Annotated in this window: 46 protein-coding genes and 1 pseudogene (2 of these 47 cut by a window edge); 39 read left to right on the forward strand and 8 right to left on the reverse strand. The window is 62.1% G+C overall.

Going from position 1 to position 57,671, the window contains the following annotated elements:
* The 22 genes and pseudogenes from ACWNC0_RS10885 to ACWNC0_RS10990 form a co-directional block, all read left to right on the forward strand.
* A protein-coding gene (locus ACWNC0_RS10885; RefSeq protein ID WP_449471546.1) for a M23 family metallopeptidase crosses the window boundary here: on the forward strand, positions 1–437 show its 3' portion. It extends 148 nt beyond the left edge of the window; 437 of the gene's 585 nt are visible here — the last part of the coding sequence; its start codon lies off the left edge, out of view; it ends in the stop codon at positions 435–437.
* A 98-nt stretch (positions 438–535) separates the two neighbouring features.
* The gene (efp, locus tag ACWNC0_RS10890; protein ID WP_449471547.1) at positions 536–1,099 is read left to right on the forward strand and encodes an elongation factor P; all 564 of its coding nucleotides are present in this window, start codon (positions 536–538) and stop codon (positions 1,097–1,099) included.
* A gap of 153 nt (positions 1,100–1,252) precedes the next feature.
* On the forward strand, positions 1,253–2,068 hold the full coding sequence (locus ACWNC0_RS10895) for an inositol monophosphatase family protein (protein ID WP_449471549.1): 816 nt from the start codon (positions 1,253–1,255) through the stop codon (positions 2,066–2,068).
* Positions 2,069–2,194: 126 nt separating this feature from the next.
* Complete coding sequence (locus tag ACWNC0_RS10900; RefSeq protein ID WP_097091191.1) at positions 2,195–2,569, forward strand: NADH-quinone oxidoreductase subunit A; 375 nt, start codon at positions 2,195–2,197, stop codon at positions 2,567–2,569.
* Positions 2,560–3,114, forward strand: a complete 555-nt coding sequence (locus ACWNC0_RS10905) for a NuoB/complex I 20 kDa subunit family protein (protein WP_380800685.1) — start codon at positions 2,560–2,562, stop codon at positions 3,112–3,114. Before ACWNC0_RS10900 ends, ACWNC0_RS10905 begins: the two co-directional genes overlap by 10 nt.
* Position 3,115: 1 nt before the next feature.
* The gene (locus ACWNC0_RS10910) at positions 3,116–4,027 is read left to right on the forward strand and encodes an NADH-quinone oxidoreductase subunit C (protein ID WP_449471550.1); all 912 of its coding nucleotides are present in this window, start codon (positions 3,116–3,118) and stop codon (positions 4,025–4,027) included.
* Positions 4,027–5,262, forward strand: coding sequence for an NADH-quinone oxidoreductase subunit D (locus tag ACWNC0_RS10915; protein WP_449471551.1), 1,236 nt, complete (start codon positions 4,027–4,029; stop codon positions 5,260–5,262). Before ACWNC0_RS10910 ends, ACWNC0_RS10915 begins: the two co-directional genes overlap by 1 nt.
* Positions 5,262–5,930: an NADH-quinone oxidoreductase subunit NuoE gene (gene nuoE, locus ACWNC0_RS10920; RefSeq protein WP_449471553.1), complete on the forward strand. Its 669-nt coding sequence runs from the start codon at positions 5,262–5,264 to the stop codon at positions 5,928–5,930. Before ACWNC0_RS10915 ends, nuoE begins: the two co-directional genes overlap by 1 nt.
* Positions 5,931–6,039: 109 nt before the next feature.
* Positions 6,040–7,357: pseudogene (nuoF, locus tag ACWNC0_RS10925) on the forward strand (NADH-quinone oxidoreductase subunit NuoF).
* 2 nt (positions 7,358–7,359) lie between these two features.
* The gene (nuoG, locus tag ACWNC0_RS10930; protein WP_449471554.1) at positions 7,360–9,366 is read left to right on the forward strand and encodes an NADH-quinone oxidoreductase subunit NuoG; all 2,007 of its coding nucleotides are present in this window, start codon (positions 7,360–7,362) and stop codon (positions 9,364–9,366) included.
* Positions 9,363–10,406: an NADH-quinone oxidoreductase subunit NuoH gene (gene nuoH, locus ACWNC0_RS10935; RefSeq protein ID WP_449471556.1), complete on the forward strand. Its 1,044-nt coding sequence runs from the start codon at positions 9,363–9,365 to the stop codon at positions 10,404–10,406. Before nuoG ends, nuoH begins: the two co-directional genes overlap by 4 nt.
* Before the next feature lies 1 nt (position 10,407).
* Positions 10,408–10,911 carry a hypothetical protein gene (locus ACWNC0_RS10940; protein WP_449471557.1) on the forward strand — a complete coding sequence of 168 codons (504 nt, stop codon included), beginning with the start codon at positions 10,408–10,410 and terminating at the stop codon, positions 10,909–10,911.
* Entirely contained in the window at positions 10,908–11,390 is a 483-nt protein-coding gene (gene nuoI / locus ACWNC0_RS10945; RefSeq protein ID WP_449471558.1) for an NADH-quinone oxidoreductase subunit NuoI, read from the forward strand. Before ACWNC0_RS10940 ends, nuoI begins: the two co-directional genes overlap by 4 nt.
* 33 nt (positions 11,391–11,423) lie before the next feature.
* Positions 11,424–12,035, forward strand: coding sequence for an NADH-quinone oxidoreductase subunit J (locus ACWNC0_RS10950; protein ID WP_196225737.1), 612 nt, complete (start codon positions 11,424–11,426; stop codon positions 12,033–12,035).
* The gene (gene nuoK, locus ACWNC0_RS10955; RefSeq protein ID WP_004211745.1) at positions 12,032–12,337 is read left to right on the forward strand and encodes an NADH-quinone oxidoreductase subunit NuoK; all 306 of its coding nucleotides are present in this window, start codon (positions 12,032–12,034) and stop codon (positions 12,335–12,337) included. The genes ACWNC0_RS10950 and nuoK overlap by 4 nt, the downstream gene beginning before the upstream one ends.
* A gap of 6 nt (positions 12,338–12,343) precedes the next feature.
* Entirely contained in the window at positions 12,344–14,380 is a 2,037-nt protein-coding gene (nuoL, locus tag ACWNC0_RS10960) for an NADH-quinone oxidoreductase subunit L (protein WP_449471561.1), read from the forward strand.
* A complete protein-coding gene (locus tag ACWNC0_RS10965; protein WP_449471562.1) occupies positions 14,380–15,954 on the forward strand; it encodes an NADH-quinone oxidoreductase subunit M in 1,575 nt (524 codons plus the stop codon). Before nuoL ends, ACWNC0_RS10965 begins: the two co-directional genes overlap by 1 nt.
* Complete coding sequence (nuoN, locus tag ACWNC0_RS10970; protein WP_449471563.1) at positions 15,954–17,390, forward strand: NADH-quinone oxidoreductase subunit NuoN; 1,437 nt, start codon at positions 15,954–15,956, stop codon at positions 17,388–17,390. The genes ACWNC0_RS10965 and nuoN overlap by 1 nt, the downstream gene beginning before the upstream one ends.
* Positions 17,391–17,395: 5 nt before the next feature.
* On the forward strand, positions 17,396–18,094 hold the full coding sequence (locus ACWNC0_RS10975; RefSeq protein ID WP_449474602.1) for a biotin--[acetyl-CoA-carboxylase] ligase: 699 nt from the start codon (positions 17,396–17,398) through the stop codon (positions 18,092–18,094).
* Between the two features lie 16 nt (positions 18,095–18,110).
* A complete protein-coding gene (locus ACWNC0_RS10980; protein ID WP_449471564.1) occupies positions 18,111–18,890 on the forward strand; it encodes a type III pantothenate kinase in 780 nt (259 codons plus the stop codon).
* Positions 18,890–20,527, forward strand: coding sequence for a ribonuclease J (locus ACWNC0_RS10985; protein ID WP_449471566.1), 1,638 nt, complete (start codon positions 18,890–18,892; stop codon positions 20,525–20,527). Before ACWNC0_RS10980 ends, ACWNC0_RS10985 begins: the two co-directional genes overlap by 1 nt.
* An 11-nt stretch (positions 20,528–20,538) precedes the next feature.
* Positions 20,539–20,799 carry a DUF1467 family protein gene (locus tag ACWNC0_RS10990; protein WP_449471568.1) on the forward strand — a complete coding sequence of 87 codons (261 nt, stop codon included), beginning with the start codon at positions 20,539–20,541 and terminating at the stop codon, positions 20,797–20,799.
* A 114-nt stretch (positions 20,800–20,913) separates the two neighbouring features.
* On the opposite strand, the gene ACWNC0_RS10995 is transcribed toward ACWNC0_RS10990, so the two are convergent.
* Together ACWNC0_RS10995 and ACWNC0_RS11000 are read right to left on the reverse strand one after the other, a co-directional pair.
* The gene (locus tag ACWNC0_RS10995) at positions 20,914–21,570 is read right to left on the reverse strand and encodes a response regulator (RefSeq protein ID WP_449471570.1); all 657 of its coding nucleotides are present in this window, start codon (positions 21,568–21,570) and stop codon (positions 20,914–20,916) included.
* Positions 21,567–23,243 (reverse strand): sensor histidine kinase, encoded by a 1,677-nt coding sequence (locus tag ACWNC0_RS11000; RefSeq protein WP_449471571.1) that lies wholly within the window; start codon positions 23,241–23,243, stop codon positions 21,567–21,569. Before ACWNC0_RS11000 ends, ACWNC0_RS10995 begins: the two co-directional genes overlap by 4 nt.
* Positions 23,244–23,406: 163 nt before the next feature.
* On the opposite strand from ACWNC0_RS11000, the gene recO reads away from it, so the two are divergent.
* The 12 genes from recO to ACWNC0_RS11060 all read left to right on the forward strand — a co-directional run bounded on the left by recO (position 23,407) and on the right by ACWNC0_RS11060 (position 43,141).
* The gene (gene recO / locus ACWNC0_RS11005) at positions 23,407–24,141 is read left to right on the forward strand and encodes a DNA repair protein RecO (protein ID WP_449471572.1); all 735 of its coding nucleotides are present in this window, start codon (positions 23,407–23,409) and stop codon (positions 24,139–24,141) included.
* A 52-nt stretch (positions 24,142–24,193) separates the two neighbouring features.
* Positions 24,194–25,240, forward strand: coding sequence for a 3-isopropylmalate dehydrogenase (gene leuB, locus ACWNC0_RS11010; protein ID WP_449471573.1), 1,047 nt, complete (start codon positions 24,194–24,196; stop codon positions 25,238–25,240).
* Positions 25,241–25,250: 10 nt separating this feature from the next.
* On the forward strand, positions 25,251–26,459 hold the full coding sequence (gene metZ, locus ACWNC0_RS11015; RefSeq protein WP_449471575.1) for an O-succinylhomoserine sulfhydrylase: 1,209 nt from the start codon (positions 25,251–25,253) through the stop codon (positions 26,457–26,459).
* A gap of 33 nt (positions 26,460–26,492) precedes the next feature.
* Positions 26,493–26,891 (forward strand): Co2+/Mg2+ efflux protein ApaG, encoded by a 399-nt coding sequence (apaG, locus tag ACWNC0_RS11020; protein ID WP_449471576.1) that lies wholly within the window; start codon positions 26,493–26,495, stop codon positions 26,889–26,891.
* Positions 26,888–27,679 (forward strand): LysR family transcriptional regulator, encoded by a 792-nt coding sequence (locus tag ACWNC0_RS11025; protein ID WP_449471577.1) that lies wholly within the window; start codon positions 26,888–26,890, stop codon positions 27,677–27,679. Before apaG ends, ACWNC0_RS11025 begins: the two co-directional genes overlap by 4 nt.
* A 65-nt stretch (positions 27,680–27,744) precedes the next feature.
* On the forward strand, positions 27,745–28,308 hold the full coding sequence (locus ACWNC0_RS11030) for a tetratricopeptide repeat protein (RefSeq protein WP_449471578.1): 564 nt from the start codon (positions 27,745–27,747) through the stop codon (positions 28,306–28,308).
* Between the two features lie 716 nt (positions 28,309–29,024).
* Positions 29,025–36,479 carry a VCBS domain-containing protein gene (locus ACWNC0_RS11035; protein ID WP_449471580.1) on the forward strand — a complete coding sequence of 2,485 codons (7,455 nt, stop codon included), beginning with the start codon at positions 29,025–29,027 and terminating at the stop codon, positions 36,477–36,479.
* A 46-nt stretch (positions 36,480–36,525) separates the two neighbouring features.
* Positions 36,526–37,233, forward strand: a complete 708-nt coding sequence (locus tag ACWNC0_RS11040) for an OmpA family protein (protein ID WP_449471581.1) — start codon at positions 36,526–36,528, stop codon at positions 37,231–37,233.
* Positions 37,234–37,246: 13 nt separating this feature from the next.
* On the forward strand, positions 37,247–38,641 hold the full coding sequence (locus ACWNC0_RS11045; protein WP_449471582.1) for a TolC family protein: 1,395 nt from the start codon (positions 37,247–37,249) through the stop codon (positions 38,639–38,641).
* A gap of 53 nt (positions 38,642–38,694) precedes the next feature.
* On the forward strand, positions 38,695–40,854 hold the full coding sequence (locus ACWNC0_RS11050) for a type I secretion system permease/ATPase (RefSeq protein ID WP_449471584.1): 2,160 nt from the start codon (positions 38,695–38,697) through the stop codon (positions 40,852–40,854).
* Positions 40,851–41,870 (forward strand): cell wall hydrolase, encoded by a 1,020-nt coding sequence (locus tag ACWNC0_RS11055; RefSeq protein ID WP_449471585.1) that lies wholly within the window; start codon positions 40,851–40,853, stop codon positions 41,868–41,870. Before ACWNC0_RS11050 ends, ACWNC0_RS11055 begins: the two co-directional genes overlap by 4 nt.
* The gene (locus tag ACWNC0_RS11060) at positions 41,867–43,141 is read left to right on the forward strand and encodes an HlyD family type I secretion periplasmic adaptor subunit (protein WP_196225756.1); all 1,275 of its coding nucleotides are present in this window, start codon (positions 41,867–41,869) and stop codon (positions 43,139–43,141) included. The genes ACWNC0_RS11055 and ACWNC0_RS11060 overlap by 4 nt, the downstream gene beginning before the upstream one ends.
* A 9-nt stretch (positions 43,142–43,150) precedes the next feature.
* Here the strand turns inward: ACWNC0_RS11060 and ACWNC0_RS11065 are convergent, their stop codons facing one another.
* The 3 genes from ACWNC0_RS11065 to ACWNC0_RS11075 all read right to left on the reverse strand — a co-directional run bounded on the left by ACWNC0_RS11065 (position 43,151) and on the right by ACWNC0_RS11075 (position 47,052).
* Complete coding sequence (locus tag ACWNC0_RS11065) at positions 43,151–44,179, reverse strand: transglutaminase-like cysteine peptidase (protein WP_449471587.1); 1,029 nt, start codon at positions 44,177–44,179, stop codon at positions 43,151–43,153.
* Between the two features lie 115 nt (positions 44,180–44,294).
* Positions 44,295–46,268, reverse strand: a complete 1,974-nt coding sequence (gene parE, locus ACWNC0_RS11070) for a DNA topoisomerase IV subunit B (protein ID WP_449471589.1) — start codon at positions 46,266–46,268, stop codon at positions 44,295–44,297.
* Between the two features lie 103 nt (positions 46,269–46,371).
* Positions 46,372–47,052: a GcrA family cell cycle regulator gene (locus ACWNC0_RS11075; protein ID WP_449471591.1), complete on the reverse strand. Its 681-nt coding sequence runs from the start codon at positions 47,050–47,052 to the stop codon at positions 46,372–46,374.
* Positions 47,053–47,167: 115 nt separating this feature from the next.
* Here ACWNC0_RS11075 and ACWNC0_RS11080 point away from each other — a divergent pair, with 115 nt between their 5' ends.
* Positions 47,168–48,016 carry an ABC transporter permease gene (locus tag ACWNC0_RS11080; RefSeq protein ID WP_449471593.1) on the forward strand — a complete coding sequence of 283 codons (849 nt, stop codon included), beginning with the start codon at positions 47,168–47,170 and terminating at the stop codon, positions 48,014–48,016.
* A gap of 21 nt (positions 48,017–48,037) precedes the next feature.
* Here ACWNC0_RS11080 and ACWNC0_RS11085 read toward each other — a convergent pair whose 3' ends face one another.
* Both ACWNC0_RS11085 and ACWNC0_RS11090 read right to left on the reverse strand, forming a co-directional pair.
* Positions 48,038–48,163, reverse strand: a complete 126-nt coding sequence (locus ACWNC0_RS11085; RefSeq protein ID WP_449471595.1) for a hypothetical protein — start codon at positions 48,161–48,163, stop codon at positions 48,038–48,040.
* Positions 48,163–49,479 (reverse strand): UDP-glucose dehydrogenase family protein, encoded by a 1,317-nt coding sequence (locus ACWNC0_RS11090; protein WP_449471596.1) that lies wholly within the window; start codon positions 49,477–49,479, stop codon positions 48,163–48,165. Before ACWNC0_RS11090 ends, ACWNC0_RS11085 begins: the two co-directional genes overlap by 1 nt.
* A gap of 160 nt (positions 49,480–49,639) precedes the next feature.
* On the opposite strand from ACWNC0_RS11090, the gene wecB reads away from it, so the two are divergent.
* The 4 genes from wecB to ACWNC0_RS11110 all read left to right on the forward strand — a co-directional run bounded on the left by wecB (position 49,640) and on the right by ACWNC0_RS11110 (position 55,161).
* Complete coding sequence (gene wecB / locus ACWNC0_RS11095; RefSeq protein WP_449471597.1) at positions 49,640–50,785, forward strand: non-hydrolyzing UDP-N-acetylglucosamine 2-epimerase; 1,146 nt, start codon at positions 49,640–49,642, stop codon at positions 50,783–50,785.
* Positions 50,786–50,921: 136 nt separating this feature from the next.
* The gene (gene wecC / locus ACWNC0_RS11100) at positions 50,922–52,217 is read left to right on the forward strand and encodes a UDP-N-acetyl-D-mannosamine dehydrogenase (protein ID WP_449471598.1); all 1,296 of its coding nucleotides are present in this window, start codon (positions 50,922–50,924) and stop codon (positions 52,215–52,217) included.
* Positions 52,218–52,339: 122 nt separating this feature from the next.
* Positions 52,340–53,050, forward strand: coding sequence for a polysaccharide biosynthesis/export family protein (locus ACWNC0_RS11105; protein ID WP_449471600.1), 711 nt, complete (start codon positions 52,340–52,342; stop codon positions 53,048–53,050).
* Complete coding sequence (locus ACWNC0_RS11110; protein WP_449471601.1) at positions 53,050–55,161, forward strand: GumC family protein; 2,112 nt, start codon at positions 53,050–53,052, stop codon at positions 55,159–55,161. The genes ACWNC0_RS11105 and ACWNC0_RS11110 overlap by 1 nt, the downstream gene beginning before the upstream one ends.
* A gap of 135 nt (positions 55,162–55,296) precedes the next feature.
* On the opposite strand, the gene ACWNC0_RS11115 is transcribed toward ACWNC0_RS11110, so the two are convergent.
* Positions 55,297–57,671 carry the 3' portion of a hypothetical protein gene (locus tag ACWNC0_RS11115; RefSeq protein ID WP_449471603.1) on the reverse strand. The gene runs 292 nt beyond the window's last position, so only the last 2,375 of its 2,667 coding nucleotides appear in the window; its start codon lies off the right edge, out of view; it ends in the stop codon at positions 55,297–55,299.

Raw genomic sequence — 57,671 nt, forward strand, 5'->3', positions numbered from 1 at the left:
GGCCGCTGCTGATCCCGGTTGAGGGTGTGCCGCCGACTGCGCTGACCGACACTTTTACGCAGGCGAGGGCAGGCGGCGCGCGGCCGCATGATGCGATCGACATCATGGCGGCGCGGGGGCGGGCTGTGCTGGCGGCTTCGGATGGTCGTATCGAGAAGCTGTTCACGAGCGCGGATGGCGGGCTGACCATCTATGAGCGATCGCCTGACGGTCGGCGGATCTTTTATTATGCGCATCTGGATGCCTATGCCCCCGGAGTGGCGGAGGGGCAGATGGTGAAGCGGGGCCAGAAGATCGCCACGGTTGGGAGCACCGGCAATGCCGATCCGTCAGCGCCGCACCTGCATTTTGCCGTGAACGAGATCGCGCCGGGCGAGCCATGGTACAGGGGGCGAGCGATCAATCCCTACCCCTTGCTGGTGCGGCCCATCCGATGAGCCTACTTGCCCTTCGCGGCGGCACGATGTAGAGGCGCGCCCAGCCTTTTAAACAGGCCGGCTCTTTTCACCTTCAGACATATAGGCAGGCTCTTCCCATGAAGATCAGTGGCGTCGAGATTCGTCCCGGCAACAATATCGAATATGACGGAAGCCTGTGGCGTGCCGTCAAGATCCAGCACACGCAGCCCGGCAAGGGCGGCGCCTATATGCAGGTGGAACTCAAAAACCTGATCGATGGACGCAAGAATAACGTGCGTTTCCGTTCGGCCGAGACGGTTGAGCGCATCCGGCTCGACACCAAGGATTTCCAGTATCTCTATGCCGAGGGCGACATGCTCGTCTTCATGGATACCGAGACCTATGAGCAGATCAACTTGCCGCAGGATCTGGTGGGCGAGGCGTCTGCCTTCCTGCAGGATGGCATGATGGTCATGCTGGAAATGTATGAAGAACGTCCGATTTCCGTGCAGCTGCCCGAAACGGTCGAAGCGACCGTGGTCGAGGCTGACGCGGTGGTGAAGGGGCAGACGGCTTCGGCGAGCTACAAGCCCGCGATCCTGGACAATGGCGTGCGTGTCATGGTGCCGCCGCATATCGTTACCGGCACGCGCATCATCGTTGATGTGTATGAGCGGGAATATGTGAAGCGGGCGGAATGAACTGCTAATTGTTCCCTCCCGCAGGCGGGAGGGATTAGGGGTGGGCGCGAGCGTCAGCGAGCCCTCGCCTCATTCAAAGCGTTGCATGCGATTGCTGCGCAATCGTGCCCACCCCCGGCCCCTCCCGCAAGCGGGAGGGGGGAGATTGAGTAAATGGTATCCCATTCCGGCCTTCTCACCGTCATGGAACGCGCCGCGCGCAAGGCCGGCGCGAAGCTGCGCCGCGACTTTGGCGAAGTCGAACATCTGCAGGTGTCACGCAAGGGACCGGCCGACTTCGTGTCCAAGGCCGATCAGCAAGCCGAGCGCACTTTGGTCGAAGAGCTGCAAAAAGCACGGCCGGACTGGGGCTTTCTGCTGGAAGAAGGCGGGGTGATCGAGGGTGATCCCAACAAGCCGCGCTGGATCATCGATCCGCTCGACGGCACCAGCAACTTCCTCCACGGCATCCCGCATTTCGCAATCTCCATCGCGGTCGAAGAGCCGCTTTATGGCGGCAACAAGCGGGAAGTGACGACCGGCCTTATCTACCAGCCGGCGACTGACGAAAGCTATTGGGCGGAAAAGAGCCGGGGCGCGTGGCGCCATGACCAGCGTTTGCGGGTGTCGGCCCGCCGCGACCTGGGCGACTGTCTGATCGCGACCGGCATTCCCTTCATGGGCCATGGCGACATGGCGCAGTGGTCTCGCATCTTCGGCGCGGTCGCGCCCTCCGTCGCGGGGATTCGTCGCTTCGGTGCGGCTTCGCTCGATTTGGCGCATGTGGCGTCCGGTCGTTATGACGGCTTCTGGGAAAGCGGGCTTCAGCCCTGGGACGTGGCGGCTGGATTGCTGCTGGTACGTGAGGCGGGCGGGTTCGCCACCGATTTCAGAGGCGGCGATCAGCCGATCGAGCGCCGCGAAGTGATCGCGGGCAATGATGCCATCCACAGCAAATTGCACAAGCTTGTAGCGGGTGCGCTGCGCTGAGGCAGGCATTTGTTTCTGCGTAAGAGAAGCAGACTGTTGCGAATCATTCTCATGCCTCGGGGCCTTGCTTCGCTTATGCGGCAGGCCTAAAGCGCGCCCATAGTCATTTTCGCCCAGGGGATTCCGTTGGTCGATCTAGCCCAATATCTGCCGATCCTTATCTTTCTCGGGATCGCATTGCTGCTTTCCGGGGCATTCGTGTTCCTGCCGATGCTTGTCGGCCGCCTGACCGGCGCGCATCAGCCCGACCCGGCGAAGCTGTCGGAATATGAGTGCGGTTTTCCAGCGTTCGAAGAACCGCGCAGTCAGTTCGACGTGCGCTTCTACCTGGTCGCAATCCTCTTCATCATCTTCGATCTGGAAGCCGCCTTCCTCTATCCCTGGGCAGTCAGCCTGGATCAGATCGGCTGGGCCGGCTGGGCGACGATGATGATCTTCATAGCGGAGCTGGTGCTGGGCCTCGTTTATGCGTGGAAGAAGGGAGCCCTAGATTGGGAGTAGAACTGACCAGTCCCGCGCCCGGCACGATGTTGCCCGCGGGGACGCAGCCCGACCAGAATTTCTTCAACGCACTGAACAGTGAGGTCAGTGACAAGGGGTTCCTCGTCACGTCGACCGAAGAGCTGTTCCAATGGGCTCGCACGGGTTCGCTGTGGTGGATGACGTTCGGCCTTGCCTGTTGCGCGGTGGAGATGATCCACGTCAACATGCCGCGTTACGATATGGAGCGGTTCGGCGCTGCGCCGCGCGCATCGCCGCGCCAGTCGGACGTGATGATCGTCGCGGGAACGCTGTGTAACAAGATGGCTCCGGCGTTGCGCAAGGTTTACGACCAGATGTCCAATCCGAAATATGTGATTTCGATGGGCAGCTGCGCGAACGGCGGCGGCTATTATCATTACAGTTATTCGGTCGTGCGCGGCTGTGACCGGATCGTGCCGGTCGACATCTATGTGCCGGGCTGTCCGCCGACTGCCGAAGCGCTGCTTTATGGCGTGATGCAGTTGCAGCGGAAGATCCGCCGCATCGGGACGATTGAGCGCTGATATGGGTCATTCTGCACCGAAGATCGTGAACCCGGAAGGGCTCGCGGAGAAGATTGCCGGGCTGTTGGGTCCGATGCTGATCGAAGCGGTCGATCACGCGGATGAGCTGAGCTTCACCGTCGTGCGCGATCGGCTGGCCGAGGCGCTGGATGCGCTGCGCGTACAGGGCGAATATCAGCAGCTGATGGAGATTGCGGGCGTCGATTATCCGGAGCGGGGCGAGCGCTTCGAAGTCTGCTATCATCTGCTGTCCGTCACGCAGAACCATCGCATCCGCGTCAAGGTATCGACCGACGAGGATAAGCCGGTTCCTACCGTCACGCACATCTGGCCTGTTGCAGGCTGGCTGGAGCGTGAGGTGTTCGACATGTACGGCGTGATCTTCGAGGGCAATGCTGACCTGCGCCGCATCCTGACGGATTATGGGTTCAAGGGTCATCCGCTGCGCAAGGACTTCCCGCTGACCGGCTATGTCGAGATGTGGTATTCCGAGGAAGACAAGCGCGTCGTCTACAAGCCGGTGCAGCTGGCCCAGGATTTCCGTCAGTTCGACTTCATGAGCCCATGGGAAGGCGCGCAATATGTGCTGCCGGGTGATGAAAAGGCGCCGCAGGCTCCAGGTGCGCCCACGCCTGCCACCGCTCCGCCGCCGCCCGCCGTAGCGCCCAAGGGCGCGCCTGCTGGCGAGACGCCCAAGGTGACGGAAAAGAAAGAACATACCGGCGCGGGCGAAGCTGCGAACAAGGAAGCCGCCAAGGCGACCGATGAGAAGCCGCTTGCCAACGACGCGCAGACGACGCCGGTGCGCCGGTCCCGTGCTGCGAAGTCCGAAACCGGGGAAGCGGACACCGCCAAGCCGAAGCGCCCGCGCAAGCCGGAAACTCCCGCCAAGGATGAGGGGGGTGACGCCTGATGTCCACCTATCTCGAAGAACTCGACCATAAGACCAGTGCGGACGATCCGACGCTGGGCGATACCGAGATCCAGAATTACACGATCAACTTCGGTCCCCAGCATCCGGCAGCGCACGGCGTGCTTCGCCTGGTCATGGAACTGGACGGCGAAATCGTGGAGCGCTGCGATCCGCATGTCGGGCTGCTCCATCGCGGCACCGAGAAGCTGATCGAATATAAGACCTATCTTCAGGCTCTGCCCTATTTCGACCGGCTGGACTATTGCTCGCCGATGGGGATGGAGCACAGCTATGTGCTGGCGATCGAGAAGCTGCTGAACCTGGAAGTACCGCTGCGCGCGCAATATCTGCGTGTGTTCTTCGCGGAACTGACGCGGATCAAGAACCACATGCTGAACCTGGGTTCGCACGTCATGGACGTCGGCGCGATGACGCCGAACCTGTGGCTGTTCGAACTGCGCGAAGATTGCATGAATTTCTATGAGCGGGCTTCGGGCGCGCGTATGCATGCGGCCTATTTCCGGCCGGGCGGCGTCCATCAGGATGTGCCGCTGAAGCTGCTCACCGACATTGCCGATTGGCTGGACACGCGCCTGCCGCGCCTGTTCGAGGACGCGATTTCGCTGGTCGCGGACAACCGCATCTTCAAGCAGCGCAACGTCGATATTGCCGTGGTGAGCAAGGAAGACGCGCTGAAATGGGGCTTTTCCGGCCCGATGCTGCGCGGTTCGGGCATCCCCTGGGATTTGCGCAAGTCGCAGCCTTATGACGTTTATGACCGGATGGACTTCGATATTCCGGTCGGCACCAATTTCGACTGCTATGACCGTTTCATGGTCCGTGTCGAGGAAGTGCGCCAGTCGGCACGCATCATGAAGCAGTGCCTGAATGAGATGCCGGAAGGCCCTGTGATATCGTTTGATCGCAAGGTGGCGCCGCCGCGCCGGGGCGAGATGAAGCGCTCGATGGAAGCGCTGATCCACCACTTCAAGCTGTACACTGAGGGCTTCCACGTTCCGGCGGGCGAGGTCTATGTGGCGACCGAGAGCCCCAAGGGTGAGTTTGGCGTCTATCTGGTGAGCGACGGGACGAACTCGCCCTATCGCTGCAAGATCCGCCCGACGGCTTTCTCACACCTGCAGGCGATGGATTTCATGATGAAGGGCCACATGCTGGCCGACACCACCGCCGTTCTTGGCGCGATGGACATCGTGTTCGGAGAATGTGACCGCTAATGGCTGACGCAGTTCATATCCCTGACGAAGCGGAAACGCGCGCGCGCTGGGGCGCGTTTGCCTGGACCGCTGAGAATGCCGAGCAGGCGAAAAAGGTCATCGCGCGCTATCCCGCAGGCCGTCAGCAGTCGGCGGTGATGCCGCTGCTCGATCTCGCCCAGCGTCAGGTCGGTGCGGAGACGCAGACCAATGGCTGGCTGCCGGTGCCGGTGATGGAATATATCGCCGACCAGCTCGAAATGCCCTATATGCGGGTTTACGAGGTCGCGACCTTCTACACCATGTACAATCTGGCTCCGGTCGGCCGTTATCATGTACAGGTTTGCGGCACGACGCCCTGTATGTTGCGCGGCTCCGACGATGTGTTTTCGGCCTGCAAGAACAAGGGTCTGGTGAAGGGTGGGACGACGCCGGATGGCCTGTTCACGCTGACCGAAGTCGAATGTCTGGGGGCCTGCGCCAACGCGCCGATGGTGCAGATCAACGACGATAATTTCGAAGACCTGACCTATGACAGCATGAGCGCGATCCTTGACGATCTCGCCGCTGGCAAGCAGCCCAAGATCGGGCCGCAGATTGAGCGTCAGACGAGCTGCCCCGAAGGCGGGCCGACGACGCTCAAGGAAATGGTTTCGGAAAATCACGATTATCGGGGGAAGTGGGCGTAATGGCTTATCCCTGTTCCGTCACCCCAGCGGAAGCTGGGGTCTCCATCCTCAGCGCGCGCACGCCTGAGATGCCAGCTTTCGCTGGCATGACGAATGCTGGAGGCCGCGCATGAGCGACGTCATCGCACCCCTTGCCGACAAGGATCGCATCTTCACCAACGTCTATGGCTTCCAAGATTGGAGCATCGACGCGGCGATGAAGCGTGGCGACTGGGATAATACCAAGAAGCTACTGGAGATCGGCCAGGACGAGATCATCGAGCGCATCAAGGCGTCCGGCCTGCGCGGCCGTGGCGGCGCGGGCTTCCCGACCGGCATGAAGTGGAGCTTCATGCCCAAGGAAAGCAAGGATGGCCGTCCGAGTTTCCTCGTCATCAATGCGGACGAGTCCGAGCCGGGTTCGTGCAAGGACCGCGAAATCATCCGTCACGATCCGCACAAGCTGATCGAAGGCGCGCTGATCGCCGGTTTCGCGATGCGGGCGCGTGCCGCCTACATCTATATTCGCGGCGAGTTCATTTATGAGGCGAAGGTTCTCTTCGCCGCCGTTGAGCAGGCTTATGAAAAGGGCTTCCTCGGTAAGAACGCATGCGGTTCTGGTTATGATTTTGACGTCTTCGTCCATCGGGGCGCGGGCGCCTATATCTGTGGCGAGGAAACCGCGCAGATCGAAAGCCTGGAAGGCAAGAAGGGGCAGCCGCGCCTGAAGCCGCCTTTCCCGGCGGGGGCAGGCCTTTATGGCTGCCCGACGACGGTGAACAATGTGGAATCGATCGCGGTTTCGCCGACGATCCTGCGCCGTGGGTCCGAATGGTTTTCCAGCTTCGGCCGCGAAGGGAACAAGGGCACCAAGCTGTTCCAGATCAGCGGCCATGTGAACAAGCCCTGCGTCGTCGAAGAGTTCGATGGGCATCAGCTTCAAGGAGCTGATCGACCGGCATTGCGGCGGCATTCGCGGTGGTTGGGACAATCTGCTTGCTGTGATTCCTGGCGGATCGTCGGTGCCGCTGGTGCCCGCCGCGCAGATCATGGACGCGCCGATGGACTTTGATGGCCTCAAGGCGGTGGGCTCCGGCCTCGGCACCGCCGCCGTCATCGTGATGGACAAATCAACCGATATCGTCCGCGCGATCAGCCGTCTCTCCTACTTCTACAAGCATGAGAGCTGCGGTCAGTGCACGCCCTGCCGCGAAGGCACCGGCTGGATGTGGCGCGTGATGGAACGGCTGCGTTCAGGCGAAGCGGACATCGGCGAGATCGACATGCTCCAGCAGGTGACCAAGCAGGTCGAAGGCCACACCATCTGCGCGCTCGGCGATGCGGCGGCTTGGCCGATCCAGGGCCTGATCCGCCACTTCCGCCCCGAAATCGAGCGGCGGATCAATGAGAATAAGGGTAGCGCCCCCGTCATGGAGGCAGCGGAGTAATCATGCCCAAGGTCAAAGTAGACGGCGTAGAACTCGAAGTCCCGGCGGGCGCGACGGTGCTCCAGGCATGCGAGATGGCGGGGAAGGAAATTCCGCGCTTCTGCTATCATGAGCGTCTGTCCATTGCGGGCAATTGCCGCATGTGCCTGGTCGAGGTGAAGCCCGGGCCGCCCAAGCCGCAGGCCAGCTGCGCGCTACCCGCTGCCGATAATCAGGAAATCTTCACCCAGACCGAGATGGTCAAGAAGGCGCGCGAAGGGGTGATGGAGTTCCTGCTCATCAACCATCCGCTCGACTGCCCGATCTGTGACCAGGGAGGCGAGTGCGACCTTCAGGATCAGTCGGTCGCCTATGGCCGTGGCGGCAGCCGCTTTGATGAAAACAAGCGCGCGGTCACCGAGAAATATATGGGTCCGATCGTCAAGACGGTCATGACCCGCTGCATCCAGTGCACCCGCTGCGTGCGCTTTGCCGAGGAAGTTGCGGGCGTGCCGGAAATCGGCGCCATCTATCGCGGCGAGAATATGCAGATCACCACCTATCTCGAACATGCCGCCAAGAGCGAGCTGTCGGGCAATGTGGTCGATCTGTGCCCGGTCGGCGCGCTGACGTCCAAGCCCTATGCGTTCGAGGCGCGTCCGTGGGAGTTGCGCAAGACTCCGGCGATCGACGTGATGGATGCGGTGGGCACGAACATCCGGCTCGACAGCCGTGGCCGTCAGGTGCTGCGCGCCGTGCCGCGCATCAATGATGATGTGAACGAGGAGTGGGCGAGCGACAAGACCCGGCACAATGTCGATGGTCTGGTGCGCAAGCGGCTCGACAAGCCCTTCGTCCGCAAGGATGGCAAGCTGGTTCCGGCGACCTGGAATGAGGCTTTCGCTGCGATCGCGGCGGTTCAGCATGGCGGATCGGTTGCGGCGCTGGCCGGAGACCTGCTCGATTGCGAAACCATGTTCGCGAGCAAGGTACTGGTCGAGAAGCTGGGCGGTTCGATGCTGGAAGGGCGTCAGTCGGGGCTCGCTTATGATGTGTCGAGCCTGTCGGCGGTGAACTTCAACACGACGCTAAACGGTATCGAAACAGCGGACGTGATCCTGCTGGTCGGCACCAATTTGCGCTGGGAAGCGCCGCTGGTGAACACCCGCATTCGCAAGGCGATCAAGAGGGGGGCGAAGGTGTTTGCGCTCGGCCCGCAGGTGGATCTTACCTATAAGGTCGAGTGGCTGGGCAATGACGCGTCGTTGCTGGCAAAGCTGCCTGAAGCGGTAACGCAAGCGTTCGGCAAGGCGGCGCGTCCGGCGATGATCGTCGGCGGCGGCGTGCTGGGGAAGGACGGCGCGCATGGCGATACGCTGGCGCTGGTCGAGACGCTTGGCCTGATCAAGGACGGTTGGAACGGCTATAATGTCCTGCACTTCGCGGCGGCGCGCATGGGCGGGCTGATGCTCGGCTATGCGACGCAGGGCGGGATCAAGGCTGTGGCTGCGGCCAAGCCGAAGCTGCTCTTCTCGCTGGGTGCGGACGAGGTCGATTATTCGGCCTTTGACGACAGCTTCAAGGTCTATGTCGGCCACCATGGCGACAAGGGTGCGCATGCGGCGGACGTGATCCTGCCGGGCGCGAGCTATGCCGAGAAGGCGGGCACCTACGTCAATCTGGAAGGTCGGGTGCAGCGCGGCGAAAAGGCCGTGTTCGCACCGGGCGATGCCCGCGAGGACTGGTCGATCCTGCGCGCGCTGTCCGAGGTGCTGGGTGCTACGCTGCCATTCGACAGCTTCGATGCGCTGCGGGCGGAGATGGCCAAGGCGGTTCCGGCGCTGAGCGTCGAAGGCCTCGCCGATTATGGTTGGTCTGTACCGTCGCTGCCGACCGGGGCCAGCGGTGAGTTCGGTTCGCCGATCAAGGATTTCTATCTGACCAACGCCATCTGCCGCGCTAGTCCGACGATGCAGCAATGCTCGGCCGAGCTGATCCACGGTGAGAGCTTCGCGGAGGCCGCAGAGTGACCGCTTTCTTCCAAAATTGGGGGCTTCCCTTTAACGGCGCGTGGCTGCTGTCCACGGTCATCGGCATTTTGGTGATTGCCCTGCCGCTGATGCTGGCGGTGGCGATGATCATCTATGCCGACCGCAAGATCTGGGCGGCGATGGCGCTGCGCCGTGGTCCGAACGTCGTAGGTCCGTTTGGCCTGCTCCAGTCCTTTGCGGACGGGGCGAAGGTGTTCCTGCAGGAAACCATCATTCCGTCGGCCGCCAACCGTGCGCTGTTCCTGATCGCGCCGATCATTACGTTCACAGTGGCCTTGATTGCTTGGGCGGTGATCCCGTTCCAGGCGGGCGTGGTGCTGGCCAACATCAATGTCGGCCTGCTCTATATTCTCGCGATCAGTTCGCTGGGCGTCTATGGCATCGTGCTCGCGGGTTGGGCGTCAAACTCCAAATATCCATTCTACTCCGCGATCCGCGCAAGCGCGCAGATGATCAGCTATGAAGTATCGATCGGCTTCATCCTGGTTTGCGTCGTGCTGTGGGCGGGCAGCTTTAACCTCACGACCATCGTGGAAAGCCAGCGCGGCTATTATGGCTTCATCAACGGCCATGCGTTCAATCCGCTGCTGTTCCCGATGGCGATCATGTTCCTGATATCGGCGATGGCGGAAACGGGCCGTGCCCCGTTCGACCTGACGGAAGCGGAAAGCGAGCTGGTCGCGGGCTATCAGACCGAATATTCGTCCATGTCGTTCGCGCTCTATTGGCTTGGTGAATATGCGAACGTGCTGCTGATGTGCGCGCTGAACGCAATCCTGTTCTGGGGCGGGTATCTGCCCCCGCTCGATTGGGCGCCGCTTTATTATGTGCCCGGGATCATCTGGCTGTTCGCCAAGATCCTGTTCTTCTTCTTCGTCTTCTCCTGGGTGAAGGCGACGGTGCCCCGTTATCGCTATGATCAGCTGATGCGGTTGGGCTGGAAGGTATTCCTGCCAACGTCGCTCTTCTTTGTGTTCCTGGTATCGGGCTTCCTCATGCTGACGCGCTATGGGGGATAAAATGAACTATAGTGCTATTTCAGTCTTGATGCTTGCCTTGATGAGCCAGCCGCTTGCTGCGGCGGTTTCTGAAAAGTCAGGCCAAGGCTTCAACTGCAGCTTTCAAACTGGTTTAGCGAGTTCTGAGAAACTTACCTTATGGTATGGCCAAATGGGCCGAACCAATGTCAAAACGCCTCAGTTCGTCGATGCGGGTAAGCTGTTTGTTCGTGGCGGCATGGCCGAAGGCAACCGGATGACATTTTGGGTGTCAGATGAATGGCCCGACAGGTTCACTGTTAATTACTTCGAACCGAGCGGGAAGGGTGGCCCTCCGTCTGCGCTCTTGAGCATCTTTAGCCGTTCCAACGATGGTAAGCTCGTTCTCGCTGATATCAGCCATTTCGATCCCAAGGCCGAAAGCTCGCAGGAGGGAAAGATCACTCCCATTAGAACTTATCGCGGCCTCTGCGAGGTGAAGCTCGACGTAACGCTGTCCGCTTTCACAAATGGTGTGCAACAATGATTGGCTACTACGTCAAATCCTTCACCCTCTGGGAGTTTGTGAAGGCGCATTGGCTGACCTTGAAATATTTTTTCAAGCCCAAAGCGACGATCAACTACCCCTATGAGAAGAACCCGATTTCGCCGCGGTTCCGGGGGGAGCACGCGCTTCGCCGCTATCCCAATGGTGAAGAACGCTGCATCGCGTGCAAGCTGTGCGAGGCGGTGTGCCCGGCGCAGGCGATCACGATCGAGGCGCAGCCACGTGACGATGGCAGCCGCCGTACGACGCGCTACGACATTGACATGACGAAGTGCATCTATTGCGGCTTCTGTCAGGAAGCCTGCCCGGTGGATGCCATCGTAGAAGGTCCGAACTTCGAGTTTTCAACGGAAACTCGCGAGGAGCTCATCTACGACAAGGCGAAGCTTCTTGAAAATGGCGACAAATGGGAACGCGCACTCGCCGCGAACCTTGCCGCCGATGCACCCTATCGTTAAGCCGCGACCCGATCGAAGAGGATATATGATCCTGTGATTCACGTGCTTGCCTTTTACCTGTTCGCCACTTTGGTGGTGTGCAGCGGCGCGCTGACGATCCTGTCGCGCAATCCGGTTCATTCGGTGCTGTGGCTGATCCTCGCGTTCTTCAACGCGGCGGGCCTGATGGTGCTGCTGGGTGCCGAGTTCATCGCGATGCTGCTCATCATCGTCTATGTGGGAGCGGTTGCCGTGCTGTTCCTGTTCGTCGTCATGATGCTCGACATCGACTTTGCGGAATTGCGGGCGGGGTTCGTCGATTATCTGCCCTTTGGCATGCTGGTCGCGCTGGTGCTGCTGGCTGAGATTGTGTTGGGTATTGGCATCTGGAGCGCGGGGCCGATTGAGCTGGCGCAGCGCGCGGCACCGGTGAACCCGGAGCTGTCCAATATACAGGCGATCGGGACGCTGCTCTACACGCGCTATATCTTCCTGTTCGAAGCAGCGGGCATCGTTCTGCTGGTGGCGATGATCGGCGCGATCGTGCTGACCCATCGTGCACGCGGCGGCGTGAAGGGTCAGAATATCGCCCGTCAGAACCGCCGCCGTCCGCAGGATGCCGTGCGCAACGTCAATCAGCCCGTGGGGCAGGGGGTGGAGCTGTGATCGGCCTTCAGCATTATATGGTGGTCAGCGCGATCCTGTTCGTGATGGGGGTGCTGGGCATCTTCATCAACCGTAAGAATGTCATCATCATCCTGATGGCGATCGAGCTGATCCTCTTGAGCGTGAACATCAACCTCGTCGCCTTTAGCGCCTTCCTGGGCGATCTGGTGGGGCAGGTGTTCAGCATGTTCGTGCTGACTGTCGCGGCGGGTGAGGCGGCCATCGGCCTTGCCATCCTCGTCATCTATTTCCGTGGTCGCGGCACCATTGCCGTCGATGATGTCAACCGGATGAAGGGCTAAAGCTCGATGATCCAGCTTATCGTCCTTCTTCCGCTCATCGCGGCTGTCATCGCGGGCCTTGGCAACAAGGCGCTGGGCAAGCTGCCTGCGAAGATCATCACTACGGGCGCGCTATTCGTTTCCTGCGCGCTTAGCTGGCCGATCTTCATCGCCTTCCTGACCGGGCATGCGGAACCTTATGTGGCGCCTGCCTTTACCTGGATTCAGTCGGGTAGTTTTGATGCTCAATGGGCGCTGCGCGTTGACGCGATGACGGCGGTCATGCTGGTGGTGATCACCAGCGTGTCGAGCCTCGTCCACCTCTATAGCTGGGGCTATATGGAGGAAGAGCCGGATCAGCCGCGCTTCTTCGCCTATCTGTCGCTCTTCACCTTCGCGATGCTGATGCTCGTGACGGCCAACAACCTGCTCCAGATGTTTTTTGGCTGGGAAGGCGTCGGCCTTGCCTCCTATCTGCTGATCGGCTTCTGGTTCCGTAAACCGAGCGCGAACGCTGCCGCGATCAAGGCATTCGTCGTCAACCGCGTCGGCGACCTTGGCTTCATGCTGGGCATTTTCGGCACCTATCTGGTGTTCAACACCATATCGATCCCGGAAATCCTCGCCGCCGCGCCGTCCATGGCCGGTTCGACCATCGGGTTCCTCGGATACCGCTTCGACACGATGACCGTGCTCTGCCTGCTGCTATTCATCGGCGCGATGGGCAAGTCGGCGCAGCTTGGCCTCCACACCTGGTTGCCGGACGCGATGGAAGGCCCGACGCCGGTGTCGGCGCTGATCCACGCGGCGACCATGGTGACGGCGGGCGTGTTCATGGTGTGTCGCCTGTCGCCGATGTTCGAAACCTCGCCGACGGCGCTGGGCTTCGTCACCTTCATCGGCGCGGCGACCTGTTTGTTCGCGGCGACGGTCGGCACGGTGCAGAACGACATCAAGCGCGTGATCGCCTATTCGACCTGCTCGCAGCTGGGCTACATGTTCTTTGCGGCGGGTGTTGGCGCTTATGGCGCGGCGATGTTCCACCTGTTCACACACGCCTTCTTCAAGGCGCTGCTGTTCCTGGGGGCGGGCTCAGTCATCCACGCGATGCACCATGAGCAGGACATGCGTTACTATGGCGCGTTGCGGAAGGAGATCCCGATCACCTTCTGGACGATGACGCTGGGAACGCTGGCGATCACGGGCGTGGGCATTCCGTTGCTAGGCTATGGTTTTGCGGGCTTCTATTCGAAGGACGCGATTCTGGAATCGGCCTTCGCGGCGGGCGGCAATGGCGTGGGCGCGTTCCTTGTCGGCACCTTCGCGGCGCTGCTGACCAGCTTCTACAGCTGGCGTCTGGTGTTCCTGACCTTCTTCGGCAAGCCGCGCTGGGCCGCTTCGGAGCATATCCAGCATGCGGTGCATGGCCACCATGAATCGCCGGACGAAGAGACAACCCATGATGACCATGGCCATCATGGGCCGGAGTTGACCGGCACGGCGGGCTATCATCCGCATGAAAGCCCTTGGGTCATGCTGCTGCCGCTGGTGCTGTTGAGCCTGGGCGCGGTGTTCGCGGGCTTCATCTTCCATGACCAGTTCATCGGGGCTGAAGGCGGCGTCGAGTTCTGGAAGGGGGCGCTGGCGTTCGACAGTCACCTGATGCATGCGAGCCATGAGGTGCCCAACTGGGTCAAGTTCGCGCCGTTCACGGTGATGCTGACCGGCTTCGTCATCGCGTGGCTCAGCTACATCAAGAATACCGATTGGCCGCGCCGTTTCGTGGCGGAGTTCGGGGTTCTGTACCAGTTCCTGCTCAACAAATGGTATTTTGACGAGCTGTATCACTTCCTGTTCGTCAAGCCTGCCTTTGCCATCGGCCGCTTCTTCTGGAAGTTCGGTGACGTCGGCTTCATCGACCGCTTCGGGCCGAACGGGCTCGCCGCGCTGGTCGTACAGGGCAATAAAGTCACCCGTCGGCTTCAGTCCGGCTACCTCTACACATACGCGCTGGTGATGCTGATCGGCCTCGCCGCGGCCGCAACCTGGGCGATGACACGATAATGGACGGCTTCCCCATCCTTTCCCTGATGATGGCAGTGCCGATGGCGGGGGCCATCGCCTGTCTCTATGCGGGTGCGAACCAGGCGCGTTGGATCGCGTTGTTGGCGACGCTGGTCGATCTGGCGCTCGGCGTCCTGCTCTGGGCGAATTTCGACCAGTCGGGCGGCGCGGCGCAGTGGCAGTTCCAGGAATATGCGCCGATTTTCGGCCGCTTTGCCTGGGCGCTGGGGATCGACGGCATCGCGTTGGTGCTTATCATGCTGACCGTGTTCCTGATGCCGATCTGCATCGGGGCGAGCTGGCAGGCGATCGAGAAGCGCGTCGGCGAATATATGGCGGCCTTCCTGTTCATGGAGGTGCTGATGATCGGCGTCTTCACGGCGCAGGATCTGTACCTCTTCTACGTAATGTTCGAAGCTGGCCTGATCCCGATGTATCTGATCATCGGCATCTGGGGCGGCGCGGATCGCATCTACGCCAGCTACAAATTCTTCCTCTACACGCTGCTCGGATCGGTGCTGATGCTGATCGCGATGATGTGGATGGTCCACGACGCGGGCACCACCGACATCCCGACGTTGATGGCCTATAATTTCGATCCGCATGTGCAGGTCTGGCTGTTCCTGGCCTTCTTTGCGAGCTTTGCTGTCAAGATGCCGATGTGGCCGGTCCACACCTGGCTGCCGGATGCGCACGTTCAGGCGCCGACGGCCGGTTCGGTCATTCTGGCGGGCGTGCTGCTGAAGATGGGCGGCTACGGCTTCATCCGCTTCTCGCTGCCCATGTTCCCGGAAGCTTCGGCGCAGCTGGCGTGGCTGGTGTGGGGCCTGTCGATGGTGGCGGTGGTTTACACCAGCCTCGTCGCGCTGGTGCAGACCGACATGAAGAAGCTGATCGCCTATTCCTCGGTTGCGCATATGGCGATCGTGACGGTCGGCCTGTTCGCCTTCAACCAAGCGGGCATCGAAGGCGCGATGATGGTGATGCTGGGCCATGGCCTGGTGTCTGGCGCGCTGTTCTTGTGCGTCGGCGTCATCTATGACCGTCTGCATACCCGCGAGATTTCGCGCTATGGCGGCCTTAGCATCAACATGCCGAAATATGCGGTGCTGTTCCTGCTGTTCACCATGGCGTCGGTCGGCCTGCCGGGTACGAGCAACTTCGTGGGTGAGTTCCTGGCGCTGATGGGCATCTATCAGGCTTCGAGCTGGGTCGCGTTGGTTTGCACGACGGGCATCATCCTGGGCGCGGCCTATATGCTCTATCTCTACCGCCGCATTGCCTATGGCGAGCAGAAGAATGCCGACGCTGCGGCGATGCCGGATCTGTCGATGCGGGAAATGTGGCTGCTGGCGCCGATCGCTGCTGCCGTCCTGTGGATGGGTATCTATCCGGAGAGTTTCCTGGCGCCGATGCGGTCTGACATTCGGGCGCTGGAAGCCCGTATTGCCTCTGCGGCTCCGGTGGGCGATTCCAGGATCAAGATGGGTCCGGCTGTCCCACCGGCGGCGGCTCATCAGGGCGAAGACCATAGTGCAATGTCCCATGAAAAAGCGTCGGGGGAGGCGCACTGATGATTGATTCCGCTTCCCTTCTTGCCGTTCTGCCAGAGCTTGTCCTTACGGCGGGTGGGCTGGTCCTCCTGCTGATCGCCGCTTTTGGCGGTGACGGGACGGCGCGCGTCGTCAACTGGCTGTCGGTGCTTACGCTGCTCGTCGCCGGTTTGATGCTGCCGGTTTCGCTGGCGCATGGGCCATTCGCCTTTGACGGGCTGGTACGTGCCGATGCATTTTCGGTTTTCGCCAAGGCACTTATTTATGGTTCGGCGGGTGCCGCAATCTTGCTGGCGCCGCGCTACTTCCTCGTCGATGGCGCGTTGCGGCCGGAATATCCCGTCCTGATCCTGTTCAGCAGCATCGGCATGGGCATGATGGTGTCGGCCGGTGATTTGCTGACCCTCTATGTCGGGTTGGAGATGCAGAGCCTGGCCGCCTATGTGCTGGCGAGCTTCATGCGTCAGGATGAGCGGTCCTCTGAGGCGGGTCTCAAATATTTCGTGCTCGGGTCGCTGGCGAGTGGCATCCTGCTCTATGGCACGGCGCTGCTTTATGGCTTTACCGGCAGCACGAGCTTTGATGGCATCGCCGTCGCGTTGGGCGATGGCGTCGGTAAGGGCGAGCTGTTCGGCATGGTGTTCCTGCTGGCTGGTCTTGCCTTCAAGATGAGCGCGGTGCCGTTCCATATGTGGACGCCCGACGTTTATGAAGGTGCGCCGACGCCGGTTACGACCTTCTTCGGCAGCGCGCCCAAGGTGGCTGCTATGGCGCTGACGGTACGTGTTGCGATCGAGGCGCTTGGTCCTGCCGGCCTCGACTGGCAGCAGATCGTGATCTTCGTGGCGCTGGCTTCGATTATCTTCGGCGCGGTGGCGGCCATCGGCCAGACCAACATCAAGCGTCTGATGGCCTATTCGTCGATCAACAATGTCGGCTTCGCGCTGATCGGCCTTGCCGCGGCGACGCCTGCGGGCGTGGCGGCGACGATGAGCTATATGGCGATCTATGTCGTGATGACGATCGGCGGCTTTGCCTGTATCTTGCAGATGCGGGACGCCGAAGGACGTCCGGTGGAAAGCATCGCGAGCCTTGCGGGTCTGTCGCAGTCGCGCAAGGGGTTGGCGGCGGCGCTGGCGATCTTCATGTTCTCCATGGCGGGTATCCCGCCGCTGTTCGGCTTCTGGGCGAAGTTCCTGGTGTTCGATGCGGCGGTGGCTGCTGGGCTGACTGCGCTGGCGGCGTTCGGTATCACGGCTTCCGTGATTGGCGCCTTCTATTATCTCAAGATCATCAAGACGATGTATTTCGACGAGCCTGCCGCAGCTTATGAAGCGCGGGGCGGGGCGGTCGAGAATATCATCCTGACCGCCTGTGCGGCTGTGATCGTCGTCGGATATCTGTTGAACCCCGTGCTGGACAAGGCAAGCGCGGCGGCTGCGGCGTCGCTATTCTGAGCGATATTCGCTTCGTCGACGAGACCGGCTCCACCAACGCCGACATGCTGGCGTCGGCGGAGCAGGGCGTGGCGGAAGGCACGTGGCTGCGTGCGGGACGGCAAGTGGGTGGTCGAGGCCGCATGGGCCGGACTTGGGAAAGTCCTGCGGGCAATCTCTATTGTTCCACGCTGGTCCGGCTGAGGGCGGGGGATCCGCCTGCCCATCTGCTGGCTCTGGTCGCAGCGAACGCGGTGCATGCGCTGGTTGCACCATTGTGCGAGGGGCAAGCGCGGATCAAATGGCCCAATGACGTTCTGGTCGATGGCGCGAAGATCGCGGGTATCCTGCTCGAACGTGCGGGAGATGCCATCGTCGTGGGGATCGGCATCAATGTGGTGGGCCACCCGGTTGGGCTGGACCGGCCTGTTACCAGTCTGGCGGCGCAGGGGGCCGAGGATGCAGAAGCTGGCCCGCTTCTGGAGAGATTGGCGGAATTATTCGAACATTGGCTGGCCATCTGGCGCGCGCAAGGGCTGGAGCCGGTGCGGGCGCATTGGTTGCTGAACGCGCATCCCAGCGGCACGGCGATGCGGGTCGTTCAGCCTGACGGCGAGACCGTCGAGGGCAGTTTCGATACGCTTGATCAGCAAGGGATGCTGATCCTCCGCTTGGCGAATGGCGATACCCGTGCCATTCATGCGGGCGACATCCTTCTCATCTGATATCCGGGGACGGGCCATGCTTCTCGCGATCGACGCGGGCAATACCAATGTGGTTTTCGCACTGCTTGACGGGCGGGAAATTCGCGCGCGTTGGCGGATCGCGACCGACCCGCGACGGACGGCGGATGAATATGCCGTGTGGCTGAACCAGTTGCTGATGCTGGAAGGCTATGCCCTTGCGGATGTCGATGCGGTCATCATCGCCACCGTTGTTCCACGCGCGCTGCATAATCTTCAGGTGCTGGCGGAGAAATATTTCAAGACGGCCGCGCTGGTCGCGGGGCAGGCGCCGGTCGAATGGGGCATTGAACTGGACGTGGCGGAGCCCGCTTCCGTGGGTGCCGACCGCGTTGTAAACGCTATTGCAGCACACCATTTGTACGAAGGCGATTTGATCGTCATCGATTTTGGAACCGCGACTACCTTCGACGTCATCGATTATCAGGGGACTTACAAGGGCGGCATCATTGCGCCGGGGATCAACCTGTCGCTCGATGCATTGGTCTCGGCCGCTGCCAAGCTTCCAAAGATTGCCATCGCGCCACCGGAGAACCGATCGGTTATCGGTCGTACGACGGAAGCGCAGATGCTTATCGGCGTCTTCTGGGGCTATGTCGCCATGATGGAAGGGCTGGTTGCCCGAACGCGGGCGGAGATTGGCCGCCCGGCCAAAGTGATTTCAACAGGGGGCCTGGCCGTCCTGTTTGATGAGAATAGTGAAATTTTCGATGCGATCGCGCCGGACCTGACCATTTTGGGTCTCGCGCTGTTGCACGAACGGAGTTTGAAGAACTGATGATACCTAAAGACGAGCTGCTCTTCCTGGCCCTGGGCGGGTCGGGAGAGATTGGCATGAACGTCAATCTATATGGTTGCCAGGGCAAGTGGGTGATGGTTGATCTTGGCCTGACCTTCGCCGACCCGGCTTATCCCGGCGTTGATCTGGTGCTGCCGGACCTGTCCTTCATCGAGGAACGGCGTGAGGACCTGCTCGGCATCGTGCTCACCCATGGGCATGAAGATCATATCGGTGCCATCCCCTATCTGGCCGCTGACCTTGGCGTGCCGCTTTATGCGACGCCGTTCACGGCGGGCCTTATCAGGCTTAAGCTGGAGGAAGAGGGCCTGACCAAAGAGGTCAAGCTGAATGTCATCGACAATGAAGGCAGCTTCGCTCTGGGGCCGTTCGGGTTCCGCTATGTGCCGCTGGCTCATTCGATCCCCGAGGGCAATGCCGTGCTGATCGACACGCCTTATGGACGTGTTTTCCACACGGGCGACTGGAAGATCGATGAGAAGCCATTGCTGGGCCAGCCTTCGACCCCCGAGGAGCTGACCGCGATCGGTGATGAGGGGGTGCTGGCGCTTGTTTGCGACAGTACGAATGTATTCAATTCCGAGGCGAGCGGCTCCGAAGCTGATGTGCGCGAAGGGCTGATGCAGACGATCACCGGCGCGAAGGGGCGGGTGCTGGTTACTACTTTCGCTTCCAATGCGGCGCGTTTGCAGACGCTCGGCGAAGTGGCGAATGCAGTCGGACGCAAGCTGTGCGTGGCCGGGCGATCGCTGGACCGGATCATCTCGACCGCGAAGACGGCGGGATATCTCAAGGATTTCCCGCCGACGGTCGATTGGGATGATGCGATGGCGCTGCCCCGCAACGAGGTGATGATCATCGCCACGGGCGGGCAGGGTGAAGCGCGCGCGGCCTTGTCTCGCGTTGCTTTCGACAGTCATCCGATCAAGCTGGACACCGGGGATCTGGTGGTTTTCTCGTCCAAGCAGATCCCGGGTAATGAGATCGCGATCGGGCGTATTCAGAATGCTTTGGCGACAAAGGGCGTGCTGATGGTGACGGATCGCCAAGCCGAGGTCCATGTTTCGGGCCACCCGGGGCGACCCGAACTTGAAGCCATGTATCGCTGGGTGCGGCCGCAAATTTTGCTGCCGGTTCATGGCGAGCGGCGGCACATGGCGGAGCAGGCGCGGCTTGGTCTGACAAGTGGCGTCCCCAGCGCCATCGTGCAGTCCAATGGTGATATGTTGAGGCTGGCGCCCAATGGTCCCGAGATCATCGGGCATGAGGCCACGGGGCGGCTCGTTCTGGATGGCGATGTGATCCTGCCCGCGGACGGTTCCACGATGAACGAGCGCCGCAAGGTCGCGCTGCATGGGCAGATCAGCGTGGCGGTGGCGCTGGACCGTAAGGGCAAGCTGATGGGTGAGCCCGCGTTGCGTACCCAAGGCGTGCCGGTGGAAGAGGATAAGGCAGCGTTCTTGGCGGAGGCGGCTGACGAGGCCGCGCAGGCTGTGTCGAAGGGGCCGCTAGAGGAAGAGGCGTTGCGCGAGCGGGTACGGCTGGCGGTGCGGCGGACGGCCACGCGCTGGACAGGTAAGAAGCCGGTGGTGGACGTCCTGCTCATTCGCGCCTAAGGCTCCGCATCATGAACTGGTACGCAATCCTGGCTATTTATGTGCTGTTCTGGGTGATCAGCGCGTTCATCGTTCTGCCTTTCGGCATCCGGACGCCCGACGAAACGGGTGAGGTGATGCTGCAAGGGCAGGCTGACAGTGCGCCCAGCAACTTCCGGCCAGGTGTCGTTGCGTTACGTGCGACGGTCCTGTCGGCGCTGTTGTTCGGGCTATATTATGCCAATTATGTCGAGGGCTGGGTCACGTTGGAGCGGCTGACGCATCCTTCGTGATGGCCGTGAGATCGCGTTGGTGCAGAGACCGTCGCGAGCTTTGGCAAGCGCAGTCCGAAGGGATGAGTTGTCCGGACAGCTCACTTGATGCTCTGGTGGCGGTAGCTGACCGGTTCAGTGCAGGCCGACCGCCGGTATAGCGCTGTCCATCGACAACATCATGATGATCAGTTCCGACCGGGACTTGATGCCAAGCTTCTGAAAGATGCTGTGCAGGTGCACCTTGACCGTTCCTTCGGTCAGGCCGCACCGAGCGGCGATTTCGCGATTGCGGAGACCGGCCCGGATAAGTCCGGCAATCTCCATTTCCCTGTCGGTTAGGCTGGAAAGCGCGTTGTTGTCGTTCGGCGGGGCCGAGATGCTGTGCACAAGCGCCTGTTCCATCACGGCGGGCGCAATGCTTTTGTTGCCGCCCAGAACCTGCGTGATGCAGGAGAGCAGTTCATTGGGATCGCTGTCCTTCAGGACCACGCCATCCACGCCGAGCTTAATCGCCTCCAGCGTCTGATCAGGGCGGATGTGGACGGTCATGAAGATCACGGGAACATTGCTGCCGCTGTCGCGGATGGCAGACAGGATCGCGAGGCCGCCACCGTCCTTCATGCTCACATCCAGGACCAGCAGGTCCGGCTGATCATCCTGAAGGCGGGAGATGGCTTCACTGACAGAACGCGCGCAGAAGACGACGTCATGCCCGTGCGAACTCAGAAACTGCGCCATGCCATCCAGGAAGATGGGGTGGTCGTCGACTATCGCAATCTGAGCCATCATATTGGGGACCTCGGCAAGGATGAAGGTAATCTAATCGAAATTAATGAATTCATGCTTAAGTTGTGGAAATAGGCGGTGCCGCCGATCTTGCCCAACCGTTTCATGATGGACTGCGATTGCAGTTCGAAGTCGCCAGTATAGCTTTGCTGCTCGATCCCCCGGTCGCCCGGATTGTCCTTGAGCGCGATCATTATCTCATCATCGGCCTGAGCAAGTGAGACGGTAATATGCTGGGCGGCGGCGTGCTTTACGGCGTTGGCGGTAGCCTCCCGGAGTAGGAACTCCACTTCCGCTGCCGTTTCGGACGTGACCATCATGGGATGGTCTACCGGGTTCAGCCGACACTCAATTCCCCATTGCAGGGCAATGAAGCGGCAGCAGCTTTCGACATCGCGGACCAGATCGACATCGTCCGGGCTGTTCCCGGTCACATTGAGCAGGCGGCGCAGATGAGCCTGTTCGGCGGTGACGAGTTCTTCCATCGCATGGAGTTCGGCCAGGTGATGCGGGGCTTCGATAGCGGCAAGCCCATGTTGTGCGGTCACAAGGCGGACGCGAAGGGCGGCAAGGGTCTGAAGAACGCTGTCGTGCAGATCGCGGCTCAGCGCGAGCCGCGCTTCGGCAAAGGTTCGATCGCGCCAGGCGAGCAGGAAAAAATGCCTTTCGAGGAAGAGCTCTAGCCCCTCTTGGATGCGGAGCGCGCGGAGCAGGGCGGCAGGCGACCAGCCATGGCGCGTGCCGACGAAAATGCGGCCGCGCAGCTCACCGGCCTGCACCTGAAAGCTCAAACCCTGCCCTGCGCCCAGCAGGTCGGATATCGCTTCGGTCAGGTGAGAAGCCTTTTCATTGCGCGTGATGCCGAGGCGGTTGCGCAGCAACAGGCGGCTTGATTGACCGGAATAGAGAAAGGGCGCTTCCGGCGGTGCGATGCCCAGCAATGCTTCTACCTGCGGCTGCGGCAGGCTGATGGCATGGACGCCGTCGCCATTGATAAGCTCGCAGTTGATGGGGCCATCGTCCATCTGCCAGACGAGAGCGCAATAGCGGGCCGCCATCAGTTCCGATATCTGCTCCACCACGAAGCGCGGAAGAGATTTTTGGAAAGACAGCCCGACGGCCTGCAATCGTTCCGACCAATCGATAAGCCGCCTTTCCAGGATCGACATGCTGAGCATCGCCGCGGCGATGGTGCAGCCGATGATCACCGTGATCCCATCGATCGCCCGGTCCACCTCCGCCACATGGCGTTCGGCGGCCCACGTTTCGTAGGAACCCCGCGCCAGGAAAGCGAGAACCAGGCAAAGGGCAAGGACGATTATCGAGCCGCGGCCAAAGCGCTCCGACGCCGACCAGGCAACGAAAAACAGGCAGGCGAGGGCTGCGATCTGCAAAGGCTGGCATAGGGCGATCACCGTCAGGAAGATGATGGCGTCGAGGATCAGTGACAGGGGCCGGAGCAGCAAGCCAAGCGGCGGCGCCAGCATATGCTGCACAATGCCAAACAGGGTCCAGAGCCAGACGCCGCCCTGCAAAACTGTGATGGTGCGGGCGAAGTCAGGTTCGTTGTGGAACATTGCGCCGATCTGCCACGTGGCGGCAACGGCAAAGGCGACGCGGGATACGGCAAAACCCAGCGTCGGTGATCGACCCAACCAGAGCACCAGGCGGTCCATCGCGGAAGATGACGCCTTGGGCATATTCAACATGGTGGCTTGTCCCCAACTCCCACATGGATGTTTCACCACAGGCAGGCAATAGAAACAACCTATATCGACCCCGGCATCTGGCGCGCGCCCAGCAGTGGCGCCAAGGGCTCGGCACGTTTAAGGATGACGCATGGCGGTGCTGATCACTCCTGCCCTGGTTTGCGGGGTCCGTTCCCATGGTGAACATGGAGCCATTGCGCGCCTTCTGACGCCGGATCACGGACTGTTGGCGGGCTATGTGCGTGGAGGCCGATCCCGCGCCTTGCGGCCGGTGCTGCTGCCGGGAAATAGCGTGAAGGCGGAGTTCCGGGCTCGGACCGAAGAGCAGCTTGCCGGGCTGACCGTCGAAATGGAACATAGCCGCGCACCTTTGCTATCCGAGCCCTTGCCTGCCGCGGCGATCGACTGGGTCTGCGCGCTGACGGCGGCGGCTCTGCCGGAAGGGACGCCATATCCGACGCTCTATCAGGCTTTGGATGGCGTGCTGGGCGCGATCGACGCGGCGCCCGCCGCGCGGGGATGGGCGGCGGCGCTGGTGCGCTACGAACTGTTGTTGTTGGCAGAACTGGGCTTTGGCCTCGATTTTGGCCGGTGCGCAGCGACAGGTGGTGCCGAAGATCTGGCCTTCGTAAGCCCGCGCAGCGCGGCGGCGGTCAGCAGGACGGGCGCTGCGGGATATGAGAGCCGGTTGCTGCCGCTGCCGCCTTTTCTGCTGGAGGGAGGCAGCGGCGACTGGCCTGGCATATTGGACGGATTACGGCTGACCGGCTTCTTTCTGGAACGGTCGGTGCTGACCGATTGGCGGGCCGACACGCTGGCCGCGCGCGAAAGGCTGGTCGACAGGTTGAAAAGAGCGGTTGCGTGAGGCGCGGCGGCTTCATAAGGGGCGGCCACGACATTGAAGGAGTTTTCGCGCCATGTTGATCGCCCTGTTCCCCGGAGATGGTATCGGCCCAGAGATCATTGCGCAGGCACGGCGCGTGCTCGACGCCCTGGCGATTGACGGCCTGACCTATGAGGAAGGACTGGTTGGCGGCGCTGCTTACAAGGCCGTGGGCCACCCGTTGCCGCCCGAGACGCTGGATATAGCCCGGCGCGCTGACGCCATCCTGTTTGGCGCTGTCGGTGATCCCGATTGCAACTCGCTGGAGCGGCATTTGCGGCCCGAGCAGGCGATCCTTGGCCTGCGCAAAGCGCTGGGGCTGTTTTCGAACCTGCGTCCCGCGAAGGTTTTTCCGGAGCTGGCGGATGCGTCTGCCCTGAAGAAGGAGGTGGCGAGCGCCATCGACCTGCTGATCGTGCGTGAGACCAATGGCGACGTCTATTTCGGCGAGAAGGGCATGCGCAAGACGGCGGACGGCCTGCGCGAAGGCTATGACGTCATGTCCTATAATGAAGAGCAGGTGCGCAAGATCGCGCATCAGGGCTTCCAGGCGGCGCGCGCGCGCGGAGGCAAGCTCTGCTCCGTGGACAAGGCCAATGTTCTGGAAACAAGCCAGCTGTGGCGTGACGTGATGATCGAGGTTTCGGCCGAATATCCCGACGTTGCCCTGTCTCACATGTATGTGGACAATGCCGCGATGCAGCTGGTGCGCGATCCGGGCCAATTCGATGTGATCGTTACGGGCAATATGTTCGGCGATATCCTGTCGGATCAGGCGAGCATGTGCGTCGGATCGATCGGCATGCTGGCATCAGCGACCCTCAACGACAGCAAGCAGGGCCTGTACGAGCCGATCCATGGGTCCGCTCCCGACATCGCCGGGCAGGGCAAGGCCAATCCGCTGGCAACGGTCCTGTCGGCGGGGATGATGCTGCGCTACTCCCTGGGCATGCCGGAACAGGCCGACCGGATCGAGGCTGCGGTTGCCAAGGCGCTTGCCAATGGCGCGCGCAGCCCTGACCTTGGCGGAAGCATGACTACGGTCGAGATGGGCGACGCGGTGCTGGCGGCTCTGAAGTAAGGAAGAAGCGATGAAGCGCAGGAGCGGGCAGGACCCGGCGATCACCAAGAATTGGCGACCCGCTACGCTTGCGGTGCGGGGTGGCAGCGCGCGCAGCGAGTGGGGCGAAACGTCCGAAGCGCTGTTTCTGACCAGCGGCTATTGCTACGACCGTGCCGAAGACGCGGCGGCGCGCTTCGCGGGCGAGCAGCAGGGCATGACCTACAGCCGCCTGCAAAACCCGACGGTCGAGATGCTGGAAAAGCGCATCGCGCTGCTGGAAGGCGCCGAAGCGTGCCGTGCGACCGCCACTGGAATGGCGGCGATGACGGCGGCACTGCTGTGTCAGTTGTCGGCGGGCGACCATGTGGTTGCTGGCAAGGCGCTGTTCGGGTCATGCCGCTGGCTGACGGACACGCTGCTGCCCAAGTTCGGGATCGAGACGACCACCGTCGATGCAACGGACAATGCTGCCTGGGAAGCGGCTGTGCGGCCCAACACGAAGGTGTTCTTCTTCGAGACGCCCGCCAACCCCACGATGGATGTCGTGGACCTGGAGGCGGTGTGCGGCATCGCCAAGAAGCATGGGATCACGAGCGTCGTCGACAATGCCTTTGCGACGCCAGCGCTTCAGCGGCCGATGGAATTCGGGGCGGATGTGGTCGCCTATAGCGCGACCAAGATGATGGACGGGCAGGGCCGTGTCCTGGCCGGTGCGATCTGTGGCACCGAGGATTTCATCATCAACACACTGCTGCCGTTCCACCGCAATACGGGGCCGACGCTGAGCGCGTTCAACGCTTGGGTGGTGCTGAAGGGGTTGGAGACGCTGGACCTGCGCATCCGCCGCCAGAGCGAGAACGCCCTTAAGGTAGCGAAGTTTCTGGAGGGCCGGGTGGCGAAGGTCCTTTATCCGGGGCTGGAAAGCCATCCGCAATATGCTCTGGCGGCAAAGCAGATGGAGATGGCAGGACCTATCTTCTCGCTCTATGTCGGTGGCGGACGGAAAGAGGCCCATGGCCTGCTTAACGGGCTGGAGCTGGTCGATATCAGCAATAATATCGGGGACTCCCGGTCGCTGATGACCCATCCCGCTTCGACGACGCATTTCGGCATGGCCGAAGAGGCGCGGCTGGAAGTGGGCATCGCCGAGGACATGCTGCGGCTGAATGTCGGCCTTGAAGATGCGGATGATGTGATCGAGGATCTTGATCGCGCTCTGAAGTCGATAGGCCGTTGACGAAAGCAGGGGGAAAGGCGCATTTCTTTTAACGTGAACGCGCTCTTTCCCTTTCATGCGACCACACGTGATATCAACGTGCATGTTGCCGTTACGTTCCTGCCGGAACAGTCAGAGCCTGACCGGGGGCGCTGGTTCTGGGCCTACCATATCCGTATCGAAAATAGCGGGGATCAGCCCGTGCAGTTGCTGACGCGCCACTGGGTGATCACTGATGGGCGTGGCGTACAGCATCGGGTGGATGGCGATGGCGTCGTGGGCGAGCAGCCGGTGGTGCAACCGGGGAAAAGCTATGACTATGTTTCGGGTTGCCCCCTCAACACGCCGACAGGATCGATGCGCGGGCATTATCATATGATCGGCGCCAGCGGGGAGACGTTCGACATCGCTATCCCTCATTTCGCACTCGTAGCTCCGGCGATTGCCGAATGAAGCGTACGCATTTGCCGTTGAACGGTCTACGCGTGCTGGATGCGGCTGCGCGGCATTTGTCATTCACCCGGGCGGCCGATGAACTGGCGGTGACCCCGGCAGCCGTTGGCCAGCAGATACGGGCGCTGGAGGACTTGCTGGGCGTTGTCCTGTTCCGCCGGACGCCGAAAGGTCTGGAACTGACCCCGGAAACCGAAGCGGGCCTTGAAGCCTTGCGCGCGGGCTTTCTGGAGTTTGAAGAAGCCGTGCGAGCGATGCAGGCGGGACAATCCAGTTCTTCGCTGACCATTGCCGCCCCACGCGATGTCACGGCGAAGTGGCTACAACCGAGGCTGGCCAGCTATGCGGCGAACCAGCCCGACCTCAGATTCGCGTTGGTAGCGGCGGACGAGACGCTGGATTTCACGGAGGCTAATCTGGACCTCGCATTGCGGCTGGCCGACGGGCCAGGCGAACATGAAGGGGTGAAGCTGGGCGAGGCGAGTTTCGTTACGGTCGAAGCGGCTGGGGGAAGTCCGGCGCATCGCGTCGATTGGCCGGGCTGTCCCACGGCAAGCGAACCAGCGGCGATCCGGGTTGCTGACGCTGGGCTCGCCATCGAAGCCGCGATCAACGGCTTTGGACGAGCAACCGTGCCGCTGCTGCTCGCACAGGCCGATATCGAGGCGGGTAGGGTGCGGCAAGTGGGCGAGCCGGAGGCGTCTACGCTGGCCTATTGGTTGATCGCGCCGCTGCCTCAATGGCGGCAGAAGAAGGTGAAGGCGCTGATCGAGGCGCTTCTCTCCTGAACCGAGGCTTTCGCTTCCGGCCTTTTGCTGGGGCGAGGCCGTCGTGCGCATCGAGGAGTAGGAGGATGACCTTTCGCGGCTTCAACCATAGCGGGCGAGCATGTGCGCTGCTGCTGCTTTGCCTGGCGCCTCCCGCATGGGGGCAAGCACCCTATGTTGCCGATGTTACCGAGGCGCGAGAGAAGCAATGGCGATCATTGGTGGCGGAAGCGCAGACCGCTTACACAGGCGGACGACTGTCTGAAGGCACAGAAGCTGCGCGCAAGGCGTTGGCGCTGGCCGATGAATTGTTCGGACCTGATGATCCGCGCACGCTGATTTCCGCAAATGATCTGGCTCTGTTGCTGGAGGGGATGGGCAGTCATCGCGAGGCCGAGCAATTGCTCCGCCGAGTATTCGACAGCTATTTGCGCACGCGGGGCGAAGATGACCCCAATTGCCAGATGGCGCTGGAAAACCTGATCGATTTCTATCTGGCGCGCAAACGGACGGACGCAGCTGGGCCGTTGGTGGGCTATGCATTGGATCTCTTTCGCCGGACAACAGGCACTGCCAGCGAGCGCACGCAGCGCATGGAAAAAATAGCGGCGCAAATGCCCAAGCCCGATCCAGTTATTCCGGTGAACTGACGATCGCGTTTCCGCCTCCATTCGCCAACTATATCGTTAATTATAGCCCTTAGGGTGAATTGCTAAACCATCCGCCGCTGCTATCCCCACTCCACCATCGGACGGCGGCGTTCATTTTCCCCCGATGTCGGGCCAGTGCGTGCATTGGCGCGAGATGGGGGAGTGGGCGTTGGCACCGGACATAATTCCGTTGGGTCGCAAAAATGAGCGGGCGGCTGGCCGAAGGGCTGGCCGTCCTCTTATCGTTTCCGAGACATTCCTGGCCACCAGGACAGCCGAAAGTAGCTCTATAGCATCAGCGATGCGTTCCGAAGTCGTTGCCGGACACCGCTCCGATCATTGGCCTGCATTAAATGCACGGTATAAGGCTAATGATATACTGTATGTGAAATACCTATATCGTCAGTAATAGATCATGGGTTATTTTTGGGCCGCTATCGTATTTAAATGGTTAACAAAAGTTGATTTTTGGTGACTCTATTTATCCCCGCCTAATATGATCGCTCATCGGGTCAGAAGTATAAGACGATAGTATTAATCCGGGGCGGGGAGGGCCAATAAGGCCTTGCCAACGGAAGATCGCAGACAATGGGCAATAGCTGATCCGCTAATGCCATGAGTCGATGAAGGTGGCATTTCTCAATGCATGCGCGTTGAGGAAGCGGTCTTCTGCGCACTTCTTTGAACCGTCCCATGACGACAGGTGGGATGGAAAGATGGATTTCGAGCGCGAATGGAATGCCGATGCCGCCGCTGACCGTCAGCAGGCGCATGACCCGGTCCTGGATGCACTCGCTGCTCGGGTGAAGGGGCACCATATCCAGCCAGGCACAATGCGCACGGTGGCCGCTGGCCCCGACGGCGTTGTCGTTCTTCCTGCCGGAACCGACATCAATCAAATAGAGGTCGATGGCCGCAACCTGATCGTCACGTTGCCGGACGGCACTCAGATGGTGATCCTGGATGGCGCGGTCGTAATGCCGCACATCGTTGTCGGCGACGTGGAAATCCCTTCGGTCAACCTTGCGGCGCTGTTGATCGGCGAGGAACCGCAGCCCGCTGCGGGTCCGGCTCGCAGCTCTGGCGGCAATTTCCTGGCAGCCGAGGGGGATGTCGGAAATCCTCACGGCCTGGGCGATCTACTCCCACCGACCGAATTGGCCTTTACGCAGCCCGAAGAGCGAGAAATCCTCCCCATCGCGCCGGAGGAAGATCATGTGCCTGAACTGGAGGTCCCCACCTCCGGCCCTGGCACTGTCGTGGACGAGTCCGGCCTGGGCACGGTGAACCGTCCCGGCGGATCTCCTGGTTCGAACGAACCGGCTCCCGTCGAGACGACAGCCGGCACCATCACCTATGTTGCGGTCGATACACCCGCGACGATCAGCATCAACGGCCAGGTCGTCACTGGACCGGGGCAAACGATCACCGGCGCCCATGGCACGCTGACGATCACCAGTGTTGCTCCAGGTGCGATCGAATACAGCTATACATTAGCCGACAATAGCTCGGGCGATACCGTGACCGATAATTTCACGGTGACGGTTACCGATGCTGACGGGGACAGCGTCACCAAGACGCTGGTGGTCAACATCATCGACGACGTACCTACCGCGCACGATGACCTGGCTCACCAGGGTACAGAGGGTACGCCGGTCGTCATCAACGCCTTTGCCAATGATGTGTTCGGCGCAGATGGGGTCGATATCGACAATAATCCCGCCGTACGCGTGACGATTGTCAGCGGTCCAGCAGAAGGAGCGGTGGCATACGACCCCGCGACCGGGCTGTTCACCTTCACTCCGGCGGCTGGACAGGAAGGCACGGCAACCTTTGTCTACCAGATCCAGGATGGCGATGGCGATACCTCCCAGGCGACAGTCACTGTCACCCTGGAGCCCGATTCTACGCCGACTGTGGAGGTTCAGGCCGGATCGGACACGCTGGTCGATGAGTCTGCGCTCAATCCCAATGGTTCCAATGCTGAATCCACGGCGGAGACCGCCGCTGGAACGTTGATCGTCACGACCGGAAACGACACGGTCGGCTCGCTGGTCATCAATAATGTGGATGTGACCAATGGCGGGACCGTCCAGGGCAGCTTCGGCACCCTGATCGTCACTGGATCTCCGGCGTCGGGATACAGCTATAGCTATACGTTGGGCGCGGCCACATCGGGCGACAACACGAAGGATAGCTTCGCCGTCACCGTTACCGATAGTGATGGAGATACCGCAGGCACGACGCTGACTATCGGCATCGTGGATGACCAGCCGCACGCCATTGATGATGTCGGCAATGTTGTCGTCGAAGACGGCGCCACCAACAGCCTGTCTGGCAATGTGCTGACCAATGACGTGTCTGGCGCGGACACGCCCAAGAGCTTTGTTGCCTGGGGCGCGGACGCGGCGGTGGTGGCGGAGCTCAACAGCTACGGCACGCTGGTACAGAACAGCGATGGCAGCTGGAGCTATGTGCTGGACAACAGCCGGGCGGCGACACAGGCGCTGGGCAGCGGGTTCAGCCAGGACTTCACGCTCCATTATACGATGCAGGACGCGGACGGCGACCAGTCGCCCGCGACCCTGACGATCACGGTGAAGGGCGCGGACGACAGCGCGACCGTGGTGACGGCCTCGCTGAACGGCCCTGACGCGACCGTCTATGAGGCGGGCCTGCCGAGCGGCACGGCACATGACGGCAGCCATGTGACCAGCGGCAGCTTCACGGTGTCTGCGACCGACGGGATCGCGAGCATCACGGTGGGGGGCACGAGCTTCACCCTGGCGCAGATGCAGGCGTTCGGCACGACCAATGGGGTTGTGAACACGGGCGAGGGGACGCTGCTGCTGACCGGCTACAATGCCGCGACGGGAGCGGTGAGCTACAGCTACACGCTGCTGGCGACGATCGACAATGACAGCAAGACGGGCGCGACCCTCACCGAATATGACGACAGCGTCACGGTAAGCGTGACCGGCATCAGCGGCACCAGTGGCAGCGACACGCTGATCGTGCGGATCGTCGATGATGTTCCGCAGGCGGTCAATGATGCGGGCGGCACGCTGACCGAGGATGTGGCGGGGAGCCTGTCTGGCAATGTGCTGACCAATGATGTGTCTGGCGCGGACACGCCCAAGAGCTTTGTTGCCTGGGGCGCGGACGCGGCGGTGGTGGCGGAGCTCAACAGCTACGGCACGCTGGTACAGAACAGCGATGGCAGCTGGAGCTATGTGCTGGACAACAGCCGGGCGGCGACACAGGCGCTGGGCAGCGGGTTCAGCCAGGACTTCACGCTCCATTATACGATGCAGGACGCGGACGGCGACCAGTCGCCCGCGACCCTGACGATCACGGTGAAGGGCGCGGACGACAGCGCGACCGTGGTGACGGCCTCGCTGAACGGCCCTGACGCGACCGTCTATGAGGCGGGCCTGCCGAGCGGCACGGCACATGACGGCAGCCATGTGACCAGCGGCAGCTTCACGGTGTCTGCGACCGACGGGATCGCGAGCATCACGGTGGGGGGCACGAGCTTCACCCTGGCGCAGATGCAGGCGTTCGGCACGACCAATGGGGTTGTGAACACGGGCGAGGGGACGCTGCTGCTGACCGGCTACAATGCCGCGACGGGAGCGGTGAGCTACAGCTACACGCTGCTGGCGACGATCGACAATGACAGCAAGACGGGCGCGACCCTCACCGAATATGACGACAGCGTCACGGTAAGCGTGACCGGCATCAGCGGCACCAGTGGCAGCGACACGCTGATCGTGCGGATCGTCGATGATGTTCCGCAGGCGGTCAATGATGCGGGCGGCACGCTGACCGAGGATGTGGCGGGGAGCCTGTCTGGCAATGTGCTGACCAATGATGTGTCTGGCGCGGACACGCCCAAGAGCTTTGTTGCCTGGGGCGCGGACGCGGCGGTGGTGGCGGAGCTCAACAGCTACGGCACGCTGGTACAGAACAGCGATGGCAGCTGGAGCTATGTGCTGGACAACAGCCGGGCGGCGACACAGGCGCTGGGCAGCGGGTTCAGCCAGGACTTCACGCTCCATTATACGATGCAGGACGCGGACGGCGACCAGTCGCCCGCGACCCTGACGATCACGGTGAAGGGCGCGGACGACAGCGCGACCGTGGTGACGGCCTCGCTGAACGGCCCTGACGCGACCGTCTATGAGGCGGGCCTGCCGAGCGGCACGGCACATGACGGCAGCCATGTGACCAGCGGCAGCTTCACGGTGTCTGCGACCGACGGGATCGCGAGCATCACGGTGGGGGGCACGAGCTTCACCCTGGCGCAGATGCAGGCGTTCGGCACGACCAATGGGGTTGTGAACACGGGCGAGGGGACGCTGCTGCTGACCGGCTACAATGCCGCGACGGGAGCGGTGAGCTACAGCTACACGCTGCTGGCGACGATCGACAATGACAGCAAGACGGGCGCGACCCTCACCGAATATGACGACAGCGTCACGGTAAGCGTGACCGGCATCAGCGGCACCAGTGGCAGCGACACGCTGATCGTGCGGATCGTCGATGATGTTCCGCAGGCGGTCAATGATGCGGGCGGCACGCTGACCGAGGATGTGGCGGGGAGCCTGTCTGGCAATGTGCTGACCAATGATGTGTCTGGCGCGGACACGCCCAAGAGCTTTGTTGCCTGGGGCGCGGACGCGGCGGTGGTGGCGGAGCTCAACAGCTACGGCACGCTGGTACAGAACAGCGATGGCAGCTGGAGCTATGTGCTGGACAACAGCCGGGCGGCGACACAGGCGCTGGGCAGCGGGTTCAGCCAGGACTTCACGCTCCATTATACGATGCAGGACGCGGACGGCGACCAGTCGCCCGCGACCCTGACGATCACGGTGAAGGGCGCGGACGACAGCGCGACCGTGGTGACGGCCTCGCTGAACGGCCCTGACGCGACCGTCTATGAGGCGGGCCTGCCGAGCGGCACGGCACATGACGGCAGCCATGTGACCAGCGGCAGCTTCACGGTGTCTGCGACCGACGGGATCGCGAGCATCACGGTGGGGGGCACGAGCTTCACCCTGGCGCAGATGCAGGCGTTCGGCACGACCAATGGGGTTGTGAACACGGGCGAGGGGACGCTGCTGCTGACCGGCTACAATGCCGCGACGGGAGCGGTGAGCTACAGCTATACGCTGCTCGCGACGATCGACAATGACAGCAAGACGGGCGCGACCCTCACCGAGTTTGACGACAGCGTCACGGTGAGCGTGACCGGCATCAGCGGCACCAGCGGCAGCGATACGCTGGTCGTGCGGATCGTCGATGACGCGCCGCATGCGGTCAATGATGCGGACAGCGTGACGGAGGGTCTTGGCAACAAAGCGGACGGCAATGTGTTCACCGGGGTTGGCGGCACGGATGCTAACTCGACCGATGGCACGGCGGACACGATCGGCGCGGATGGCGCGGCGCCTGGCGGCGCGGTCACGGGGGCTCGGGTCGGCACGGAAGCCGGAGGCGGTGCGCTGACGGGGGTGAGCGCTGCGGGTACGACGATAAGTGGCACCTATGGCGATCTGCTGATCAAGTCGGATGGCAGCTATACCTATACGCTCAATACCGCGTCGATCCCGGCGGGCGTGACGAGCGAGACCTTCACCTACCAGATCAAGGATGGGGATGGCGACACAGACCTGGCCCAGCTGGTGATCAGCTTGAACCAGGATGGCCGCGTGCCCGATGTGACGGGCGACACGAGCACGGTCTATGAGGATGGCCTGGCCGACGGTTTGCAGCATGGCGCGGCCAGCGAGACCGATACGACTGGCCAGTTCACGGTCAATGCCAATGGCGAGAGCTACACGCTGACGCTCGATGGCGATCTCAACCCAGCGCAGGCGATCACGGCGGTGGGGCAGCAGGTGTTCACGAGCAAGGGCGTGCTGACGATCACCTCGATCTCGGCGCCAGATGTGAACGGCGTCGTGACCTATGGCTACAGCTATACGCTGGATCATGCGTTGACGCACAGCGGTCAGGGCGAGATCAACCCGCTGACCGACACGATCAGCATGACGGTGACCGACGCCACTGGCGACAGCGATGCGACGCCTGGATCCATCGTCGTCTCTATCGTGGATGATGTTCCGACATTGTCTTCCGTCACGGATTTGTCGGTGGCGAATTCCATTCACACCTATAGCGGGAATGATATCAACTTCACCTATGGTGCAGATCAGGCGGGCAGCATCACGCTCACCCATCTGACTGACATAACGGGCATCGTTTACACGGGCGATGGCACCGGCGTGGTGACGGCCAGCGTGAACGGCAATCCCTATTTCACGGTATCCGTTGATCAGGCGACAGGCGATTATACGGTGGACGTGCTGACTACGCGACCAGTGGTCGATACGCCGCTCAGCTTCAGCAATATTGCGCCTGGCAATTACACGACGGTTACCCTGCCCGGCGGGCAGGTGTTCGACGGCGTTTCTTACGCCAACGGGACGACCACCGCCCAAGCCTTCACCAACGATGGGTCGACGATCAATCCGTCGGGCAACGGTTTTGGCGTGGCGAACAACCTCATCAATGACAATGAAGGCTTCCTGTTCAGTAATCACGACTCTTCGTCCCTGAGCTTCGACGTTAATTTCCAGCCGAACACATCGACGGTGACGGTGAGCTGGGCGACCTATGCGGGCGGCACGCCGACAGCTGGTGCGTTGCCACTTCAAACCGGGACTTTCCTCGTCACGAAGGATGCTGACGGGATCACCCATGTCGATATCGATCCGACACTCGATTTCGATCATATGGTGGTCCGCTTCGACTATACCGGCAGCGGCAATCCAGCGGCGCGCGTTGAAAATTTCAGCGTAACGCAGCAGGTCATTCCTGACGATCAGGTGCTGCAGTTCGCAGTCACGGTGAAGGACGCAGATGGCGACATTGTCACCAGCACGACACCCACCACCACGATTGATGTTACGTTCCAAGGCGGAGCGCCGGTTCCGCCGGTCGCGATAGATCTGGACGGCGACGGTCTGGAATTTGTCGATCGTTCGCTGGGTGTCACCCACGATTATGGCAGCGGCATGGTCAGCACGGCATGGGTCTCGTCCGACGACGGCCTGCTCGCTCATGCGATCGGCGGTTCTTACGACATCGTCTTTGCGGACGATGCACCGGGGGCGAAGAGCGATCTGGAGGGTCTGCGCCTTGCATATGACGGTAATGGCGATGGTGTGTTCGACGCCCATGATGCCGCCTATTCCGAATTCGGCGTCTGGCAGGATTTGAACAGCAACGGTGTGGTCGATGGCGGCGAGTTCAAGTCGCTGGCCGACATGGGCATCGCATCGATCAAGCTGACCTCTGATGGCCAGAGCTATCAGGCGGCGGGCGGCGACGTGACAGTGCTGGGGGAAGCGACCTTCACCCGTACTGACGGCACGACGGGCACTGTCGGTGACGTAGTGTTCGCCACCTCCAAGGATGTCGACCTCGCCAAGACGGAAAGCACCACCAGCGGCTTCAACCAGGCGCTGATAGCGGCGAGCCTGGTGGCGGTGGCCGGTGCTGTCGAGACGTTGGAGCAGGCGCCTGCCCCGGTCGTCGCTCAGGCCGAGACGACGGTGGATACCGCACCGACGGCTACAACCAGCACGGCGTCCGAGCCTGCCAACGAAGGCGACGCAAGCACATCGGTGTCGAGCGAAAGCCAGGATAGCCATGTTGCGGATCAGCCGGTCGAGCAGACGAGCCACAGCGGCAGCGACGATTCGGCTCCAGATCATTCAACGCTTTCGGGCGGCGATGATGCACCGGTTCATGCCGCCAATGATGATGGCCAAGCGCAGGCCGCGCTGGACGATCATCAGGGTTTGCTCGCCCAGGCGGTTAATCTCCCGGTCTTCGACGGCAATGCGGCGGCGCTCGTTGCGGCGCATGACGCGGCTCCGAATGCTCAAGCGGCACAGGTGGTAGCCGAAGCTTTGGGCCATGCGGGGACGCCAAACATCGATGCGCTGCTGGCCGCGTTGCCGGGGGGCGAGCATGCGCCGGTGCTGCTCAACCCCGTTGCGGGCGACGCCGCCGATGCAGGCCATCTGATGGCGATGGCGGCCAGTGTCTTCGATGCGGCGATGGTCGCGCATGAAGCGATGGCGGTCGCTCACGGGTGATCGCCATAGTTTGGATTTCTCGCGGGAATATTGGGGGAGAATGATTATGCGAAACAGGTTGAGAAGCATCGCTTCCTTCGGCCTAGCGGCGGGGATGATGTCGACGGGGGCCTTGGCGGCACCCGCTTCGCCCCTGATGCAGATGGGCAATTCGGAGCTCAAAGGCGCGCTCAAGAGCCGTTATGACACGGCCGTTGCGGCGGCGGGCGACGCAAGCTTACGGGCAGCGCAGGACAGCCGCTGGACCTGGGCCGTAGAGGCCAAGAACCAGTGCGGCATTGCGCTGGGCTTCATGAAATCCGGCACTAAGGATGCGGACAGCATCAATAAGTGCGACGACTTTGTGGCACGCCTTTCGGCGCCGCCACCGCCGCCGGTGCCGACCGCAGCTTCAGCCCCACCCGCGCTGGACTGCACGGCACCGGCGGTGTCCATCTTCTTCGACTGGAACATGGACAGGCCGCTGCCCGAGGGCGCGGCGACGATCAACCAGATCACGCAATCGGCCGCCCAGTGCGGTTGGACGCGGTTCGGCGTCACCGGCTACACCGATACGTCGGGCGGCAAGGGTTATAATGACGGCCTGTCGCTGCGCCGGGCGCAGAATGTCGCCGGGCTGATGAGCCAGGGTGGCATCGCGATGGACGCGATGACCGTCAGCGGGCTGGGCGAGACCCAGCTGAAAATCGAAACTGCCGACAATGTGCGCGAACCGATGAACCGTCGGGTCGAAGTCACTGCCAGCACCAATTGAGGGGAGCGCAATCATGACAATCCTGCGCAAGACATGCGGCAGCCTGATGGCGCTGTGCGCCGCGACCATGGCAACGACCGGTTGGGCACAGACCACGGATCTGAAGAGCGCCATTGCGGCCGCGATCGACAGTCATCCGGAAATCAACCAGGCGATCCAGAACAAGGAAGCGATCGAGTTCGAACGCGAACAGGCGAAGGGGTTGTATCTGCCCCGGGTCAGCGTGGAAGGATCGGCTGGCATTCGTCGGTTGGAGAATAACACGCGCCGGACGCTTGGCCTTGGCGACCAGACGCTCTACCCGCTGGAAGCAAGTGTGCTGGCCGAAGAAACGCTGTTCAATTCGGGGTATCGCGGTGCTGAAAAGCGGCGTCAGGCCGCGCGGATCGACGGAGCTGCGCTGCGTGTCGGTGAACGGTCACAGTTCGTCGCGCTGAACGTCACGCGGCAGTATCTGGATTATATGCTGCAACAGCGGGTCGTCGCGGCGGCTGAGGACAATATCGCTTTCCATCGCAAGCTGCTCGGCGATCTGGGCGAGGGCGTGTCGAAGGGATCGATCAGCATCGCCGACCAGCAGCAGGCCGAAGAGCGGCTGCAATCCGCGTTGGTCCGCAAGAGCGAAGCTGAGCAGGACCTGACCAACGCGGCGATCAGCTTTCGCACGCTGACCGGTCTTTCGATCGATCAGGTGTCGATGCCCGATGCGGTGACGAGCGCTGTACCGCCGACGCTGGACGAAGCGATTGCGGGCGCGCGCGCCAACAACCCGCTGATCCGGGAAGCTGAGGCTGACATCCAGGCTGCCCATGCAGTCGTCGACGAGGCTGAGTCCGAGCTTGGACCCAAGGTTGTGCTGGAAGGGCGCGGCCGCATCGGCGAGGATGTGGACGGCTTCCGTGGCAGCACCAATGACGTGCAGGGGCGTGTCGTCCTGCGCTGGCAGCTGTTCGATGGCGGTATCAACCGGGCGAAGGTCCAGGAAATGACCCGCCGCGCCAGCGAGGCGCGTTTCCGGCTCAGCCAGCGTCAGCGCGAGGCGGAAGATGATGTCCGTACTGCCTGGAACCGTTGGGATACCGAAAAGAAGCGGCTGAACGACTTGTCGCGTCAGGGCACGGTGTCTGATTCCCTGCTGGTGTCCTATCGCGAGCAGTTCAACGTCGGACGCCGTTCGCTGCTCGACGTGCTGGATACGCAGAATACCCGCTTCAATACGCAGGTGCGGACGGAAACCGCCCGCTTCTCTGAAATCTTCGCGCAATATCAGATTCTGGCGGCGACCAATCAGTTGCTCGATACTCTGGGGATAGCCCAGCCTTCGGGCGCCAATCCCTATGCGCGCAAGAAATATGATGTCCCGGATCTGCCGCCCGCCGAATTGCAGCGGCGGCGCTATCCGGGCTGAGTTTCCATCTTTGGGGTCACCCCGGCTTCGGCCGGGGTGGCGCGGGGTAAACAATGTTGGGACGAAGCACATTAAGTCTGGCCGAATGGCTGGACCATCAGAGTTCGCCCGGTGACGAGCTGACCGAATGCATCGCCCATGTGGCGCGGCATTTCGATCGATCGCCGGGGATCGTGGCTCTACGGGCGGGTCTTGCCGTTGATGAATCCGGGCGTTTGCCCTTTCATCAGGCGGAATCCGCGCTGGATCAGATCGGCCTGCTGAGCGACCATGTCCGCGGGAGGCTGGACAAATGGCGGCCCGCCAACCTGCCAGCCATCCTGCCGCTAAGGGGCGAGCGTTTTCTCCTCCTGCTGGACATCAAGCAGGGCGATGCGCTGGTTCAATTGCCGCATGCGAGCGAGCCGGTATGGGCGCGGCTTTCCGACCTGGAATCCTATTTTACCGGTGAAGCGCTGGCGGTCATGGCCGATCACGGCCGCGAACGGGCCGAGGAAAGGCCATGGGACGAGCGGGCGCGGCAGCATTGGTTCTGGCGCGAAGTCTGGCGGGCGCGTGGGTCCTTTGGCTATGTCATGCTGGCGGCGGGGATCATCAACCTTCTCGCCTTCGCGTTGCCGCTGTTCACGATGAACGTCTATGACCGGATCATTCCGAACAAGGCCGCTTCCAGCCTGTGGGTATTGGGTGCGGGCGTCATGCTGGCCTTTGGGCTGGATTTTGCTTTGCGGCTCGCCCGGGCGCGGCTGGTTGACGAGGCTGGCCGGGAAATTGACGAACGGCTGTCGCAGCGGTTGTTCGAGAAGGTGATGAACGTGCCGCTCGCCAGCCGTGCGGGCAGCACAGGGGCGCTGGCACGGCGCGTGTCGGAATTTGAAAGCGTCCGGGAATTTTTCACATCGACCACCGTGGTGCTGGTGGTGGATATCAGTTTCCTGTTCGTGTTTGTCGGCATCATCGCGCTGCTGGGCGGATGGCTCGCGGTCGTGCCTGTCGTCATGATCGGCATCATGGCCACGGCCGGGTTCTTCCTTCAGCGCTCCATGGCCAGTCTGTCGCGTGATGCGCAAGCGGACTCGAGCCTGCAAAGCGCCGCGCTGGTGGAAGCGATCGGGGGCATCGAAACGCTGAAAGCATGCCGCGCCGAAGGGCGGATGCTGGAACGGTGGCGCCGTTACGCCCGGATGAGTGCATCGACGCAGGAAAAGCTGCGGCGGCTAAGCTCGACCAGCGTAACACTTGCGTCGCTATGCCAGCAGGTCACGAGCATCGCATTGGTGATCGGCGGATTTTACATGTTCGCTGCGGGCGAGATCACCATGGGAGCGATCATCGCTATCGTCATGCTGGCTGGCCGGTCATTGGCGCCGGTTGGACAGCTGGCCTTCGTCATCGTGCGCGCGCGGCAAGCGATAACGACATTGGGCAGCCTGCAGACGCTGATAGATCAGCCGGACGAGCGGCTGGACGGAGCGCGTGGTATCATCCCGAAGGTGCGCAAGGGCGCGATCGTCGCCAAGGGGCTGGAGTTCAGCTATCCGGGCGTCACTCAGCCCAGCCTCAAAGGCATTGATCTGCGCGTCGAACCGGGCGAACGGATCGGCATCATCGGGCGCGTGGCATCGGGCAAGTCGACGCTGGGGCGGGTGCTGTGCGGCCTTTATCCTCCGGGCGGTGGCATGTTGACCATCGATGATGTGGATAGCCGCCAATATCATCCGCACGAACTGCGCGCTGCCTTCCGCTATGTCGGGCAGGATGCGGAGCTGTTCAGCGGGTCGGTGCGGGAAAATCTGCTGCTGGGCGCGCGGGACGCCGACGATGAGAAGTTGCTGGACGCGCTGGAGCGGTCGGGCGCGTCGCGCTTCTTCGGGCGGGATGCCGCCGGGTTCGACCTTCATATCGGTGAGCGCGGCAGTCGCCTGTCGGGCGGGCAGCGGAGCTTCCTGGTGTTAGCGCGGGCGTTGGTGGAGCCGACCAGGCTGCTCTTCCTCGATGAACCGACCGGCGCGATGGATAATCAGACGGAAAATCTGTTTGTCGACCATCTGGCAAAGGCGCTGGAGCCCGAACAGACGCTGATCGTATCGACGCACCGCCATGCCCTGCTGCGGATCGTGGATCGGTTGATCGTGATCGACCAGGGTGTGGTTCTGGCGGACGGGCCGCGCGATGAGGTTATCGGACAGCTGCAAAAAGGAGCGGTCCAATGATCGGGCGGGCATGGAGGTTGCCAGCGTCTGAAGCTTGCATGCTCGGCCTCGGGGGCGCGCTTGTTATAGCCTTGGCGGCGGGAACGGTTGGCTGGCGCGGGCACGACGTTCCCAAGGCTGCGGTCGAAACGAAGATCATGGACGGTGCGCCCGCCATACCCCGTGAGTATCGCGCGCTGGTGGAGATCACAGAGAGCGAAGCCACGCCCTCGACGACTGGGCAGGAGGCGGCGGTGCAGAATGGCAGGCTCCGGTTTGCGTCCGGAGCCATTGCCGCAGCATCGCCTTTCCGGGCGCTTCAATCCGCCGGCGAGGACAGGAGCCGCGCGCTGCAATGCCTGACACAGGCGATCTATTATGAAGCAGCGGCCGAACCGGAAAGCGGACAGCGCGCGGTGGCGCAGGTCGTTCTCAACCGTGTACGTCATCCCGCCTTCGCCAAGACGGTGTGCGGCGTGGTGTATCAGCGCTTTAACGCGTCAGTGTGCCAATTCAGTTTCGTATGTGATGGGTCACTTGCGCGGCGGCCGATGGCTGTACTCTGGAACCGGGCGCAGCGGATCGCGGCGGCGGCGCTGGCGGGACAGGTTGAACAGAGCGTTGGCACGGCGACCCATTATCATGCCGATTATGTGTTTCCTGGATGGGCGCCGCATCTGGCGAAGCTGGTGAAGATTGGCGCACACATCTTCTATCGCTGGCCGGGCGCGTGGGGGCTGCCGCGTGCTTTTACGGGGCGCTATGCCGGGGGTGAATATACCCCTGCCTTCGATCCATCGCAGATGGTGGGGATGAAAGAGCCGGAGATCGATTATCCTTCGGTTGCGGCACTGCCCGAACGCCGGGCGGCCAATGATGTGGGCGGGCGGATGGACCCGTCCAAGGGATGGAAGCTGTCCATTCCTGATCCTTCGCAAGGGGGCGGCGCTCTCACCAACATGTTGGCCGCGCAGGAAAAGGCGAAGGCGGTGGCGCTCGCTGCCGATGAACATGCAATGCGAGAGGCAAAACCATGATGGGGCGCTGGATCAGCTGGCTGCGGGGGCAGCCGGGCAACAAGCAGGTCATCCTGTATAGCGGCGGAGGCATGCTGGCGTTCCTGTTGTGGGCCAGTCTTGCTCCGGTGGATGAGGTGACGCACGGGCAGGGGCGGGTGATCCCGTCGAGCAAGGCGCAGGTCATCCAGTCCGCCGAGCCGACCACGATCGAGGAGATATTGGTCCGGTCGGGGCAGAAGGTCAGCAAGGGCCAGTTGCTGGTGCGTCTGGACGACGCGATGCTGGCGTCCGAACTGGGGCAGTTGCAGGCCGAGACGCGATCGCTGACGGCGCGGGCGGGACGGCTGGAGAAGGAAGGCACCGGTACGGGCGCCAACTGCGCCACGGGCGGTCCCGAATGTCAGCAGGAGCAGGCGCTAGCCGCAGTCCGCCAATCGGCGCTTCGCAGCAAGCAGGATGGGCTTTCGGCCCAAGTGGAGCAGCGCCGCCGCGAACTGGGCGAGGCGCAGGCCACGATCGACAGCCTGGGTGGCAGCGTCCAGCTGGCGCGGCAGCGGGTGGCGATGCTGGAGCCGCTTGCGGCCAAGTCCATTGTCCCGCAGACCGAATTGCTCGACGCCCGGCGTGAGCTGGTGGATGCGCAAGGGCGGCTCAACGCGGCGCAGCAGCAGGCGTCGCGTGCATCGGCCGCGATTCGCGAGGCACAGGCGCAACTGTCCGAGGCGAATTTTCAGTTCAAGCAGGATGCGCTGAACGAACGTAGTCAGCTGGAGGCCAAGATTGCGGTCAATAGCGAGTCCCTGCGCGGTGCGAAGGGCCGAGCACAGCGCGCGGAAATTCGTTCGCCCGTCGATGGCGTGGTCAACGATGTGCAGGTGACGACCATCGGCGGCTTCGTGACGGCGGGCCAGAAGATCATGCAGATCGTCCCCATCGGCGACAAGCTGCTGGTGGAGGCGCGGGTGAAGCCAAACGACATCGCCTTCATCAAGACCGGCGACCGCGCGGTCGTGAAGGTCACCGCCTATGACTTTTCCATCTATGGGGGCCTGAGCGGCACCGTGCAGCAGGTGTCGGCCGACAGCGTCTATGATGAAGCGACGCGGGAGGCCTATTTCACGGTGGTCGTGGAAACCGACCGCGCGTGGTTGGGCACGGGCGCGCACAAGCTGCCTATCACGCCCGGCATGGTGTGCGACGTGGAGATATTGACGGGCCGCAAGTCGGTCCTGGCCTATTTGCTCAAGCCCATCATGAAGGCGCGGTCAGAGGCGTTGCGGGAGAGGTAGTAAGCGTGTTCAGCGGGCGGCGAACTGGACCGGCTGCGGCTTCGTTACGCGATAGCCGTGGGTCCAGCGGCCATAGGCGTTGAAGCTCATGATCGGCCGATAGTCGCTGACCTCTGAAGAAGGCAGCACCCGATCCGTCATATTGTCTAGGACCATCAGGTCGCTGCCTACACGCACTGCCAGCACCGCGTGATCGGCCTGCCTCACTAGATCGCGTGCGATGACGAGGAACATGGCGTGGCGATCGAAGCCAGCCGCTTGCAGAAGCTGCATCTTAGCGATGGCGTAATCTTCGCAATCGCCAGCCCCGCGTTGGAGCGACTGGCTGGCTGAAGCCCAGCTGTCGCGGTCCTGCCGATCGTCAACGAAGCGTAGGCGGTTGTTGACCCAGCTATTCACCATCTCCACCTGCCGTAGTCCGGCGGCGGTGCGCGCCGACCGCAAGAGGCTGGCCGACAGGACCGTTGCCGGAGCGGAGCGGGCAGCGGCGGCCCATTTGTCGTCGAGCGGCGTCCGGCTGACTGCCATCGCCACCGATCCGAAGATGTCCGGCTGTCCCGCGCGCGGCGCTGGAGCAGATGGCAGCGGGGTGGGCTTGGGCATGGCGAAGGGGGCCGCAGGCGCTGTGATGAGGTCGCGCATGAAGGTGGGCACGAGGTCGGGCTGCTTATAGCTCAGTGCGGGCTGGCTGAGCGTCAGACGGATGCCTTGCAGTTCCCATCCGGGCATCCGCGACAACGTCCGGTCAACGCGGCTGTCGTTGACGATAGCCTGCGGTTCCGAGACTGGCGCCGCCCAGTTGAAGGATGACGTGCTGCCCTGTTGCGCGCTGATGGCGGCGAGGCGGCTCATGCCACCTGCGAGCAGGGTGGACGCCAGGCGATCGGCCTGTCCATAGCGTGCGCCCTTCAACGCGGCGCTGGTGATGCTGCCGGTCGGCGTAAGGGTTTGCGCGAGCGCGGTGCCGCTCTGAACCGATAGCAGCAGAGCCGGTGCGGCAAGCGGTGTGATGCGAAGGATCTGGGCGAAGCCTGACATGCTTGCCCGTATCGCGCGGAAGATTGAACATCCCGTCGCCCGCAGTGGTTAATGCTGCGGTAGCCACGAAATCTGGAGGGGGCACTGTCGCGCGGCGATGCTTGCCGCGAGAGGGTTAGGCGTCGATTGCTTCTTCGTCCACCGTCGCCGCATTTTCCTGGATAAAGGCGAAGCGGTGGGCGGGGTTGGTTCCCATCAGGCGCTCGACCAGTTCGCGCACTTGCTGGCGATCCTCGATGTCGTCGGGCAGGGTGATGCGGATGAGGCTGCGGGTCTTGGGGTCCATGGTGGTTTCGCGCAGCTGGCCCGGATTCATCTCGCCCAATCCCTTGAAGCGGCTGACTTCGACCTTCTTGCCCTTGAACTCGGTGCGCAACAATTCTTCGCGATGGGCATCGTCGCGGGCGTAGAGGCTCTTGCCCCCGGCGACGAGGCGATAAAGCGGCGGCTGGGCGAGATAGAGGTGCCCGCGTCGCACCAGTTCCGGCATTTCCTGGAAAAAGAAGGTCATGAGCAGCGTCGCGATATGCGCGCCGTCGACGTCAGCGTCGGTCATGATGACGACGCGCTCATAACGAAGATTGTCGGGGTTGCAGTCCTTCCGCGTGCCGCAACCGAACGCCAGGATCATGTCCGCGATTTCCTGGTTCGCCAGAATCTTCGCATTGTTCGCCGATGCGACGTTCAGGATTTTGCCGCGTAGGGGCAGGATCGCCTGCGTCTTGCGGTCGCGCGCTTGTTTGGCCGACCCGCCTGCCGAATCGCCTTCGACCAGGAAGATTTCCGTGCCTTCGGCATCGTCGGTCGAGCAATCGGTGAGCTTGCCAGGCAGGCGCAGCTTGCGGGCGGAGGTCGCGGTCTTGCGCTTGACCTCCTTTTCCGCCTTGCGCTTCAGGCGCTCGTCCATGCGGTCGATGACATAGGCGAGTAGCGCCTTGCCGCGCTCCATATGGTCGGACAGATAATGGTCGAAATGATCGCGCACCGCGTTCTCGACTAGGCGAGCGGCTTCCGGGCTGGTGAGGCGATCCTTGGTCTGGCTCTGGAATTGCGGATCGCGGATGAAGACCGACAGCATGATTTCCGAAGAGGTCACGATGTCGTCTGCGGTAATGTCCTTCGCCTTTTTGTTGCCGATCAGTTCGGCGAAGGCGCGGATACCCTTGACCAGCGCGGCGCGCACCCCGGTTTCGTGCGTGCCGCCGTCGGGCGTAGGGATGGTGTTGCAGTACCAGCTATAGCTGCCGTCCGACCAAAGCGGCCAGGCGATCGCCCATTCGACGCGGCCTGCGGTGTCGGGAAAATCCTGGCTCCCTGAAAAGAAGGCGCTGGTGGCGCATTCACGCGAGCCGATCTGTTCTTTCAGATGATCGGCAAGACCACCGGGGAACTGGAACACGGCTTCGGCTGGCGTATCGTCGCTTATGAGTTCGGGCGCGCATTTCCAGCGGATTTCGACGCCTGCGAACAGATAGGCCTTGGAACGGGCGAGGCGGTAAAGGCGGGCGGGCTTGAATTTCTGCTCGCCGAAAATCTCTTGATCGGGAATGAAGCTGACCGATGTGCCTCGCCGGTTGGGTGCGCCGCCGACTTTCTGAAGGCCGCTGGTGGGCAGGCCCTGCGCGAAGCTCTGGCGGAATAATTCCTTGTTGAGCGCGACTTCCACCACGGTAACGATCGAAAGCGCGTTCACCACGCTGATGCCTACGCCATGAAGGCCGCCGGAGGTCGCATAAGCCTTGTCGGTGAACTTGCCGCCGGAGTGAAGCGTGGTGAGGATCACCTCCAGCGCCGATTTGCCGGGAAATTTAGGGTGCATGCCGACGGGAATGCCGCGGCCATTGTCGGTGATGGTCAGCTTATTGCCGGGTTCCAGCGTGACCTCGATGCGGGTGGCATGCCCCGCGACCGCCTCGTCCATGCTGTTATCGAGCACTTCGCTGGCGAGATGATGAAGCGCGCGCTCGTCCGTACCGCCGATATACATGCCCGGACGGCGGCGAACCGGCTCCAGGCCTTCGAGCACTTCGATGGAGGATGCATCGTAATCGGAGGAGGAAAGCGGCTGGCTCGCAAACAGATCGGACATGCGCACAAGCTATAAGCGGGTCGGCGGCGGGCGCAAGCAGGAGCTATGAAGAAGGGGCCGGTCTCATCGACCGGCCCCTTCAAATTTCAGAGCTGAATGCAGGTCAGCGAACGCGCGGACCGCCGAAAGGCAGGGGCGGAGGCGGACGGCGCGTACCGCGCGGCAGCTGAGCCTGATAGGCGCGGCCGCAATGTTCCACGCAATAAGGGAAGCCGGGGTTCACGGTCTCACCACAGAAGTGGAAGTCCGGTTCGCCCGGATGGCCCATCGGCCACTTGCAGATACGTTCGGTCAGATCGAGCAGCGACGTCTTGCCTGCGATTTCCGGGCTAGGCTTGGCAGGGACCAGGCGGCGGGGAGGGGCAGGTGGGATCGGTGCCTGCTGGTCGCCGGGACCCTGGCGAAGGAAGCCGCCCGGACCAACCGATATGATGCGTGGCTGCGGCGCGGGTGCAGGAGCGTCTGCGGCAGGAGCTGCGGCAGACTGTGCGGGCGCGGGCGCAACCGACGGCGCGGGGCGTGCGGGCGCCGGCGCGCTATGTTGCACGGGCGCGGCAGGTTTGGGCGCTTCGGCCTCAGGTGCAGGCTTGCGGACGGGGGCAGCCTTTTTGGGCGCCTCGTTCGGCTTTACGGGCGAAGGGCGTGATTGCAGGCCAAGGCGATGCGCCTTGCCGATCACGGCATTGCGGCTGACACCGCCCAGTTCGTCTGCGATCTGGCTGGCGGTCAGGCCTTTTTCCCACATTCCCTTGAGCTGGTCGATACGCTCGTCGGTCCAGGACAATGAATGACTCCTCAAATTCTCTGGCTAGCGCCCTATATGGGACGCGCCTGCACAGGTTAAAGCCCATGCACAACGCCCTTGCGGCACAACAGACCAGCCGATAGTCGATCGAAGCATGAACGAACAGCCCCAATTTTCCGTATCCGCCTCTTCGCCTCCTCCTTTTCATGAGCCGGGTGAGCTTGTCATTCGCAACGTCAACTGGGCGGGCACCCGAGCGCTCTACCAGAAAGAGGTGCGCCGCTTCATGAAGGTGCAGCTCCAGACCATCTGGGCGCCTGCTGTTACCACCCTGATGTTCCTCATCATTTTCTCGATCGCATTGGGTGGGGCGAACCGGCGGGTGCTGGGCGTCCCCTTCGCGGACTTCATCGCGCCGGGGCTGATGATCATGGGCATGATGAATAATGCCTTTGCCAACAGCAGCTTCTCGCTGCTCGCTGGCAAGATGCAGGGTACGCTGATCGACTATCTGATGCCGCCGTTGTCCAATAGCGAACTGCTGCTGGCTTTGGTCGGTGCGGCGGTGACGCGGGCGGTTTGTGTTGGGCTGGCGCTGTGGGGGGCGATGGCGCTGTGGCCGGGCGTCCATGTTACACCGGCGCATCCCTGGGCGATCGTCTGGTTTGGCCTGATGGGGGCGGCGCTGACAGCGTTCATCGGAGTGCTGACATCGATCTGGGCGGAAAAGTTCGATCATGCCGCCGCGATCACCAATTTCGTGATTGGGCCGATGACGCTGCTGTCGGGCACCTTCTATTCCATTGACCGGCTGGCGCCCGTGTTCCGCGCAATCAGCCATGCAAATCCGTTTTTCTACGCGATATCGGGCTTTCGTTATGGCTTCGTCGCGGCGGCGGATGGGAATGTTGTCATGGGGAGCATCGTGCTGTTGGTGCTCAACGTGGCTCTGGCACTGCTGTGCTATGTGCTGTTGAAGCGTGGATGGAAGCTCAAAGCCTGATTTAGCCTCGGCGTTAATGGATCAGATGAACCCGGCTATCACGGGAATGGTCAGGGTCATGACGAACAGGCCCCCTGCCGCGATCAGCCAATGATGGAGACGGGGAAAGCCGAGGCCATCCCGGCCCCCCTCCGGCTGAACATTCATCAGATGACGCCCTTGCCGCCCACGCGGGTGAGGGCAAAGCCTGCTGCTTCGGCTTCGCTGCGCGGATAGATGTTGCGCAGGTCGATGAGCAGAGGCTTGTTCATCGAAGCGGCAAGGCGCTTGAGATCGAGCGCGCGGAAAATGTCCCATTCCGTGACCAGCACGAGTGCGTCAGCGCCAGTCGCGGCCTCGTAGGCGTCTTTCGCCATGGTGACGCCTGACATCATCGGCCGGGCGACTTCCATGCCTTCCGGATCATAGGCGACGATCCGGGCGCCCACATCTTCCAGGGCCTGTACGATGGCGAGGCTGGGCGCATCGCGCATGTCGTCAGTGTTAGGTTTGAAGGTGAGGCCGAGCAGGGCAACGGTCTTGCCGCGCGCCTCGCCGTCCAACGCTTTCACGATCTTGCGGCCCATCGCGCGCTTGCGCAGGTCGTTGACCTGCACCACCGTTTCCACGATGCGGATCGGCGTGTCGTAATCCTGCCCCGTCTTCACCAGCGCGAGCGTGTCCTTCGGGAAGCAGGAGCCGCCATAACCGGGACCGGCATGAAGGAATTTGCTGCCGATCCGGTTGTCGAGGCCAATGCCGCGAGACACGTCCTGCACCTCGGCGCCGACAGCTTCGCACAGGTCCGCCATCTCGTTGATGAAGGTGATCTTGGTCGCGAGGAAGGCGTTGGCGGCATATTTGATCAATTCCGCCGTGCGCCGTCCAGTGAACATGACGGGTGCCTGATTGAGGTTCAGCGGCCGGTAAATCTGCGCCATGACGGTCATGGCCCGTTCGTTGCCGGTGGTGCCCACGACGACGCGATCCGGCCGCTTGAAATCGCTGATCGCGGCGCCTTCACGCAGGAATTCCGGGTTGGAGATCACCTGGATATCGAGGTCCGGGCGTACTTCCTGGACGATGCGCTCAACCTCGTCACCCGTGCCAACCGGCACGGTCGATTTGGTGACGATGACCGTCGGGCCGTCCACGGCTTCGGCAATTTCGCGCGCGGCGGCATAGACGTAGCTGAGGTCCGCATGGCCGTCCCCGCGGCGTGAGGGCGTGCCCACGGCGATGAAGATTGCGTCCGCGCCTTTCACGCCCGCAGCAAGGTCGGTGGTGAAGGTGAGCCGACCGGCTGTCGCGTTGTTGGCAACGAGCTGATCAAGGCCGGGTTCATAGATCGGCATACGGCCGGACAAGATCGCATCGATCTTGCCAGCGTCCTTGTCGACGCACACGACGTCATGGCCGAAATCGGCGAAACACGCGCCCGAAACCAGGCCGACATATCCCGTGCCGATCATCGTGATCTTCATAAACTACCCGCTGCCTCGTCCGAAAAAATGAAGGATTGACTGCGCCCTAGCATAGGTCATCGCATCTGCGAAAGCGCGCGTCGGAATTACCCCTTGTTCAGGGGATGGTTACGATTTGCTGGCAGGGGGTAGCCTTAAAGGCTCGCATCAGGGGGCAAAGATGAAAGTTGCGGTGGTATTCGGGACCCGCCCCGAAGCGATCAAGCTGTTTCCCGTCATTCACGCGCTGCGCGCGCGGGATCATGTCGACGTGCGCGTGATCGTCACGGCGCAGCATAGAGGGTTGCTGGATCAGGTACTCGACATTGCGGGTATCAAGCCGGACATCGACCTTGACGTGATGACGCCGAACCAGACTCTGGATGGCCTTACGGCGAAGCTGATCGTCGATCTGGGCAAGGCGTTCGATGCGGAGAAGCCGGATCGGATCGTCGTGCATGGTGATACGCTGACGACCATGGTCGCGAGCCTTGCCGCATATTATCGGCAAATTCCGGTCGCGCATGTGGAAGCGGGATTGCGCAGTGGGGATATTTATCATCCCTGGCCTGAAGAGGTGAACCGGCGCGTCGTCGCTTGCGTGGCCGACATGAACTTTGCGCCCACCGGCGCGGCGGCCGATGCCCTGATGCGGGAAAATCGCGATGCGGCCAGCATCCACATCACCGGCAACACGGTGATCGACGCGCTGCTTGCGACGCGCGAGCGGATTGCGGGCACGCCAGCCCTCGCGGCGGGCCTTGATGAACTGGCTTCGCGCTTCTCAGGAAAGCGCATCATCGCCGTCACCAGCCATCGACGGGAAAATTTCGGCGGGGGCATGGAAGCGATTGCCCGATCCATCGCCGACATTGCGGCTCGTCCGGATGTGGCGGTGATCTTCCCCGTTCATCCCAATCCCAATGTGCGCCCGATTATGGAGGCGGTCCTTGGGAAGCTGCCGAACGTCGCGATGATCGAACCGCTCGACTATCCGCATTTCGTGCGTCTGCTCGACATGTGCCATCTGGTCCTGACCGACAGCGGCGGCGTGCAGGAGGAGGCGCCCTCGCTTGGCAAGCCGGTGCTGGTGATGCGCGAAACAACCGAGCGACCTGAGGGCGTGGAGGCCGGGACGGCCAAGCTGGTGGGCACCGACCGTGCCCGCATTGTTGGTGAGGTGTTGGCGTTGCTCGACGATGACGAGGCTTATCGGGCGATGGCACGGGCGCATAATCCCTTCGGCGATGGCCGCGCGGCGCAGCGGATCGCGGCTGTCATCGCGTCGGGAAGCGTCGAGGCGGAAGGTCTGGAGGAGGCGGCATAGCTTGGCCGCGCCCGTCTGCTGATCCTGCGTTCGCCAACAGTTTTCGACCTCATCGTCCGGGGATCGTTCGTTACCGGAATCTTCAGCATTTGCCTTCAAAAACAGGGGCAACTGATAGATTTTCCGGGATTATTGCATGCCTATCGACAAGCAGCAGAAGGTTTCCGTCATCGGGCTGGGTTATATCGGGCTGCCGACTGCGGCCCTTATCGCCCGCGGCGGAGCGCATGTCGTGGGCGTCGATGTCAGCGCTCATGTCGTTGAAACCGTCAATTCGGGCCGCGTGCACATTGAGGAAGTCGATCTTGACGGTCTGGTGCAGGGCGTGGTCGCGCGCGGGAATTTGCGGGCCAGCCTGATTGTCGAACCGAGCGACGTATTCATCATCGCTGTTCCCACGCCGGTGGCGGAGGATCGCGCGCCGGACATCTCCTATGTGCTGAACGCGGCGCGAACCGTTGCTGAGGTATTGAAAGCGGGCGACACGGTAATATTGGAGTCCACATCACCCGTCGGCACTACCGAGGCGATGCGGGACCTGTTTGCGAAGATTCGCCCGGACCTCAGAATGCCGGGACCGGGCACGGCGGGGGACGTCGCAATCGCCTATTGCCCCGAGCGCGTGCTGCCTGGCCGTATTTTGGTCGAATTGATCGACAATGACCGTTGCATCGGCGGCATAACGCCGCGATGCGCGCGCAAGGCGTTGGCCTTTTATCGTCAGTTCGTGCGGGGAGCCTGCATCACGACAAGCGCGCGTGCCGCCGAGATGGTGAAGCTCGTCGAAAACAGCTTCCGCGACGTCAACATCGCCTTCGCCAACGAATTGTCCGTCATTGCGGAAGGCATGGACATTGACGTGTGGGAAGTGATCCGCCTCGCCAATCGTCACCCGCGCGTGAATATCCTTCAGCCAGGGCCAGGTGTAGGCGGGCACTGCATCGCCGTGGACCCCTGGTTCATCGTTCACGGCGATCCCGAGAACAGCCGCCTGATCCGCGCCGCGCGCGAGGTGAATGATGCTAAGACCGACCATGTTGTTGCCAAGGTATCGGACCTGATCGACGAGTTTCCGGGCGAGGATGTCGCCTGTCTCGGCCTGGCCTTCAAGGCAAATATCGACGATTTCCGCGAAAGTCCCGCCGTGAAAGTGGCGAGCCGTCTGGCCCGTCGTTACGGCCGTCGCGTCAAGTTGGTTGAGCCTTACGCGCAGGCTTTGCCTATGGAGTTCGCCGGCACGGGGGCGGAACTCATCGATCTCGATACGGCTCTGGAACAATGCGGCGTTTTCGTCATTCTGGTTGATCATGATATGTTCAAATCAGTCCCGGTGGACGAGCGCTTCGGCAAGGCGGTTTACGATACGCGCGGCGTATGGCCGGACCAGCCGCGCCGCTTGCCGCACGATCAGCCGGGGCGTATGGCGGGTTGATCGAGAGCCGCTTGGCCCAGAGTGCCTTGGCCGCAGTTGCCATGGCCATTTAGCCTCGCTAACCCCGCCCAAGCGTTTCGCCCCTCGGCGGACTGTTTGAAAGGCGTGGGGAATTTTCACCAATGGGCTGGCCGACCAACAGGAAGCATCGGGCTCTGGCCATCATTCTGGCCTCTGCCTCGCTTGGCGGCTGTGCAACGGTTGAAGACGCCCCCCGAGAAGCGGCTGCCTATGCGGTGATACCCGCCCCGCAGGCTGTTGGCCTGGACTATCACATCGTTCCTGATGATGTGCTGCGGGTGCAGATATATCATGAACCCGGCCTTTCGCTGGAGGATGCGGCGGTCACGGCGGCGGGTATGGTGCGTCTGCCGTTGATTGGCGATGTGCCGGTCGCAGGCTTGTCCGCTAGCGAGGCCTCAGACGTGATCGCTGGCAAGCTCGGCGAGCGTTATCTGGTTTCCCCTCAAGTTACCGTCTTCGTAAAAAAGGCCGTCGGTCGTCGCATCACTGTGGATGGCGAGGTGGGGCAGCCAGGGCTTTATCCCGTCGAAGGACGCATCGGGTTGCTGCAAGCTGTCGCGTTGTCGAGGGGGCCGAGCCGCCTTGCCAACCTGAAGCAGATCATCGTCGTTCGTCAGGTGGAAGGCGAACGGAAAGCGGCGATGTTCGATTTGAACGCGATCCGCCGGGGCGAGGCGCTGGACCCTGAAATTCTGCCGGGCGATACGATCATAGTTGGGCTATCACGAGCGAAGGCCATCCTGGGCGGGACGTTGCTGGCGCTACCTCTATTGGGGGCGGCCTTTGTGTCTCTCGACGGAGAGCATTGATGGCAGGCCGTACGATCCGCATCGATAACGACCATGCGCCCTTCGGACCGGAGGGACGCAGCGCTCGCATCGTGACGGCGGCCCGTGCTGCCTGGACGGCGATATGGCGGCATCGTATCATTCTTTTGGTCACCATGGCGCTTTGCGTCTTGGCGGGCACCATCTTCATACTTCTTTCGACGCCTGATTACCGCGCTACAGCTTCGGTCGAGGTCGAGGACGTACCCGCAGGAGCGGCGGGAGCAGGAGCAATCCAGCGCCCGGCCGCCCCAGCAGACAATGAAGCGCTGATGCAGACCGAGTTGGAGGTGCTCCGCAGCCGCGCCTTGGCCGAAGATGTGGCTAGCGAGTTGGCGTTGGTTGGTAGCCGAACCTTTTTTGATGGTATGAATGAACGGCGCCCCGAGCGAGGGTCCGGATCGCTCAGCCAGCGGCAGGTCGAAACCGAAGCCGTTATCGGCCTTCTGCGCGACAACCTGGAAGTGGAGTTGCCCGGCAAGAGCCGCGTCATCCGCATCAGCTTCACAAGTGCCGATCCCATATTATCGGCGCGGGTCGCGAACAGTTATGCCGACAGTCTGATCAGAGCGGACCTGAAGCGCGGATTTGAATCTGGCGTTCAGGCCCGACGCTTCCTGTTAGGAGAGCTGGACAATGCGAGACGGGATCTGGAGCGCGCCGAACGGGACCTTGCCGCCTATGCGGCTCAGACTGGGGCGCCTTCAGCGACGGATGTGGATGGAGGCGACAGGTCTACAGACTCGAACGGCACGACCGCGATGCGGCTTGCCCAGTTGAATGCCTTTCGCGCTCAGGCGACCGCAGATCGGATCGCAGCGCAGAAGCGTTGGGAAAGCGCCCGCCTGTCCAGTGTCGAGACGCTGCCCGAAGTGCTGAACAACGGCGCGATGCAGCAGCTGATGACGCAACGGGCGCAAGCGCGGGCAGCGGTGGTGGAAGAGCGGCAGTTTCGCAAGGACGCCCATCCGGAAATGCGGGAGGCCCGGGCGCGGCTGGCTGCTCTGGACGATCAGGCGACTATGATGGCGAACAGCATCCGCGCCTCCTTGCACGAGCAGTTTGAAGTTGCCGTACATGGTGAGAAGCAGATCGAGGCTGAGATCGCAGGCGTGGAGCGCCAGGCGCAGGCAGAGCGTGGACGGGGTGTGCAGATGAGTATCCTGGAGCGCTCAGTCGATACATATCGGCTGCTGCATGACAGCCTGCTTCAGCGTTACCGTGACATGGCATCGCAGGCTGGTTTTCAAGCTGGACGCATCCAACCACTGGACCGTGCCGCCGTCCCTTCACGGCCCTCATCGCCGAATATCGGCATCACGATGCTGATGGCTTCGCTTGGCGGCCTGTTGCTGGGTTTGCTGATGGTCGCGGGACGCCATGTGTTCGACGATGCCGTGACCTCTGCCGATACGCTGGCGGAGCGTGCCAACATGCCGCTGCTGGGGACGGTTCCGGTTACCGACAAGCCGGCGGCGGAAACCTATGTGCCGATTGCATCCTCGCTGTTGCTTGCATCCTCGGCGGGGTTGCCTGCTTCCATCCTGATCACCAGCGCGCAGGAAGGTGAAGGCAAATCTTCGACCGTCCACGCACTGGCTCTCGCCCTTGCCAAGCTCGATCGCCGAGTGCTGGTGATCGACGCTGACATGCGTCGGCCGCGACAGCATGGCCTGTTCCATGTCACGCCCGAACGCGGCCTCAGCGAAGTCATGACGGGACAGGCCAAGGCGGAGGATGTGATCGTCGGTAGCGATGTCCCTGGGGTATCGCTTCTGCCTAGCGGCGCGATCCCGCCTAATCCCGCTGAACTTCTATCCACGTCCGCTTTGGACGTGCTGCTCGCGGCCGTTCAGGGACGCTATGACACGGTGCTGATCGATGCACCTCCGATCTTGGGTGTCCCGGATACATCGCTACTTGCGTCGAAGGCGGAGGCGACAGTATTGATCGTGGAGTGGGGGCGTAACCATCATGGCGGCCTGAGAGTGGCTGTAGACCGCTTGCGCCGGGCGGGCGGCGCCATCATTGGCGCGGTACTGACCAAGCAACAGGGCCGCGCGTTTGAATATGAGTATCATAGGAACGGGTAGGGGCTGACTGTCTCCGTCGCTCCTCATCGAGTGAGGGGCCGGACTTGCGATGTCAGCTAGGGCGTCACCCTCTTGACGCCCGGCATGGTCCGGTTCCATCCTCGCGATGGCTTCCTCGGTCTTTGTCCGCGAATTTTACTGACGCAGCCGTTCAATCGCCTGGGCAAGTGCGACATAAAGCTTGCCCATGTCGGAAGATAGCACCGCTACCCCAAGCGCATTGCCGTCCCGCGCGGAAAGGATGATCCGCAGCATCGATTCGAAGTCGTGGATGTAGCGGTTCACATGCTCCTGGAACTCGGCATCATTGTCATAGTGCAGGGCGATCTCACGCGATTCCCCTGCATCCAGCAACTTGACCGCCCGGCGAGTGAAAACGCCGCGATCGCCCTTGAGATAGGAGGCCCAGGCGGAGTCCGTCACGTCGTTTGACAGAATTTTGGCGACGTCGATCGAGGTGCTGTTGAGCGATTCGATAAGCAGGGCCGATCGGCGCGCAAAATGATCGCGGTCGCGGTCTTCGGCGGCCCGTTCCGCTTCCTCGATACGGGATTGAACGCTCGCACTTGTGTCGGCAATCGTCAGCAACTGCCGCGTAAGGCGATCGGATGCCTGGTGCGCAGCGCGAACAGCCTCCTCCGCGACCTGAGCGAGCTTTTCGATCTGCGCCGTTACCTTGTCATCGACTGCCTGCTGAAGGGCGGCCTCGCTGGCTTCAGCAAGAGACTGCGCGGCGTCCGGGATGGCACGGCCTAGTGCTTGGCGCGCTCGCTCGGCAGCTTGATCGGCGGTATCCTTGACGCGCAGCAATGCGGTCACCAGCAATGGGCCAGCGCCTTCGGTGATCCGCGTCGCGTCCTGATGAGCGTGATCGAGTGCGGTGCGCAGCTTCTCAACCAGTTCGCGGTTGGCCTCGACCCCGCTTTGCGTGCTTTCCAGCCATTCGGTAAGGCGGCGGCCCTGACCGCGCAGCAGTTCCTCAGCCTCTTGGGTGCGGCCGACCAGCGCTTCGGAAATGGCCTCCAGCCGTTCCATTTCCGGTGCTGCGCTATCAAGCAGTTCGCGGCTCGTGGAAATGCGCGTGTCGAAGCGCTGCAATGCGGCGGGGAAGGTTTCGTCCAGTTCCCGGACGCTCGAATCAAGGGCGACAAGAAGGGTTTCGGCACAACTGATCAGCTTTTCCGCCGTCACCCCACCGGCAGCGAGGGCGTCATCGATCCGCTGTGTTTCAACGGTGAGGCGGGAAAGTGCTTCGGTAAGCCGATCGTTGCGCGACAAGGCGCTTTCTTCCAGCGCCGCAAATCGCGACTGCGCGCTTTCGATGGCCTCGCCAAGCGTGTCATGCAGACCGGACACGAGTGCGCGTTGCCCTTCGACCAGATCATTGATCTGGTGGAGGCGGCTTTCGACCTCGCTCATGTGATCGGAAATGGCCGAGACGGTTTCGTCGCCGATGCTCTGGATATCGCCGCGTGAGCGCGTCACCAGCGCGTCGAGAGCCTCCGCCTGTCGCGCCAGACCCTCTTCAGTGAAGGTCACGCCTTCCTTCGCGCGGGCGAAGGCGGCTTCAGTGCGTTCACGAAGTTGAGTTTCGATCTGTTCGGAGTCATGTGACAGAGCAGCGAGAGCGTTCTGGCTCGTTGCGGCAATGCCCGCCTGTGCTGTTTCAACGAGGGCGCGGAGCGCCTCAGCTTGCGCTGCTAGATCACGATCGGCCGCCGCCATGCTCTGCTGTGCATGCGCCACCGTCGTTTCAAGGCGCTGCCGAACGTCACCTTCAACCCGGTCAAGGTTTTGCGTGAGCAATTCGATCGTCGCTTCGGCACTATTGGTTATGCCAGCGCGTGCGCGTTCCAGCAGGCTGGCGAGGGTGCTTGCCTGCCGATCCAGTTCAGCTGCTCCTTCCTGCATCGTCAGGCGGGCGCTTTGCGCTGTGGCGTCGATCCGCCCAGCCGCAATGTCGGCCATGCCGTTCACTTCCTCGGTCGCGGAGCGGGTAGCCTCCTGCAACTGGGTGAGCTGGCTCGACAGGCTCTTCGTAGCGGTCAGTGTGCGGGCGCGGGCATCGTCGGACAGTTCGCCAAGAGCGTGAAGCCGAGCCTCCAGCGTGTCGATCCGTTCCGCCAGCGCATGGCCGTTATCGATGATCTGCGCTGCCATGCGACTGGCCCGATCCTCCAGTTCCGGCATGGCAGAGATCAGGGCATCCATGCGCGTAACGAGGGCGGCTCCTGCGCGCTCGGCAGCTTCCGCCTTTTCGGTCGTGCTGTGGGCGCGACTGGCGATAAGTTCGGCAGAGGCCTCCATATTGCTGCTGGCGGCCGCGCCATAGCTGTCGAGCAGTTCGGCCTGGTCCTGCATGGCTTCGCGGGCGGTAGCCAGCTGATTGTTAATGCGGCTGAGCCGGGCTTCCAGCTGTTCCGCCTCCGCGTGTAGCGCGCGCGCCGTGTCGAGATAGCGGCGCAACTCGGCTCGGCTGGTGCGAGCGAGCAGCAGATAGCAGACGCCAA

This window comes from Sphingobium chungangianum, assembly GCF_977014255.1.

Coding starts and splice junctions, on each gene's coding strand:
- efp (WP_449471547.1), top strand. CDS start 536: ATGAAGATCAGTGGCGTCGAGATTCGTCCCGGCAACAATATCGAATAT.
- ACWNC0_RS10895 (WP_449471549.1), top strand. CDS start 1,253: ATGGTATCCCATTCCGGCCTTCTCACCGTCATGGAACGCGCCGCGCGC.
- ACWNC0_RS10910 (WP_449471550.1), top strand. CDS start 3,116: ATGGGTCATTCTGCACCGAAGATCGTGAACCCGGAAGGGCTCGCGGAG.
- ACWNC0_RS10915 (WP_449471551.1), top strand. CDS start 4,027: ATGTCCACCTATCTCGAAGAACTCGACCATAAGACCAGTGCGGACGAT.
- nuoE (WP_449471553.1), top strand. CDS start 5,262: ATGGCTGACGCAGTTCATATCCCTGACGAAGCGGAAACGCGCGCGCGC.
- nuoG (WP_449471554.1), top strand. CDS start 7,360: ATGCCCAAGGTCAAAGTAGACGGCGTAGAACTCGAAGTCCCGGCGGGC.
- ACWNC0_RS10940 (WP_449471557.1), top strand. CDS start 10,408: ATGAACTATAGTGCTATTTCAGTCTTGATGCTTGCCTTGATGAGCCAG.
- nuoI (WP_449471558.1), top strand. CDS start 10,908: ATGATTGGCTACTACGTCAAATCCTTCACCCTCTGGGAGTTTGTGAAG.
- nuoL (WP_449471561.1), top strand. CDS start 12,344: ATGATCCAGCTTATCGTCCTTCTTCCGCTCATCGCGGCTGTCATCGCG.
- ACWNC0_RS10965 (WP_449471562.1), top strand. CDS start 14,380: ATGGACGGCTTCCCCATCCTTTCCCTGATGATGGCAGTGCCGATGGCG.
- nuoN (WP_449471563.1), top strand. CDS start 15,954: ATGATTGATTCCGCTTCCCTTCTTGCCGTTCTGCCAGAGCTTGTCCTT.
- ACWNC0_RS10980 (WP_449471564.1), top strand. CDS start 18,111: ATGCTTCTCGCGATCGACGCGGGCAATACCAATGTGGTTTTCGCACTG.
- ACWNC0_RS10985 (WP_449471566.1), top strand. CDS start 18,890: ATGATACCTAAAGACGAGCTGCTCTTCCTGGCCCTGGGCGGGTCGGGA.
- ACWNC0_RS10990 (WP_449471568.1), top strand. CDS start 20,539: ATGAACTGGTACGCAATCCTGGCTATTTATGTGCTGTTCTGGGTGATC.
- ACWNC0_RS10995 (WP_449471570.1), bottom strand. CDS start 21,570: ATGATGGCTCAGATTGCGATAGTCGACGACCACCCCATCTTCCTGGAT.
- ACWNC0_RS11000 (WP_449471571.1), bottom strand. CDS start 23,243: ATGGACCGCCTGGTGCTCTGGTTGGGTCGATCACCGACGCTGGGTTTT.
- recO (WP_449471572.1), top strand. CDS start 23,407: ATGGCGGTGCTGATCACTCCTGCCCTGGTTTGCGGGGTCCGTTCCCAT.
- leuB (WP_449471573.1), top strand. CDS start 24,194: ATGTTGATCGCCCTGTTCCCCGGAGATGGTATCGGCCCAGAGATCATT.
- metZ (WP_449471575.1), top strand. CDS start 25,251: ATGAAGCGCAGGAGCGGGCAGGACCCGGCGATCACCAAGAATTGGCGA.
- ACWNC0_RS11025 (WP_449471577.1), top strand. CDS start 26,888: ATGAAGCGTACGCATTTGCCGTTGAACGGTCTACGCGTGCTGGATGCG.
- ACWNC0_RS11030 (WP_449471578.1), top strand. CDS start 27,745: ATGACCTTTCGCGGCTTCAACCATAGCGGGCGAGCATGTGCGCTGCTG.
- ACWNC0_RS11035 (WP_449471580.1), top strand. CDS start 29,025: ATGGATTTCGAGCGCGAATGGAATGCCGATGCCGCCGCTGACCGTCAG.
- ACWNC0_RS11040 (WP_449471581.1), top strand. CDS start 36,526: ATGCGAAACAGGTTGAGAAGCATCGCTTCCTTCGGCCTAGCGGCGGGG.
- ACWNC0_RS11045 (WP_449471582.1), top strand. CDS start 37,247: ATGACAATCCTGCGCAAGACATGCGGCAGCCTGATGGCGCTGTGCGCC.
- ACWNC0_RS11050 (WP_449471584.1), top strand. CDS start 38,695: ATGTTGGGACGAAGCACATTAAGTCTGGCCGAATGGCTGGACCATCAG.
- ACWNC0_RS11055 (WP_449471585.1), top strand. CDS start 40,851: ATGATCGGGCGGGCATGGAGGTTGCCAGCGTCTGAAGCTTGCATGCTC.
- ACWNC0_RS11060 (WP_196225756.1), top strand. CDS start 41,867: ATGATGGGGCGCTGGATCAGCTGGCTGCGGGGGCAGCCGGGCAACAAG.
- ACWNC0_RS11065 (WP_449471587.1), bottom strand. CDS start 44,179: ATGTCAGGCTTCGCCCAGATCCTTCGCATCACACCGCTTGCCGCACCG.
- parE (WP_449471589.1), bottom strand. CDS start 46,268: ATGTCCGATCTGTTTGCGAGCCAGCCGCTTTCCTCCTCCGATTACGAT.
- ACWNC0_RS11080 (WP_449471593.1), top strand. CDS start 47,168: ATGAACGAACAGCCCCAATTTTCCGTATCCGCCTCTTCGCCTCCTCCT.
- ACWNC0_RS11085 (WP_449471595.1), bottom strand. CDS start 48,163: ATGAATGTTCAGCCGGAGGGGGGCCGGGATGGCCTCGGCTTTCCCCGT.
- ACWNC0_RS11090 (WP_449471596.1), bottom strand. CDS start 49,479: ATGAAGATCACGATGATCGGCACGGGATATGTCGGCCTGGTTTCGGGC.
- wecB (WP_449471597.1), top strand. CDS start 49,640: ATGAAAGTTGCGGTGGTATTCGGGACCCGCCCCGAAGCGATCAAGCTG.
- wecC (WP_449471598.1), top strand. CDS start 50,922: ATGCCTATCGACAAGCAGCAGAAGGTTTCCGTCATCGGGCTGGGTTAT.
- ACWNC0_RS11105 (WP_449471600.1), top strand. CDS start 52,340: ATGGGCTGGCCGACCAACAGGAAGCATCGGGCTCTGGCCATCATTCTG.
- ACWNC0_RS11110 (WP_449471601.1), top strand. CDS start 53,050: ATGGCAGGCCGTACGATCCGCATCGATAACGACCATGCGCCCTTCGGA.